Annotated in this window: 41 protein-coding genes; 13 read left to right on the top strand and 28 right to left on the bottom strand. The window is 44.1% G+C overall.

Annotated features, from left to right (window positions below; all coding sequences use genetic code 11):
- Positions 1-344 precede the first annotated feature (344 nt).
- On the top strand, positions 345-1,316 hold the full coding sequence (gene lepB / locus Q4B82_RS03365; RefSeq protein ID WP_303065023.1) for a signal peptidase I: 972 nt from the start codon (positions 345-347) through the stop codon (positions 1,314-1,316).
- A gap of 53 nt (positions 1,317-1,369) precedes the next feature.
- Here lepB and Q4B82_RS03360 read toward each other — a convergent pair whose 3' ends face one another.
- Genes Q4B82_RS03360 through pyrB form a run of 3 tightly spaced genes read right to left on the bottom strand, consistent with a single transcriptional unit; the run spans position 1,370 to position 3,399 of the window.
- Positions 1,370-1,933 (bottom strand): peptidylprolyl isomerase, encoded by a 564-nt coding sequence (locus Q4B82_RS03360; RefSeq protein ID WP_303065022.1) that lies wholly within the window; start codon positions 1,931-1,933, stop codon positions 1,370-1,372.
- A 50-nt stretch (positions 1,934-1,983) separates the two neighbouring features.
- On the bottom strand, positions 1,984-2,442 hold the full coding sequence (gene pyrI, locus Q4B82_RS03355) for an aspartate carbamoyltransferase regulatory subunit (protein WP_303065021.1): 459 nt from the start codon (positions 2,440-2,442) through the stop codon (positions 1,984-1,986).
- A 36-nt stretch (positions 2,443-2,478) separates the two neighbouring features.
- Positions 2,479-3,399 (bottom strand): aspartate carbamoyltransferase, encoded by a 921-nt coding sequence (gene pyrB, locus Q4B82_RS03350; RefSeq protein ID WP_303065020.1) that lies wholly within the window; start codon positions 3,397-3,399, stop codon positions 2,479-2,481.
- Between the two features lie 491 nt (positions 3,400-3,890).
- Between pyrB and pyk the strand changes: the two genes are divergently transcribed.
- The 5 genes from pyk (at position 3,891) to Q4B82_RS03325 (ending at position 11,002) form a co-directional block, all read left to right on the top strand.
- Positions 3,891-5,357: a pyruvate kinase gene (gene pyk / locus Q4B82_RS03345; protein ID WP_303065019.1), complete on the top strand. Its 1,467-nt coding sequence runs from the start codon at positions 3,891-3,893 to the stop codon at positions 5,355-5,357.
- 184 nt (positions 5,358-5,541) lie between these two features.
- Positions 5,542-7,440, top strand: coding sequence for an autotransporter assembly complex family protein (locus tag Q4B82_RS03340; protein ID WP_303065018.1), 1,899 nt, complete (start codon positions 5,542-5,544; stop codon positions 7,438-7,440).
- A gap of 210 nt (positions 7,441-7,650) precedes the next feature.
- Positions 7,651-10,239, top strand: a complete 2,589-nt coding sequence (acnB, locus tag Q4B82_RS03335) for a bifunctional aconitate hydratase 2/2-methylisocitrate dehydratase (protein ID WP_303065017.1) — start codon at positions 7,651-7,653, stop codon at positions 10,237-10,239.
- Between the two features lie 236 nt (positions 10,240-10,475).
- Entirely contained in the window at positions 10,476-10,709 is a 234-nt protein-coding gene (locus Q4B82_RS03330) for a hypothetical protein (RefSeq protein ID WP_303065016.1), read from the top strand.
- 107 nt (positions 10,710-10,816) lie between these two features.
- The gene (locus Q4B82_RS03325; protein ID WP_303065015.1) at positions 10,817-11,002 is read left to right on the top strand and encodes a hypothetical protein; all 186 of its coding nucleotides are present in this window, start codon (positions 10,817-10,819) and stop codon (positions 11,000-11,002) included.
- A 360-nt stretch (positions 11,003-11,362) separates the two neighbouring features.
- Here Q4B82_RS03325 and Q4B82_RS03320 read toward each other — a convergent pair whose 3' ends face one another.
- The 3 genes from Q4B82_RS03320 to Q4B82_RS03310 form a co-directional block, all read right to left on the bottom strand.
- Complete coding sequence (locus Q4B82_RS03320) at positions 11,363-12,058, bottom strand: TIGR02117 family protein (protein ID WP_303065014.1); 696 nt, start codon at positions 12,056-12,058, stop codon at positions 11,363-11,365.
- Between the two features lie 68 nt (positions 12,059-12,126).
- On the bottom strand, positions 12,127-13,314 hold the full coding sequence (gene odhB / locus Q4B82_RS03315) for a 2-oxoglutarate dehydrogenase complex dihydrolipoyllysine-residue succinyltransferase (RefSeq protein ID WP_303065013.1): 1,188 nt from the start codon (positions 13,312-13,314) through the stop codon (positions 12,127-12,129).
- A 61-nt stretch (positions 13,315-13,375) separates the two neighbouring features.
- Positions 13,376-16,216, bottom strand: a complete 2,841-nt coding sequence (locus Q4B82_RS03310; protein WP_303065012.1) for a 2-oxoglutarate dehydrogenase E1 component — start codon at positions 16,214-16,216, stop codon at positions 13,376-13,378.
- 308 nt (positions 16,217-16,524) lie between these two features.
- Between Q4B82_RS03310 and dksA the strand changes: the two genes are divergently transcribed.
- From dksA to aroA, 6 genes are all read left to right on the top strand, one after another.
- Positions 16,525-16,941, top strand: coding sequence for an RNA polymerase-binding protein DksA (gene dksA, locus Q4B82_RS03305; RefSeq protein ID WP_303065011.1), 417 nt, complete (start codon positions 16,525-16,527; stop codon positions 16,939-16,941).
- A 103-nt stretch (positions 16,942-17,044) separates the two neighbouring features.
- On the top strand, positions 17,045-17,860 hold the full coding sequence (gene hpnC, locus Q4B82_RS03300) for a squalene synthase HpnC (protein WP_303065010.1): 816 nt from the start codon (positions 17,045-17,047) through the stop codon (positions 17,858-17,860).
- Positions 17,861-18,089: 229 nt separating this feature from the next.
- Positions 18,090-18,953 carry an energy transducer TonB gene (locus Q4B82_RS03295; protein ID WP_303065009.1) on the top strand — a complete coding sequence of 288 codons (864 nt, stop codon included), beginning with the start codon at positions 18,090-18,092 and terminating at the stop codon, positions 18,951-18,953.
- Between the two features lie 67 nt (positions 18,954-19,020).
- Positions 19,021-19,686 (top strand): MotA/TolQ/ExbB proton channel family protein, encoded by a 666-nt coding sequence (locus Q4B82_RS03290; RefSeq protein ID WP_303065008.1) that lies wholly within the window; start codon positions 19,021-19,023, stop codon positions 19,684-19,686.
- Positions 19,687-19,689: 3 nt separating this feature from the next.
- Complete coding sequence (locus Q4B82_RS03285; RefSeq protein ID WP_303065007.1) at positions 19,690-20,139, top strand: biopolymer transporter ExbD; 450 nt, start codon at positions 19,690-19,692, stop codon at positions 20,137-20,139.
- Between the two features lie 381 nt (positions 20,140-20,520).
- Positions 20,521-21,816 carry a 3-phosphoshikimate 1-carboxyvinyltransferase gene (aroA, locus tag Q4B82_RS03280; protein WP_303065006.1) on the top strand — a complete coding sequence of 432 codons (1,296 nt, stop codon included), beginning with the start codon at positions 20,521-20,523 and terminating at the stop codon, positions 21,814-21,816.
- 170 nt (positions 21,817-21,986) lie between these two features.
- Here the strand turns inward: aroA and Q4B82_RS03275 are convergent, their stop codons facing one another.
- The 4 genes from Q4B82_RS03275 to gloA all read right to left on the bottom strand — a co-directional run bounded on the left by Q4B82_RS03275 (position 21,987) and on the right by gloA (position 26,013).
- Positions 21,987-23,525 carry an iron ABC transporter permease gene (locus tag Q4B82_RS03275; protein ID WP_303065005.1) on the bottom strand — a complete coding sequence of 513 codons (1,539 nt, stop codon included), beginning with the start codon at positions 23,523-23,525 and terminating at the stop codon, positions 21,987-21,989.
- 373 nt (positions 23,526-23,898) lie between these two features.
- The gene (gene hprK, locus Q4B82_RS03270) at positions 23,899-24,864 is read right to left on the bottom strand and encodes an HPr(Ser) kinase/phosphatase (protein ID WP_303065004.1); all 966 of its coding nucleotides are present in this window, start codon (positions 24,862-24,864) and stop codon (positions 23,899-23,901) included.
- 14 nt (positions 24,865-24,878) lie between these two features.
- Positions 24,879-25,325, bottom strand: coding sequence for a PTS IIA-like nitrogen regulatory protein PtsN (gene ptsN / locus Q4B82_RS03265; protein ID WP_303065003.1), 447 nt, complete (start codon positions 25,323-25,325; stop codon positions 24,879-24,881).
- Between the two features lie 283 nt (positions 25,326-25,608).
- Positions 25,609-26,013, bottom strand: coding sequence for a lactoylglutathione lyase (gene gloA / locus Q4B82_RS03260; RefSeq protein ID WP_303065002.1), 405 nt, complete (start codon positions 26,011-26,013; stop codon positions 25,609-25,611).
- Positions 26,014-26,126: 113 nt separating this feature from the next.
- Here gloA and Q4B82_RS03255 point away from each other — a divergent pair, with 113 nt between their 5' ends.
- Positions 26,127-27,086 (top strand): beta-ketoacyl-ACP synthase III, encoded by a 960-nt coding sequence (locus Q4B82_RS03255; protein WP_303065001.1) that lies wholly within the window; start codon positions 26,127-26,129, stop codon positions 27,084-27,086.
- Between the two features lie 352 nt (positions 27,087-27,438).
- Here the strand turns inward: Q4B82_RS03255 and tldD are convergent, their stop codons facing one another.
- From tldD to glyS, 18 genes are all read right to left on the bottom strand, one after another.
- Positions 27,439-28,881 (bottom strand): metalloprotease TldD, encoded by a 1,443-nt coding sequence (gene tldD / locus Q4B82_RS03250; RefSeq protein WP_303065000.1) that lies wholly within the window; start codon positions 28,879-28,881, stop codon positions 27,439-27,441.
- Positions 28,882-29,030: 149 nt separating this feature from the next.
- A complete protein-coding gene (locus Q4B82_RS03245; RefSeq protein WP_303064999.1) occupies positions 29,031-30,128 on the bottom strand; it encodes a conjugal transfer protein in 1,098 nt (365 codons plus the stop codon).
- A 31-nt stretch (positions 30,129-30,159) separates the two neighbouring features.
- Positions 30,160-30,816 (bottom strand): tol-pal system YbgF family protein, encoded by a 657-nt coding sequence (locus Q4B82_RS03240; protein WP_303064998.1) that lies wholly within the window; start codon positions 30,814-30,816, stop codon positions 30,160-30,162.
- 88 nt (positions 30,817-30,904) lie between these two features.
- A complete protein-coding gene (locus tag Q4B82_RS03235; protein WP_303064997.1) occupies positions 30,905-31,573 on the bottom strand; it encodes a class I SAM-dependent methyltransferase in 669 nt (222 codons plus the stop codon).
- Positions 31,574-31,830: 257 nt separating this feature from the next.
- On the bottom strand, positions 31,831-32,016 hold the full coding sequence (locus tag Q4B82_RS03230; RefSeq protein WP_303064996.1) for a DUF3460 family protein: 186 nt from the start codon (positions 32,014-32,016) through the stop codon (positions 31,831-31,833).
- Between the two features lie 15 nt (positions 32,017-32,031).
- Positions 32,032-32,805, bottom strand: a complete 774-nt coding sequence (tatC, locus tag Q4B82_RS03225) for a twin-arginine translocase subunit TatC (RefSeq protein WP_303064995.1) — start codon at positions 32,803-32,805, stop codon at positions 32,032-32,034.
- Positions 32,802-33,257, bottom strand: a complete 456-nt coding sequence (tatB, locus tag Q4B82_RS03220) for a Sec-independent protein translocase protein TatB (protein WP_303064994.1) — start codon at positions 33,255-33,257, stop codon at positions 32,802-32,804. Before tatB ends, tatC begins: the two co-directional genes overlap by 4 nt.
- 37 nt (positions 33,258-33,294) lie before the next feature.
- Positions 33,295-33,510, bottom strand: a complete 216-nt coding sequence (gene tatA / locus Q4B82_RS03215; RefSeq protein ID WP_303064993.1) for a Sec-independent protein translocase subunit TatA — start codon at positions 33,508-33,510, stop codon at positions 33,295-33,297.
- 46 nt (positions 33,511-33,556) lie between these two features.
- Positions 33,557-33,880 carry a histidine triad nucleotide-binding protein gene (locus Q4B82_RS03210; protein ID WP_303064992.1) on the bottom strand — a complete coding sequence of 108 codons (324 nt, stop codon included), beginning with the start codon at positions 33,878-33,880 and terminating at the stop codon, positions 33,557-33,559.
- A 72-nt stretch (positions 33,881-33,952) separates the two neighbouring features.
- Positions 33,953-34,270, bottom strand: coding sequence for a phosphoribosyl-ATP diphosphatase (locus tag Q4B82_RS03205; protein WP_303064991.1), 318 nt, complete (start codon positions 34,268-34,270; stop codon positions 33,953-33,955).
- A gap of 11 nt (positions 34,271-34,281) precedes the next feature.
- Complete coding sequence (gene purB / locus Q4B82_RS03200; RefSeq protein WP_303064990.1) at positions 34,282-35,652, bottom strand: adenylosuccinate lyase; 1,371 nt, start codon at positions 35,650-35,652, stop codon at positions 34,282-34,284.
- Between the two features lie 531 nt (positions 35,653-36,183).
- Positions 36,184-37,062 (bottom strand): basic amino acid ABC transporter substrate-binding protein, encoded by an 879-nt coding sequence (locus Q4B82_RS03195; RefSeq protein WP_303064989.1) that lies wholly within the window; start codon positions 37,060-37,062, stop codon positions 36,184-36,186.
- 84 nt (positions 37,063-37,146) lie between these two features.
- Positions 37,147-37,857 (bottom strand): OmpA family protein, encoded by a 711-nt coding sequence (locus Q4B82_RS03190; RefSeq protein ID WP_303064988.1) that lies wholly within the window; start codon positions 37,855-37,857, stop codon positions 37,147-37,149.
- Positions 37,858-37,947: 90 nt separating this feature from the next.
- On the bottom strand, positions 37,948-39,036 hold the full coding sequence (gene rfbB, locus Q4B82_RS03185; RefSeq protein WP_303064987.1) for a dTDP-glucose 4,6-dehydratase: 1,089 nt from the start codon (positions 39,034-39,036) through the stop codon (positions 37,948-37,950).
- On the bottom strand, positions 39,033-39,806 hold the full coding sequence (locus Q4B82_RS03180; RefSeq protein ID WP_303064986.1) for a glycosyltransferase family 25 protein: 774 nt from the start codon (positions 39,804-39,806) through the stop codon (positions 39,033-39,035). Before Q4B82_RS03180 ends, rfbB begins: the two co-directional genes overlap by 4 nt.
- A gap of 14 nt (positions 39,807-39,820) precedes the next feature.
- A complete protein-coding gene (locus Q4B82_RS03175; protein WP_303064985.1) occupies positions 39,821-40,807 on the bottom strand; it encodes a glycosyltransferase in 987 nt (328 codons plus the stop codon).
- Between the two features lie 173 nt (positions 40,808-40,980).
- Positions 40,981-41,892, bottom strand: coding sequence for a hypothetical protein (locus Q4B82_RS03170; RefSeq protein WP_303064984.1), 912 nt, complete (start codon positions 41,890-41,892; stop codon positions 40,981-40,983).
- Positions 41,893-42,016: 124 nt separating this feature from the next.
- The coding region (glyS, locus tag Q4B82_RS03165) for a glycine--tRNA ligase subunit beta (RefSeq protein ID WP_303064983.1) at positions 42,017-43,092 on the bottom strand (1,076 nt) is incomplete at its 5' end.

The raw sequence follows: 43,092 nt of genomic DNA, 5'->3' as shown, positions 1-43,092 counted from the left end.
ACCAAGCCATAGGGCCTCGTTGGTCGGAAGTTACACTGCCGTGATGAACTGGGCAGCCTGCAATGGATTTGTGTTCTGACATGATTGATTCCTTAATTTGTTGGTTGAAAGAAAATGAAAATAAGCTATCAATTTATTTTTTTAAATTGATGTTTGCTATGAGATTGAACTGTACATGAAAAGTTTTATGATGTAAATGACCATTTGGGGTGGATTGATTATGTAAATTGCTTTATTTGCCTTACTGCTATATTCTTATTGATTTGGTGTTTCAGGTAATCTGAAACGAAATTGAGTAACCAGATAGAAAGACGAAATACGTGGAATTGACAACAATCACTTATATGGCGTTGGCAGCATTGTGTGTAGGTGCAATCATGCTTTTTTCAGGCAGCAAGCAACGAAATGAGGCTGGTGAATGGGGTAGTGGTGTGCAATGGGGCTACCTTTTGATAATGGTGGGGATTTTTGGGGTATTGTCTGGCGGTTTGAAATGGAGTTTTACGGCAATTTTGTTGTTGTTTACTGCAATAACAGGTTTATTATGGTTATGGAAAAAGTGTTTGCACAAAAATGAGCAATTGGATAATAATCATTTTCGCGATTATATGGCGGGATTTTTTCCCATTATTGCAGTGATTTTTGTGTTGCGTACTTTTGTGGCAGAGCCGTTTCAAATTCCTTCCAGTTCCATGCGTCCTGGTTTGGTTAAGGGCGATTTTATCTTGGTCAATAAATTTGCCTATGGTATTCGTGTGCCTGTATTGAATTCGGTTGCCATACCAACGGGGAAAATTGAGCGCGGTGATGTGGTGGTATTCAATTATCCTTTGCGACCTGAATTGAATTACATTAAGCGTATCGTGGGTGTTTCAGGTGATGTGATTGAATATAAGGATAAAATTCTAATGGTAAATGGTGAAGTACAAACTGAAACACCAGTGGGTAGTTACACTTATCCAGATGACAACAATCCGCAACAAGAATGGGTAGCAGAACGTTTTCAGGCAGCATTAAATGGCAAGCAATTTGATGTGTTGAAAAAAGTGGACAGACCCTCTTTTGAGCCACGTTTTATCAATGAGTATTCGTACTACAACAATGGTTTAAAAGAACATTGTACCTATTTTGATGAAGGCAGTGCGTTTAAGTGCACCGTACCTGAGGGCAAATATTTTGCCATGGGCGACAACAGAGATAGCAGCGCAGACAGTCGTTATTGGGGTTTTGTTGATGACAGGTTGATTGTGGGTAAAGCGTTTTTTGTTTGGTTAAATTTAAACGAGTTGGGACGCATCGGCACAAATATTCAGTAAAAATTTAATCCATTAAAAAATGGCTGCCTGAAATTGTTTCAGGCAGCCTAATCTTATTTCATCACTTTAACACTTTTGATTTCAATTGTTTTCATAGGGACATTTTGATGTGTGAAACCATTGATGGTGCGGACTTTGGCGATGCGATTGACAACGTCCATGCCTTTGCTCACGCGACCAAAAACGGTGTAACCATAATTTTCTTGAGTGCGTGCTGTAAAATCCAAGTTGGGATTATCGGCAACATTAATGAAAAATTGTGCTGTGGCAGAATGTGGGTCGGCGGTGCGTGCCATAGCAATTGTGCCAATTGTGTTTTTCAAACCATTATCGGCTTCGTTTTTAATCGGTTTGCTTGTGGTTTTTTGTACCATGTCTGCGGTAAAGCCACCGCCTTGTATCATGAAACCGTCTATCACGCGATGAAAAATCGTACCATTGTAGAAACCTTGTCGTGCATATTGCACAAAATTGGCAACGGTTTGTGGGGCTTGGTGTTCGTTTAGCAGCAATTCAATATTGCCCATATTGGTTTCCATTAAAACACGCGTATCGGCTTGGGCGGAGTATGCTAATGTACTTAATAAAACGGCAGTTAATTTTGCGGATAATTTCATTATGGTCTTTCCTGATGGGATTGAGGTGGTTTTCAGGCAGCCTGAAAACATCACAATTCGGTTACGGCGTTTCTACCAAAGGTTTTTTCACAAAAATGGCATTTTAATTTGGTTTCGCCATTTTTTTGTTTCACATAAAAACGGCTGTTTACAGGTTCGCTGTGGCTGGCACAATTGCTGTTGGGACAGCGAAACACTTCGGTAATGGTTTCAGGCAGCCTTAATGCCATTTTTTCCACTACTTTGAAATCCACAATGCGATTGACCACCGCCTCGGGTGCAAACAAAGCCAAGCGATTGGCATCGCGTTCTGTAAATGCCACATTTTTGATTTTGATGATGTCTTTGCTGCCTTGGCTGCGACTTGGCAAATTAAAGCCAACTGTTACCGCATGACCGTAGTGCAATAGTTTGAATTGACGCAAAATGGTTAAACCCAAACCTGCGGGAATGTGGTCAATGACTGTGCCATTTTCAATCGCTTCAACGCTTAATTTTGTGTTTTCCATGATTTTTCCTGTTGTGTTTTTAAGGCAGCCTGAAATTTAAACCGTTTCGTTTAAGACCAAAGACAACATCGCCATGCGGGCATAAACGCCGTTGGCAGCCTGTTGGAAGTAATAAGCATGGGGTGTATTGTCCACATCAGGGTGGATTTCGTCCACGCGTGGTAAGGGGTGTAACACGCGCAAATTGTTTTTTGCGTTGTGTAACATGGTGGCATTCAAATTGAATTTGCCTTGAATTTTGGCAAATTCCTGTTCATCAAAACGTTCACGTTGGACACGTGTCATATACAAAATGTCCGCCCAAGCCACCGCGCTTTCTAGGTCGGACAATACTTGCCATTTAATACCCATTTCGTCCAGTTCTTCGGTAATGTATTCGGGCATAGCCAAACTCGGTGGCGACACAAAAGCAAATTCACAATCAAACAATTTCAATGCTTGTGCCAAAGAATGCACGGTGCGACCGTATTTCAAATCGCCGCACATGGCAATTTTCAAGTTATGCAACGTACCTTGTGTTTCATAAATTGTTACCAAATCCAGCAGCGTTTGGCTGGGGTGTTGATTGGTACCATCACCTGCATTAATCACGGGAACACTGGAAAACTCTGCCACCACACGTGCCGCACCGTCTTTGGGGTGGCGTTGTACAATCGCATCGGCATAGCTGGACAACATACGCGCTGTATCTGCCAAAGTTTCGCCCTTTTTCGCGCTGGTATGTCCGCCATCGGCAAAACCAATCACTTTACCTCCCAAACGCTGTACTGCGGTTTCAAATGACAAACGCGTACGCGTAGAAGGTTCAAAAAAACACGAAGCAATCAATTTGCCTGCCAATAAATCGTGGCGTGGTTCATGTTTCAATTTCAGTGCGGTATCCAACAGTAAACGCAATTCATCAGGTAATAAATCAGCTACCGAAATCAGATGGCGGCGATAAAGCGGATTGGGCATGGATTTTCCTTTTGAATGATGTGAAAAACAGCGGGGTGTTATGGTCGCGGAATTGAAAAAGTACTGTGGTTTTGTTCATACACTTATTACTATTCGTATACACAGCGGGTATGGTCACCTTAAATATGTTTTTTTTCATTTCTGCGACTATATTAGGCTGCCTGAAACTCATTCAAACATCACTTTACAGGCAGGCTTGAACAGAAAGACACAAAAAAACCCGTTTTACAATTAAACGGGCGATTGATGAAGAAGCCATTTGAGCCGCAAATTTGCGGCAATCAGCAAAGAAAAAACAGTAAGACAACATGATTTTTCCTGAAAAATGGCTTAAAACGGCGTGGATTATAAAACCTTTTGAGCTGCCTGAAAAGCCAATTTACTTTGTAATTTAATTCCAAATTAAAGCCAAGAACACCGTGTATTTCACGTTTTTTAACATTTAAAACCGTTATAATCCTACAATCTTTTTTGATTTCAGAAAGTGTATCATGCCCCAACGAAATTTAAGCCGCATTCGTCATAATACCAAAATCGTTGCTACATTAGGACCTGCCAGCAACAATGTTGAATTGTTGCGCGACATGATTCAAATTGGTGCGCTCAATGTGGTGCGTTTCAATTTCAGTCATGGTACGGCAGAATTTCACGAAGAAAATGCCCACATTGTGCGTGAAGCTGCCAAGCAAGCGGGGCGTGAGATTGCGATTGTGGCGGATTTGCAAGGACCGAAAATCCGTGTTGGCAAAATTGTGGGTGGTAGCATTTGTGTGGAAGAGGGTGAAGAGTTGTTGTTTGACGCGGCTTTGCAAGGCGAAGGCACGCGTGAATGCGTGGGCTTGGATTACCGCGATTTGCCCAATGATGTACAAGTTGGCGATGTGTTGCTTTTGGACGATGGCTTGCTTACCGTTACTGTGAAAAGTGTTTTAGGCAGCCAAATTTTAACGGTGGCTCATAATAGCCATACACTCAAAAGCAATAAAGGTATCAATAAACAAGGCGGTGGTTTGAGTGCGGGTGCATTTACCGAAAAAGATTTCCGCGATTTAAAAACCGCTGTGAAAATCGGTTGCGATTATTTGGCAGTCAGCTTTGTGAAAAGTGCCCAAGACATGAAAATGGCGCGCGAAGCAGTTGCTCAAGCGTGCAGCGAAAATGGTTGTACCGCTTTGCCACCAGGTTTGGTTGCCAAAATTGAGCGCGTGGAAGCGATTGAAAATTTAGATGAAATCATTTTGGCATCTGACGGCATTATGGTGGCGCGTGGCGATTTGGCGGTGGAAGTGGGCAATGCTGCAGTGCCTGCTTTGCAAAAACGCATGATTAAACGCGCCCGTGAATTGCGTCGTTTCAGCATTACTGCCACGCAAATGATGGAGTCCATGATTGAAAACCCTGTTCCAACACGTGCAGAAGTAAGCGATGTTGCCAATGCGGTGTTGGACGGTACCGATGCCGTCATGTGCTCGGCAGAAACGGCGGTGGGCAAATACCCCTTTGAAACGGTGCGCCAAATGGCTTTGATTTGTAAGGCAGCCGAACGTGAACAGGATTCTTTGGTGGGTGTGTCTGATAATATGGAAATCACGCATCGTACTGACCACGCCATTGCCAGTGGTGCGGTACACATTGCCCGTCAAGTGAATGCCAAAGCGATTATTGCGCTCACAGAAAGTGGTACAACAGCGTTTCAAGTGAGTCGTTATGGTATCCAAATCCCGATTTTTGCCTTAACGCCCAATATTGCAGCACAACGCAGAATGTCGGTTTATCGTGGTGTGCGTCCGATTCAACTGGCAACGAGTATGAACCATGATACGGCATTGCATGAAGTGGAAGCGTTTTTGGTACAACGCGGTATTTTGGCTAGTGGCGACAAATACATCATTACCAGTGGTTCCAAAATGCGTGAACGCGGTAGTACCAATACCTTACAAATCATGTGTGTGGCATGATGTTTGAATTTTCAGGCAGCCTAATAGAGGCTGCCTGAATGTTTTAATGATTAAGATAATAAGGCTACCTGAAAAACAAAAGCAGTTTGTTGTAATCGTGTTAGAATTTGTCTCTTTCAGGCAGCCTTGTATATTCGCGCCCCAAGTTAGGGGTAAATTGTAACAGTATCTAATTTTATTTGTGATGATGAATCGTTTGCGTCCATGTTATTTGTTGATGATTTTGTCTTTTATTTCTTTATCCACGCATGCTGAAACCGAAACAGCCAGTGCTGTGCCCGCACTGGAGAACAAGGCAGAACAAGAAGCCACGCAATCCATAAAAAAGCGTGGTTTTTGGGATAAGTGGTTTGGTAAAAAAGGCGAAGAACAAGAACAAATTCGTGAATTAACACCTAAATATCCGATTGAAATTCAAACTGATAATGAAGAAGTTCGTGCTATGTTGTCCGAACATTTGCCCTTAATCAAAGAGCAACGTCATGAAGAATTGGACAAAGAACAGATTGAATTTTTACTTGAAGATGCACCCAAAAATGCTTTGGCAATGTTGAAAACTGAAGGTTATTTCAATGCCAAAGTACAAATTGTGCCAAAAGAAAAAGGTTATGTATTGCGCGTGGATTTGGGCGAGCGTACGCGGATTGATAACGTATCTTTGATGCTGTTGGGTGAGATGCTGCGTGATGAAAATTTAAGCAGTTATTACAAAAATTCTTTTGCAAATTGGACCTTGCCCGTTGGTGCACCCTTTCGTCAAGCCGATTGGAGCAGTACAAAGGCTTCGGTTTTAACTGCCGTTACCCGTAAAAAATACCCATTGGCGCGTTTTACGGCAACGCGGGCAACCGTTAATCCAGAAACCAAAACAGCAGAATTACTGGTCAATGTGGACAGCAATCGCCCGATTTATTTTGGTGATTTACACATTACAGGCACAGAACGTTACCCTGTTGCGGTGGTGCAGGGATTGGCGCAGTTTAAAGCGGGTGATGTGTATGATTTGGATAAAATTTTGGATTATCAACAGGCTTTGGAAAACGACAATCACTATTCAGGTGCATCGGTTCAAGCCGATTTTGACCACATTCAGGGCGACCGTGTGCCAATCAAAGTGGCGGTCTCCGAAGTCAAGCGACAAAAAATTGAAGTAGGTCTGCGTTTTGATTCTGAATATGGTTTAGGTGGTCATTTGGGCTATGACCACCACAATTTGTTTAATCGTGGTTATATGGGGTCGGTACATTTGGACCAAGACAAATACCAAAGCACTTTGGCTTTGGGTATCAGTCAGCCCCGTAATGGTTTAGGTTATTATCATACTGCCAACGCAGCATATTCACGCAACACCACGCAACGCTTGGAAAAGCGTACTTTATCCACAGGTTTATGGCGTGTGCGTGATAAAGATGGTAGGGAAACCCGTTTGGGTATTGAATTTGTGGGTGAAGAGGCCACCATTCCCAATCACGGCATCAATTTGGGACGCAGTTATGCCACCATGCTGACTGCATCTTGGAAGCGACAAAATATTGAAACCACATTGCGTCCTGCCAATGGTTATTATTTGGACGGTAAAATAGGGGTAACTTTGGGTAAAGTGCTTTCATCAGCAGCCATAATGCGCGTGAAAACAGGTGCAGGCTATTACTTCACGCCTGAAGAAAAAAAATGGGGTACATTCATTGCACGTGGTGAATTGGGCTACGTTCATGCCAACAAAAATGATGCAATTGGTGATGTACCGTCCAGCTTGATGTTTCGTACAGGTGGTGCATCTTCCATACGCGGTTATGAATTAGACAGTATTGGGCAGGTTTTATCTGACGGTACAGTTTTGCCAGACAGAGCAATGGTCGTGTTCAGTACCGAATACCAAATTCCCGTGAAAAAAGATTTTGCCCTTGCACTATTTCATGACATGGGTGGCACAGCACGCACATTTCAAAAAATGCATTGGCGACATGGTAGTGGTTTAGGTGTGCGCTGGTTCAGTCCCGTTGCGCCGTTCTCCTTTGACATTGCTTATGGGCATCATGACCGAAAAATCCGTTGGCACATCAGTTTGGGGACACGATTTTAAATTCATGCTGCCTGAAAAAAGCAGAATGTTTGTTTAACCCATAATCACATTCAATCATTTTCATACTGCTGTTTTATCAAGAAGAAATCTTGCTAACCAGCCTAAAAACAAGGTATGATTAACACGCTTTTCAGGCAGCCTATGTGTTGTTTACAGGCAGCCTGAAACACCCACAAGAAAAATACACCCCCAAACATAAGGAACAAAGAAATGTTAGAAGCCTACCGCAAAGCCGCAGCCGAACGCGCTGCACAAGGCATTCCCGCCCTGCCTTTGACCGCCCAACAAATGGCTGATTTGGCTGAATTGTTGAAAAACCCACCTGCTGGCGAAGGCGAATTTTTGTTGGACTTGCTCGCCAACCGCGTGCCTGCTGGTGTGGACGATGCCGCCAAAGTCAAAGCCTCATTCTTGGCAGCCATTGCCGAAGGCAGCGTATCCAGCCCACTGGTGTCGCCCGAATACGCCACCAAATTGCTCGGCACCATGCTGGGCGGTTACAACATTCACCCCCTGATTGAATTGTTGGACAACGACAAACTCGCCCCCATCGCCGCCGAAGGTTTGAAACACACCTTATTGATGTTTGATTCTTTCCACGATGTGAAAGAAAAAGCCGACAAAGGCAATGTGAACGCACAAGCCGTGTTGCAATCTTGGGCAGACGCGGAATGGTTCACATCACGCCCTGCCGTGCCTGAAAAAATCACCGTTACCGTGTTCAAAGTAGATGGCGAAACCAATACCGATGACTTGTCGCCCGCACCTGACGCATGGTCGCGCCCCGACATTCCTTTGCACGCATTGGCAATGTTGAAAAACCCACGCGATGGCATTACCCCCGATAAAGCAGGCGAAATCGGCCCCATTAAAACTTTGGAAGAATTGAAAGCCAAAGGCAATTTGGTTGCCTATGTGGGCGATGTGGTCGGCACAGGTTCATCACGCAAATCCGCAACCAATTCCGTGATTTGGCACACTGGCGAAGACATTCCTTTTGTTCCCAACAAACGCTTTGGTGGCGTGTGCTTGGGTGGCAAAATCGCCCCCATCTTCTTCAATACCCAAGAAGACTCTGGCGCATTGCCGATTGAAGTTGATGTTTCTCAACTGAAAATGGGCGATGTGGTGGACATTTTCCCTTATGACGGCAAAATCGTGAAAAATGGCGAAACCGTTGCCCAATTTGAATTGAAATCGCAAGTTTTGTTGGACGAAGTTCAGGCTGGCGGTCGCATTAACTTGATTATCGGTCGCGGCTTAACCGCCAAAGCGCGTGAGGCTTTGGGTTTGCCAGCGTCTGACAAATTCCGCTTGCCACAAGCCCCTGCCGAAAGCAAAGCAGGTTTCACTTTGGCGCAAAAAATGGTCGGTCGCGCTTGCGGTTTGCCCGAAGGTCAAGGCGTTCGCCCTGGCACTTATTGCGAACCACGCATGACCACAGTCGGCTCGCAAGACACCACCGGCCCGATGACCCGCGATGAATTGAAAGACTTGGCGTGCTTGGGTTTCTCGGCTGATTTGGTGATGCAATCATTCTGCCACACGGCTGCTTACCCCAAACCTGTGGACGTTCGCACCCACAAAGAGCTGCCTGAATTCATTTCTACGCGCGGTGGTGTGTCTTTGCGCCCTGGTGATGGCGTGATTCACTCTTGGTTGAACCGCTTGCTCTTGCCCGATACTGTGGGTACAGGTGGCGACTCGCACACCCGTTTCCCCATTGGCATTTCATTCCCAGCAGGTTCAGGTTTGGTGGCGTTTGCGGCGGCAACTGGCGTGATGCCTTTGGATATGCCTGAATCGGTGTTGGTGCGTTTTTCAGGCAGCCTGCAACCTGGTGTAACCTTGCGCGATTTGGTCAATGCCATTCCCTTGTATGCGATTAAACAAGGCTTGCTGACCGTTGCCAAAGCAGGCAAGAAAAACATTTTCTCGGGTCGCATTTTGGAAATTGAAGGCTTGCCCGATTTGAAAGTGGAACAAGCCTTTGAAATCACAGACGCTTCTGCGGAACGTTCGGCGGCTGGCTGTACCGTTCATTTGAACAAAGAACCGATTATTGAGTACATGACTTCCAATATCGTGTTGATGAAAAACATGATTGCCGATGGCTATGCCGATGCGCGTACTTTGGAACGTCGCATTAAAGCGATGGAAGCATGGTTGGCGAACCCACAATTGTTGGAAGCCGACAAAGACGCGGAATATGCTGCCGTGATTGAAATCAATATGGACGAAATCAAAGAGCCAATTATCGCTTGCCCGAACGACCCCGATGATGTGTGCTTCATGTCGGAAAAATCAGGCACGGTGATTGATGAAGTGTTCATTGGTTCGTGCATGACCAACATCGGACACTTCCGCGCTGCGTCCAAATTGCTGGAAGGCAAGAGCGACATTCCTGTGCGCCTGTGGGTGGCACCGCCTACCAAAATGGACGCGCAAGAATTGTCCAATGAAGGACACTATGGCGTATTGGGTCGTGCAGGCGCGCGCATGGAAATGCCCGGTTGCTCGCTGTGTATGGGTAACCAAGCGCAAGTTCGCGAAGGCTCAACCGTGATGTCCACTTCAACGCGCAACTTCCCCAACCGTTTGGGCAAAAACACCAATGTGTTCTTGGGTTCGGCTGAATTGGCGGCAATTTGCTCCAAATTGGGCAAAATCCCAACTGTGGAAGAATACCAAGCCAACATCGGCATCATCAACGAAAACGGCGACAAAATCTACCGCTACATGAATTTCAATGAAATTCCTGAATACAATGATGTGGCGGCAAAAGTGAATGTGGCTTAATCGTTTGATGACATAAATCTAGGCTGCCTGAAAATATTTTCAGGCAGCCTTTTGTGTGTCTAAGTTAAAATACAGAAAATACAGAAGTTGTTATACAGTCGTTTTAAATTAACACAAACAAGGTGACAACACTTTTATGTACCTACACCCATGAAATAGACAATTACGGCATTAAACACGTTTTAAAACAACATGGTAATGCAAAAGCAGAAGAAAGTCGCGGTTAAGTTGCGGTTGTGCCTGATGACTTTATTTTGATTGCGGACATCATTCAAAATTATGACAAAGTAGAATATGCAGGCAAAATCAAAATCGGCAGAGATGCCATCAAATACATGAAACAATGTGATGATATTGTGTTTTACATTGAAGAAGTACACAGTGGTAAAAAAGGTAAGAAATTGGTCATGCAAACCATGTATAAGAGAAAGGGCAGCGTCTCGCACACGTCCGAAACGTTTTCTGAATAAAATCAGAATGCCAAGTGCTATGCACTGTTCCTTTATTCTACATTGCTTCAAATTTAAAAGCAATCAAATCATTTGGTTTTCAGGCAGCCTACACAGGAGTTCCCATTATGCCCATAGACCCCATGCAAGCCGCACGGCTGCACCGCGATTTACGCATCCAATCGCAGCGCAAACAGGCGCACCACGCGCAAATCGCCCACAACATTATGCCGCAGACCAATTTGACCCGAGCTGCTTATCCAACTGTTTTGCGTATGGTAATCGCGCCGATTGGTATGCGGTGGCGGCAATGAATGGCTTTTGTGATATTGTACACGGTGTGTGTTGTTGCTTTGTCCTGATTTAAATTTAATCCACCATAATTTTCAGGCAGCCTAAAACTTTTACCAAACGGTGGCAATGTTCAATACCGTCATTCCTGAATAGGCGCACTGCTGTCCAAAATCAATTTCAGCATCGCAACATTTTGATATTCAGTAACGTATCTTCTCCCTTGTCTGGCGGGAAGGGATTAGTGAGGGTGGTTCTTTGGATTTCCTCAACCCTCTCCAGAGTAAGTTACTGAAAATTTTTAAATTTGATTTTGGACGGTAGTACGCCTACGAGAAATGACAATAATGGCGGTTTTGAAAAATTTTCAGTTGGTTTTCGTTTCACATTTGATTTTTTTTATGAAATTCAATTAAAGGTTTGGCAAAGGGAGTCCATTTTACTGCGGGTAAGCCACTCATTTTTAATCTGGAGTTTGTCCAAGTATTGCAAGTTTGTGCCAAATGATAATGTCCATTGGCTTCATAAAATGCATCATGATTGGCGTAATGTGCGTTGGGAATGGCTTGAACTGTACCTTTTTCAGACAACTTGAAACTGGGTAAAATGGCATGAACCAATTTTTGATATTCGTCTGGGCTTACCATAATTTTGGCAATATTTTCATTGGTTCCAATTTCTTGAAAATAATAGCTAATGTGTAATGCTGTTTGGTTTAAGCCTGTAATTGCATAAAATGCGGTACTGAATTTTAAATCTGCCCAAGTTGGGGTATCCAAATAGAAACCACGATCTCCCCAACCAATGGCGACATATTTAGGTGTTTGTTCTTGCCCCATTTGGGTATCTTTGGGATTGATGATGTGATGCCAATTAAATACTTGGTTGCTCATGGGCATGGCAATGTCGGTGTGTACGCCATTGCTGATGATGAAAATAGGTATGTTTCGGACGGCGTTTGGGTCTCGTGCTGTATTGTGTGGCATTTTGCCTAAATAATAGGCGGATAATAAATAAACCACAATTGAGCTTAATAATCCGACTAATAGACCTAAAAAAGACAAAATGATTTTTTTCATTGCTTATTCAATCCACAAAAAGGTTGCCTGAAAGCTTTGTTGCTTTCAGGCAACCTGATTGGCTTACATTACAAATCCAACAACAAACGAGCTGGGTCTTCCAACAATTCTTTGATTGTTACCAAAGTCAGCACCGCTTCACGACCGTCAATAATGCGGTGGTCGTAAGACAATGCCAAGTACATCATCGGACGAATCACGATTTCGCCATTTTCCACAACGGCACGTTCTTTGGTTGCGTGCATGCCCAAAATCGCAGATTGTGGTGGGTTGATGATGGGCGTAGACATCATAGAACCGAACGTGCCGCCATTAGTAATGGAGAATGTACCGCCAGTCAAATCTTCAATGGCGATTTTGCCGTCTTTGGCTTTAACCGCATAATCCACAATGGCTTTTTCAATGTCGGCAATGCTCATTTGGTCGGCATCGCGCAAGATTGGCACAACCAAACCGCGTGGGCTGCCCACCGCAATACCGATGTCAAAGTAGCCATGGTAAACAATGTCGTTGCCGTCCACAGACGCATTCACAACAGGGAATTTTTTCAATGCGGCTACCGCAGCCTTAACAAAGAAAGACATAAAGCCCAATTTCACGCCATGTTCTTTTTCAAACTTGTCTTTGTATTTGGCGCGTAAATCCATCACGGGTTTCATGTTCACTTCGTTGAACGTGGTCAAAATCGCGTTTTCTGCTTGCGATTGTAACAAACGTTCTGCCACGCGTGCGCGTAAACGGCTCATGGGTACGCGTTGCTCGGGGCGTGCACCTTGTGGTATAGCGACAGCAGATGCAGTTGCTTTTGGGTTTGCTTGGGATTTTTGTACATCTTCTTTTAGCACGCGACCATCACGACCAGAACCTTGAATGCTGTTCACATCAACGCCTTTTTCAGCAGCCAATTTTGCCGCAGCAGGCATGGCAACACCTGCTTGGGCATTGGAAACAGGCGCAGCTTCAGTAGTCGTGGCTGCCTGAACGGCAGGCTCAACAGCAGTTGTTGCACCAGTTTGTGCTTCGGTGTCAATTTTTGCCAACAATTGTTGCGTGGTAACGGTTTCGCCGTCTTGTACGATAATTTCCACCAATACGCCAGCCTGTGGTGCGGGTACATCCAGTACCACTTTGTCGGTTTCAATGTCTACCAAGATTTCATCACGGGCTACACTTTCGCCTACTTTCTTTTTCCAAGAAAGCAGGGTGCCTTCGGTAATGCTTTCGGCGAATACGGGTACGTTTACTTCTACAATCATTTTTATCTCCAAATGGGTACAGATAAAGGCTGCCTGAAACTTTCAGGCAGCCTGAAAGTGATTAATTGAAATTCAATGTGTCTTCCACCAACTGTTTCAGTTGGGCATTGTGTTTGCTGGCATAACCCACCGCAGGCGATGCACTGGCAGGACGACCTGCGTACAACACTTGCTGGTTGCCTGTTGCCAAGCGTTCCAAACGATGACGGGTTTGATACCACGCGCCTTGATTTTTGGGTTCTTCTTGAGCCCACACGATTTCTTGTGCATTGGGGTATTTGGCTAATTCGGCTTCAACTTCGGCGTAAGGGAATGGGTACAACTGTTCTACGCGCACGATTGCTACATCGTTTTCCAGACCGCGTTCTTCACGACCTTTGGCGATGTCGTAATACACTTGACCTGCACACAATACTACGCGTTTTACGCTACTGTTGTTGGCGCGGTTGGCGGTGTCGCCAATTACAGGGCGGAATGTTGTGCCTTCCAAGAAATCGCTCAATGGGCTGGTTGCGTCTTTGAAACGCAACAGGCGTTTGGACATGAAAATGACCAATGGGCGGCGCATAGAACGTAGTGTTTGGCGGCGCAAAATGTGGAATATTTGCGATGCTTCCGATGGCATGATGATTTGCATATTGTGTTCGGAACACAGTTGCAGCCAGCGTTCTAAACGAGCAGATGAATGCTCGGGACCTTGACCATCATAGCCGTGTGGCAAAATCGTGGTTAAGCCGCACAAACGACCCCACTTGGTTTCGCCAGATGATAAGAATTGGTCAATCACCACTTGTGCGCCATTGGCAAAGTCGCCAAATTGGGCTTCCCAAATGGTCAGTTGTTCGGGAGCAGAACAGGCATAGCCATATTCATAAGCCATAACCGCTTCTTCATTCAAAATAGAATCAATCACGGTAAACGGTGCTTGGTTCTCTGCCATGTGTTGCAATGGTATGTAGATGCCTGTTTCATGGGTTTGACGGTTGGTATCGTGCAACACAGCGTGGCGGTGTGAGAATGTGCCACGCCCTGAGTCCTCACCTGAAATGCGAACACCTGTGCCGTTGGTTACCATGCTGGCGTAAGCCAAAGTTTCCGCCATGCCCCAGTCCATGTTTTGCTCGCCCGCTGCCATTTCTTTGCGCTGTTGAATCACGCGCTTGGCGGTGTTGTGTAAACCAAAACCTTCGGGTGATTGCGTGAATTTTTCAGCCAGCCGTGCAATGTCTGCTGCTGGCAAACCGCTTTCCACGTTTTCGCGCCAATCTTGACCTTGATATTTAGACCAATCTACACGATGTTTGCTTTCATAGTCGGTTAAGCGTGTTTGTTCAACGTGTTCACCTTTGTCTAAAGCATCGCGATAGGCCTGTACCAAGCCATCGGCTTCGCTTGTGCTGATTGTGCCTTCTTTAACTAATTTTTCAGCATACAAGGCACGTGTGCCAGGATGTTGGGCAACGGCACGGTACATCAATGGTTGGGTTAAAGTAGGGTCGTCCCCTTCGTTGTGTCCCAATTTGCGGAAGCACACCAAATCAATTACCACATCTTTTTGGAATTGTTTGCGGTAGTCCAAAGCTGCCTGAACCACATAGCACACGGCTTCGGGGTCATCGCCGTTCACATGGAAAATGGGGGCATCTACCATTTTGGCGATGTCGGTACAATACACGGTAGAGCGTGTGTCGCGGGTATCGGATGTGGTGAAGCCAATTTGGTTGTTGATGACCATGTGGATTGTGCCGCCAGTCGTGTAACCGCGCGTGCGAGACATATTGAAAGTTGCTTGGTTCACGCCCAAGCCGATGAATGCGCTGTCGCCGTGAATCAATACAGGTAAAACCTGTTTGACACCATCGGTTCCACGGCGACCTTGTTTGGCACGCGCAGAACCTTCTACTACGGGATTCACAATTTCCAAATGCGATGGGTTAAACGCTAATGTAACGTGCATGGCACCGTAAGGTGTGGCAATGTCAGATGAAAAACCATTGTGGTATTTCACATCGCCGCTTGGGAATTTTACTTCGGCACGACCTTCAAATTCGGCAAACAAATCGCCAGGTTTTTTGCCCAAAGTATTGACCAAAACATTTAGGCGACCACGGTGCGCCATGCCGATGATGATTTCTTCTACACCATCTTTACCTGCGTTTTGTACCAAATAATTCAAGCCTGCAATCGCGCTCTCACCGCCTTCTACTGAGAAGCGTTTTTGTCCCACATATTTGGTATGCAAATAGCGTTCCAGTGTTTCGGCTGCGGTAACTTGTTTTAAAATATCACGTTTTTGTTCTTTATTGAATTTGGGCGTGGACAAATCACGTTCAAAATGATTGCGAATCCACAAACGTTCTTCGCGGTTATTGATGTGCATGTATTCCACACCAATGTGTCCACAATAAGTTTGTTTCAATTTGGCGATGATTTCAGAAAGCGGTAATTTGTTGCTGTCGTCAATCGCGAAATCGCCTGCACCCAAACCGAATTTCACAGCCATATCGGCATCGGTTAAACCATGTTCTGTGGGGGAAAGCCCTTCAATATGTTGCGGCTGTTTTAAACCTAAAGGATCTAATTTTGCTGCATGTGCGCCTTGAATGCGGTAGGCGGTAATCAGATGCAAAACCGCAATTTGTTTTTGCAATAATGCCTCATCAAGGTTGCCTGAAACAGCTTGGCTGCGATGTTGTTTGGCTAAATTAGCAAACGATTCTTGAATGGGACCGTGTGCTACATCTTTTTCAACTGCACCAGGTTGCGCTGCCAAATCTTGAAAATAAGTTTGCCAAACTGGCTCTACTGAATCGGGGCTATGTAGAAATTGTTCATATAATTCCTCGATATAAGGAGCGTTTGAACCGAACAAATAAGAGAAATTCAGTTTTTCATCCATCATGGCTGTGCCTTTTGTGTTGGAATACATTGTGGAAAAACCGCAACGGCTGTTTTAGTGCAGGCTGCGGCGCAATCAGTATTTATTTTACTCCCTATCTTGCCACTTGATAAGTGGTAAAACGGCGTTTTTTGTGATACTTATTTGCCAAGCTTATCTCTGTGTGGTTTTCTTGAGGTGCAAAAGCAACACACAATATTCAGGCAGCCTATCTAACAAAAACACCATTTTTAACAAAACGTGTTATGATGCTGTGCTTTTGGTGCGATATATGTCCTAAAAAATAAGAAATCAAGATAAGGAAAAAGTTTATGGCAAAACTCAATGAACAAGATATTTTGAATTGGAATGGCTCGGAAGACGATTATATGAATGCGGATCATTTGGCATTTTTCCGTGAAGTTTTGGTAAAAATGCAAGATGAATTGATTGCGAATGCGTTTAACACCACTGAACAAATGCAAGAACACGAAGCAGCACCAGACCCAGCTGACCGTGCCTCACAAGAAGAAGAGTATGCATTGGAATTGCGTACGCGCGACCGTGAACGCAAGTTGTTGGCAAAAATTCAGGCTTCCATTCGTGATATTGATGAGGGCGACTATGGTTTTTGCCGTGATACGGGCGAACCGATTGGTTTGAAACGTTTACTGGTACGTCCAACTGCTACCTTATCGGTTGAGGCGCAAGAACGCCGTGAACGCATGAAAAAGCAGTTTGCGGATTAGAAAGTACAAAATGTATTTGTTATGGATATAGGCTGCCTGAAAAATCGTTAAAACGGTTTCAAGCAGCCTATATGTCTTTTATCCACTCAATATTTTATGGATTATGTCTGTTAATCATTACGAAAATTTTCCCGTAGGTTCTGTTTTACTGCCACGTCGTTTGCGTAAACCCATACATGCGGTTTATGCTTTTGCACGTACTGCAGATGACATTGCGGATGAGGGACAGGACGATAGTGAAAGCCGTTTGACAAAATTAGGCTGCCTGAAAGCAGAATTGGATTTGCTTGCAGCAGGGGCAATGCCACAAACACCCTTGATACAACGTTTGCAGCATGAAGCAATTGTTCCATTTGGTCTGCCATTGCAGCCATTTTACGATTTATTGGACGCATTTTCACAAGATGTGGTTAAAACACGTTACCAAAATTTTGGCGAATTGGTAGATTATGCACGGCGTTCTGCCAATCCCATTGGGCGCATTTTACTGCATTTGTATGGTGAAACCGATGAGCGCAGTTTGGCGCAAAGTGATGGCATTTGTACTGCATTGCAACTGATTAATTTTTGGCAAGATGTGGCGATTGATTGGCAGAAAAATCGTGTGTATTTACCGCAAGACGACATGGCAAAATTTGGTGTGAATGAAGCGCAAATCGCAGCAGGGCAAGCCGATTCGGCATTCCAAAAATTATTGGCTTATGAATGCGATAAAGCACATAAAATGCTCAAAGCAGGCTCGCCATTGGCAAAAACGTTAAAAGGGCGGATTGGATTTGAATTGCGCTTGATTGTATTAGGTGGGCAACGAATTTTGCAAAAAATCGCGGAAAACCAATATGATGTGTTTCAGAAACGCCCTGTTTTAACTTGGCAAGATTGGTTATTGATGATAAAGCGAGCGTGGCAAAAGCAATAGTAGTTTTAATGATACACTTTGTAAGTTAATGAACAACAGGCTGCCTGAAAATGTGAGCACATTTTCAGGCAGCTTACTTACAATATCACATAGAACTTTAACTTTAATTTGGATTATTTGGCGTGTATTGGGGTTAAAATGGCAGATTATGTAATAATTCACAATTAAAATTGTAAATATTTGTTAATTTAATACAAACAGGAATAGTTTGCATTTATCATTATGTCCTATGAAAAATAACCGCATTCTCACGCCTGCTACGATTGCTGTGGTAACACTTATCCACATCGGTTTGATTGCCGCTGCTTGGAAAAGTACTACCGAGCCCGAGCCAGCGACCATTGATAACTTAACCTTTGTGGATTTGGGGTCTATCATGGGCGATGACCAGCCTATGGCAGATGGTGCGCCTGCGCCTATGGAAACTGCGCCACCACCACCTACGCCTGAACCGCCTAAACCTAAAGAAAAAGAACCTGAACCGAAAAAGCCTGATCCTGTGAAACCCAAAGTTCATGTTGTGGAACGCGATGATCGCCCTGCGGATATTGTGAAACCCAAAGAATCTGAGCCAAAACCTGACCTCATTAAACCAAAAGAACCTGAACCCATTAAGCCAGCTGAAACACCTTTAAAACCCACTAATACGCCAACGGTTTCTTCACAAACCAATCCGCAAAATCGTTCACCTAATGGTGTGGCAGGTGGAGGCGGTGGCACAGACCCAAACAGTTTGCGTCCAGGCAATCCCGCAAGTGACAATAAAGGTGGTACAGGCATGGGACCCAAAGGCGATAATGACCGTCCTGTTGATGCCAATGCCATTCACGAAGCAGGGACAATGACCATTCCCATTCCCCCTTATCCGACCAGTGCGCGTGAAAACGATGAACAGGGTTTGGTGCGTGTGGAAGTGATTGTGGAACCTGATGGTAGTATTTCATCAGCCAAAGTAGTGAAAAGCAGTGGTTCACGCGCATTGGACAATGCAGCTTTAAGGGCAGTTCGTGCCACGCGTGGTACACCCAAGAAAATCAATGGTGTATCGGTTCGGTCGCGTTTTATTGCACCGTTTAACTTTAAACTGGATTGAGCAGAGGCCAATAGCACATTTTCAGGCAGTCTGAAACCATTTTTAATATCAAACTTACGGAAAAATCATGAATTTAGGATTAGTATTTCAACACGGCGATGCCGTACTTATTGGTGTATTTTTGATTTTGATTTTGATGAGTATTGCTACATGGGTCATCATCGTTTTACGTTTTGTACAATACTGTTCAGCACGTAAAGCCAATCGCATCGCCAGCGAAGCCATTTGGGCGGCTAAATCTATCGCAGCTGCTGAACAAGCTGCCAAGCAAAACCCTTCGCCTATCAGCGAATTGGCATTAGACGGTATGGCAGCACGTCATCGTTTTATCCATGCCAAAGAAAACATGCTTTCAGCCAACTTACCCAAAAATGCTTATATTGAACGTGAAATGCGCCACAGCATGGGTAAAATCCAAAGCCGTTTTGAAGGTGGTATGGTGGTTTTGGCGACCATTGGCTCAACCGCACCATTTATCGGCTTGTTGGGTACGGTTTGGGGAATTTATCGTGCGTTGGCAAACATCAGCACCTCGGGTCAGATGAGTATTGCCGCCGTAGCAGGTCCAATCGGTGAAGCATTGGTGGCAACCGCGATTGGTTTATTTGCAGCGATTCCTGCGGTTTTGGCGTACAACTGTTTTATGCGTGGCAACAAAACCATTGCACGCGAATTGCACAATTTTGGACATGATTTACACGTTCAACTGATTAACACCCAAGAGAAGGAATAAATCATGGCTTTTAATTCCATGAACGATGGCGATGATGCGCCTATGAGCGACATCAATGTAACGCCTTTGGTGGACGTGATGCTGGTGTTATTGATTGTATTCATGATTACCATGCCTGTTTTAACCCACTCAATTCAAATTAATTTACCTGTGGCAAGTGAAAATACCAAGCCAGAACAAATTAATAAGGATTTGAAACCTTTAGAAATTGCTGTGGACACCGATGGTAAATACACCATTGGTGCAGATTCAGCCAATAAAGTGGATTTGCTGGCGGTAAAAACTGAATTGGCACGCATTGCAGCAGAAAATCCCGATACCATTATCGCCATTGATGCAGATGAAAAAACAGCTTACGATAATGTATTGAAATTACTGGAAGCGGCAAAAGAAGCCAAATTAACCAAAGTAGGTTTCCGTATGGAAGTTAAAAATGCCCCATTGGCACAATAACTTGAATTTATTCAATTTAAATCAGGATAAGGTAACGGCAACCGCCGTGCACAATCCAGTACATAAGGTATTTGGCAACGCTGTATTGGTTTAAATGGAATTCACCATATCTTCAACTTAAAGGCTGCCTGAAATATTTCAGGCAGCCTTTAACTCTTTGTAAAAACTAAAAAAATCCGCTCAATTATATACGCAGAATTGAAATGTACTACTGTACACGACAGACGTTGTCGTCTTAATACTGCTTTTTCACTTCTACGATTACAGCAGATTGACCATATAATCCAAGATGCCGTAACCTCAAAGCCATTGTTACAAAGGTTTCAGCCTATAAGCTAAATTCATTTATAATCACACATTTTCTGTTTTCAGGCTGTCATCATGACCGAATTCATCACACTCGCACCACGCCAATTAAAAGCGCACAACACCGTTGCCCTGTTGGGGTCAAAAAGCATCAGCAACCGCACTTTGCTGCTTGCCGCTTTGTCGGACAACGAATGCGAAATCCGCTCGCTGCTCAAATCGGACGACACCGACCGAATGCTGGAAGCCCTTGAAAAATTGGGCGTTCCCATGCAAACCACCGATTCAGGCAGCCTGAAATTGGTCGGGCAGTCGGGCAAATTTCCGAATAAGCAAGCCGATTTGTTTTTGGGCAACGCTGGCACGGCATTCCGCCCTTTAACGGGCGCGTTGGCGATTTTAGGCGGCGATTACCATTTGCACGGCGTGCCGCGCATGCACGAGCGTCCGATTGGCGATTTGGTGGACGCACTTCGTATTGCAGGGGCGAATGTGGCTTATTTGGGCAATGAGGGCTATCCACCTTTGCAAATTCATGATTTTGTTGATAAAAAAGTACACCAAATCCCCATTAAGGGCAATGTGTCCAGCCAATTTCTCACTGCGCTGTTGATGGCGCTGCCGCTCACGGGCAAGGCGTGGGAAATTGTGGTGCAGGGTGAACTCATCTCCAAACCTTATATTGATATTACCTTGAATTTAATGAAACAATTTGGTGTGAATGTGGAAAATCAAGATTATCACATTTTCAGGCTGCCTGAAAACGCGAAATACCACGCGCCCCAAATCGTGAATGTGGAAGGCGATGCGTCCAGCGCGAGCTATTTTTTGGCGGCAGGTTTGCTTTCAGGCAGCCCCGTTCGCGTTACAGGTTTGGGCAAAAACGCGATTCAGGGCGATGTGGCGTTTGCACACGAATTGGAAAAAATCGGTGCAACCGTGTTGTGGGGCGATGATTTTATTGAAGTTTCACGCGCGCCAGAGCAAAAAATCCAGCCCTTTGATTTGGACGCGAACCACATTCCAGACGCGGCAATGACGTTGGCGGTGGTGGCATTGGCAACGGGAGGCAAGTGCAGCATTCGCAATATTGAATCGTGGCGCGTGAAAGAAACCGACCGCATCGCGGCAATGGCAACCGAATTGCGAAAAGTGGGTGCAGAAGTGATTGAAGAACAAGACGCAATCCACATCACACCGCCCACACAACTCATTGATAATGCAGAAATTGATACTTATGACGACCACCGCATGGCGATGTGTTTTTCGCTGGTGTCGCTGCTGGGCGTGGGCGTGCAAATCAACGACCCCAAATGCACACACAAAACCTTTCCCACTTATTTTGAAGTGTTCAACGGTTTGAGTGCGTGAAAACGGTTTCAGGTAGCGTTTGAAACCACTGGATTTGTCGGATATCGGTATACGACCTACGCGGTGTTCAATTGGGGAACTTGATAGGTCTGCACCCTAACTTTCTCCGCCAGCATAAAGAGAACAGGTTTCAGGCTGCCTGAAAAAAGTGAGCAAAAATGGAACACAAATCATTGGAAAAGTGAATTGCCAGTTGATTTGTGTTCTTGTGTTTTGGGTGGTGTGAGAACCCAAAAGACCAAGCAAGCCAGAACCATTAACAGTAAGGTTAAAATCAGGGCTTTGTGGTAATTGAGTGTACCAACTCGTCCCAAGTAGCGGTAAATTAAGGTGCTTAATGTTGTCCATTCTGGGCGAGAGAGAAAGAGTGAAGCAGCAAATTCGCCGATGCAGGCAGCAGCAGTAAATGCCAAGCCACGCCGTAAAGCAGGCAGAAGCAAGGGGAAATAAACCAAGTAGGCTGCCTGAAAGGGGCTGGCACCCATAAGGCGTGTGGCGTACATGATGTTTTCAGGCAGGCTATCCCATTTGGCTAAAACATATTGGGTAACAAAGGGATAGGCAAGTAGGGCATAAATGGCAATCAGCATGGGTAGGGTGGCTGCCCATTGGGGATAGAGCAGCAAAATGCCGAAAGCCAAACAAACGGGGGAAACCATAAAAGGCAGAAAAGTGAGCGCGCGTATCATGGCGGAATATCGGGCAGCGGTGGCGTGTGCCATGCCTAAAATGGCAGATAAGAATATGGCAGAAGCGGAAAATTGTAGGGTGTTCCATAGGGCGGATAGGGTGTCTTTGTCCCATAACACCGACCAAGCTGCGTGGTCTGAACGCAGGACTTGTGTGAAAATTGCCAATAAGGGCAAGCCGCAACAAAACAGTAATAGGGATAGTGTTAAAACTGGTAAGGCATATAGGCTGCCTGAAACTTTTTGGGGTGGTATGGATTGAATTGGGGCGGTTAGCGTGCGTTTGCCAATCAGGGCGTACAGTATGCCTGCAATGGCGGTTGCGCTTAAAATCAAACATACCAAAACGGCAGCGCGTGCCATGTCTAATTCGTGGGCAATAAGTTGATAGACTTCCACTTCTGCGGTGGCGTAATTGCGTCCGCCTAGTAGTAAAGCCAAGCCAAAACCTGAAAAACAGTAGAGAAAAACCAAACATGCGCTGCCTGAAAGCCATGTACGCACAATGGGTAATTCAATGTGCCAGAAATTTTGCCATGCGTTTGCGCCCAGCGTACGTGCGGCGTACAGGCGGCTGGCTGGAACTTGGCAAAAACCTTGATAGGCTGCCAATACCGCCACAGGCAAATTGAAAAACACATTGCCATACAGTAATAAATAGGGCGTGTCTTGCCAACCCTGCCACAGTACGCCACGATGTCCAAATAATGCCAATACCCCCATGCCTGCAACCAAAGTAGGCATAATGAAAGGCAGCATCAGCAGGCGTAAGATGAGTTGTCGTCCGTGAAAATCCAAGCGTGCCAATGTCCATGCGGGCAACAAGGCCAAAAGGGTGGTCAATATGGCGGTTAAGGCTGCCTGAAATACTGTCCACACAAGGCGTTTGCGGTAGTAAGGTTCTTGCCATACTTCTTGCCATAGGGGGGCTGCATCATCGTAAAACAGCATGGCACACAATGGTGCCACAACCATCATGCCAAGAAAAAGGGCGGTTACAAGCAGGGATAAACGCGACATAGAGGTGGGAGTTTTTGTGTAATGGGGTTTTAGGCGGCTTTGAAATATGGTTGTTTGAAATTAACACAGATAAGGCGACAGCGACCGCCGTGTACACCTAGTATATTAAAGGAGTTGGCAATGCTGTATTATTTTAATTTCAAACAACTATAATGTGAACTGGGGATAAGAAAATTGAAAACACAATGAAAATAAATAATTTGTGTAAGGGGTTGTGTGCATCTGCCATTTTTTAGGCAGTCTGAAATCAATAATTACTAATCGCTGTGGTGGGTTCAAGCACACATTATGCGACAAATTTTTTAAAAAATAGTTAAATTTTTATCCCGAACTGGTATTAAATAAATAGGCTGCCTGAAAAATGGTGCGCGAATCAATTTGTGCCATCGTGTTCATCGTGGGTGGCGATTTCTTTCATCATGCTTTGATGACGTTCCAAAAATTCGCGTGTGCTGTCTTTGCCACGCAGTTGCAAAATGTAATTGCGCACGGCGGTTTCTACTAAAACCGCTAAATTGCGTCCTGCTGCAACGGGCAAGGTTACGGAGCGGATATTGACATTCAAAATACTGGCGGTTTCGGTACGTATGCTTAAACGGTCTAAACGTTTCATGTAGTCATCATCGGCTGCCACTAAGTGAATAATCAGTTTTAACTGTTTTTTGGGGCGAACGGCGGTTTCACCAAAAATATGGCGAATATTGAGTATGCCTAAACCTCGTACTTCTAAAAAATCACGCAATACAGGTGGACAACGTCCTTCCAATACTTCTGGTGCAGTACGAAACAGTTCAACCGCATCATCGGCAACCAAGCTGTGTCCACGCGAAACCAATTCCAAAGCCAATTCGCTTTTGCCCAAACCTGATGCACCTGTGAGCAATACGCCAATTTCAAATACATCGAGAAACACGCCGTGTTCTATAGTGGATACCGCCAAAATCCTTTGTAGGTAAATCCGTAATACGTCCATTAAATAGGGGCTTTCCAATTTGGACGTTAAAAGTGGTACATTGCGTGTATGGCAATAATCGCGCAATAAGTGAGGGACAGGTAAGTTGTTGGCAACAATCATCAAAGTAATCGGAAAATCAAAAAGCCCGTTCAAGCCAATGGGGACATCGGTTTGTTCGAGCTTTTTGATGTATGCCACTTCTGCTTCACCCAGCACTTGTACTTGATTGTGGTGAATGAAGTTCAAATGCCCCACCAAAGCAGGCATACGACGGTCGACCTCAATGCTGATTCGGTTATCGCCAGCAGCGGTGCCAGCTGCCCAAGACAGCTGCAATTTTTGTTGGTTGTCTTGATACAGGCGACGTACACTTACGCTGGGCATATTGTTCCTTTAAATTAAACCAATAATTGACACACTTCATGAGCATGTTGGCATTCGGATAAAGCGGTTCGCACAGTTTTGTCGGTAAAACGTTCAGCCAAATGGGCGAGTATTTCCAAATGTTCACCTGTTGAGGCTTCGGGAACAAGCAAAATGAAAACCAAGGAAACGGGCTTGCCGTCAGGTGCATCGAAATCCACCGCTTCTTTTAGGCGGATAAATGCCGAGATAGGGGCAACAACATCGGCATGACGACCATGTGGCATAGCGACACCATGACCCAAACCTGTTGTTCCTAAACGTTCACGAGCAAACAGGCAATCAAAAATTTCGTTTGCATTTAAACCATGTGTTTCATCGGCAAGCAAATGACCGATTTCTTCAAATAGTCGCTTTTTGCTGCTGATTTCCATATCCAAAACAATGTGTGAAAGAGGCAGAATTTCGCCAATGGATTTCATATTGGTGGGTCTTGTATCAAAAATGAAACGCGGATTTTAACGTTTACCGTGATTTCGCTCAATCGGAAAAATGGATTTTACATTTGCCTAAGGGGGCAGACAGCCAGAAACTTTTGGGGTCTGGATTTCATGTACATATTGATTTTATAATTAATTGATAAAAATAAAAATCTCTGCAAGCAAAAATGGGACAGATATGCAATCTGTCCCTGTGAAATGAGTTTGGGTAAGGTTCTGGTCTATTTAACATTAAACAGGCAGCCTGAAACAGTTTTGTAAGGCATTATTGATAAGTATCATCGCCAGTTTTACGCTCAATAAACTCAATTTTGTAGCCATCAGGGTCTTCCACAAAAGCGATGACGGTGCTACCGTGTTTCATCGGACCTGCTTCACGGGTAACTTTACCACCTTTGGTACGCACGGCATCACAGGCAGCTGCTGCGTTGTCCACCTCAATCGCAATGTGTCCATAAGCATTGCCTAAATCGTAAGTGTTGGTGTCCCAGTTGTGGGTCAATTCAATGACTGCGGTTTCACTTTCTTCGCCATAGCCCACAAAAGCTAAAGTAAAACGCCCATCGGGATAGTCTTTACGGCGCAAGAGTTTCATGCCCAAAACTTCGGTATAAAACGCCAGCGATTGTTCTAAATTGCCAACGCGCAACATGGTGTGCAATAAACGCATGGAGATGTTCCTTATTTAACGATATTTTTAGTGAAAAATTGATTGTATCACAGTTGAGTAATGCATTCAGTTTGCATACAATAAGCGGTTTACAAACCACAGGAATCCGCACCATGTCTCAATCCCAAATTCTCGGCACAGGCAGCTATTTGCCCGCTAACCGCGTTAGCAATGACGACTTGGCACAGCGCATTGATACTTCTGACGAATGGATTACTTCGCGTACAGGCATTAAAGCGCGTCATTTGGCTGCGGAACACGAAAAAACCAGCGATTTGGCTGTTGAAGCTGCACGCCGTGCTTTAAATGATGCAGGTGTAGATGCTCATGATATTGATTTGATTGTGGTTGCCACCACCACGCCTGATATGCAGTTTCCATCTGCCGCTACCATTGTGCAGCATAAATTGGGTATTGCAGGTTGTCCTGCTTTTGATGTGCAAGCTGTATGTGCGGGCTTTATGTATGCGCTGACAACTGCCAATGCCTATATTAAAAGCGGTATGGCAAACAAAGCTCTGGTGATTGGTGCGGATATTTTCAGTCGAATTTTGGATTGGGAAGACCGTGCTACTTGTGTGTTGTTTGGTGATGGTGCGGGTGCAGTAGTATTGGGTAAAGCCGAGCAAGGGGGCATCATACACAGCCGTTTACACGCTGATGGCGCACATTTGGATTTGCTTCAAGTACCAGCACAAATGAGTGAAGGAAAAATCTGCGGTTCACCTTTTGTGAAAATGGACGGTCAAGGGGTTTTTAAATTTGCCGTTAAACAGCTGGCTGCTGTTGCTGATGCGGTTTTGAAGGAATCAGGTACATCAGCCGACAACATTGATTGGTTGATTCCACATCAAGCCAATCGTCGCATTATTGAAGCCACTGCCAAACATTTGGGTTTGAGCATGGATAAAGTGATTTTAACGGTTGCGGAACATGCCAATACTTCTGCTGCTTCCATTCCATTGGCATTGGACACGGGCATTAAAGACGGTCGCATCAAACGCGGTCAGAAATTGTTGTTGGAAGGCATAGGCGGCGGTTTCGCTTGGGGTGCGGTTTTGGTTGAATATTGATGATTATTCTATTGTATGAGAAAGCTGCCTGAAATCTTTTCAGGCAGCTTTATTTCATGAGTGTGGTCACAGAATTGAAAAATTATAGTCGTTTCAAATACAAAGCGTACCACATTACCAACTACCTTATGTGTTAAATATACACGAACTGCTCTCGTTGCCGCTTTGTTTGTTTTATAGTAAATTAAAATAAGAAATCTACTTCGTTGCCTGCGCCCTTATGTACTATTTGTACACGGCGGGCGTGGTCGCCTTGCATCTTTCTTATTTTAATTCACTATAGTTGGAAACGACCATGACCATGCTACTGTTTGCAGCGACCACATTTGTTGGTTACTGGCTGCCTGAAAGCCTATGTTTCGCTGCCACCTACTGTTAAACCTGCATCAATGCGTAAGGTTGGTTGTCCTACGCCAACTGGCACGCTTTGTCCTTCTTTACCGCATACGCCGACTCCTGTGTCTAATGCTGTGTCGTTACCAATCATGGAAATGTGTTGCATCACTTCTGAACCGCTGCCAATAAGGGTTGCTCCTTTTACAGGATATTGTAGTTTGCCGTTTTCCACCCACCATGCTTCGCTGGCGGAAAACACGAATTTGCCGCTGGTAATGTCCACTTGCCCGCCACCAAAATTTATGGCGTAAATGCCTTTTTCTATGCTTTCAATGATTTCTTGTGCTTCGTGTGTGCCGTTTTCCATAAAGGTATTGGTCATGCGTGGCATCACTGCTGAGGCATAACTCTCACGCCGTCCATTGCCTGTAACGGGTACACCCATTAAACGGGCATTGGTTTCGTCTTGCATATAGCCAACCAATATACCATCTTCAATTAACACATTGCGTTGGGTTGGATTGCCTTCATCGTCAATGTTTAAAGAACCTCGTTTGTCGGCAATGTCGCCTTGGTCAATCACGGTAACGCCTTTGGCGGCAACGCGTTTGCCTATTTGACCGCTGAAAACGCTGGTTTGTTTGCGGTTGAAATCACCTTCTAAACCGTGTCCAACTGCTTCGTGCAATAAAACACCTGGCCAACCGTTACCCAAAACCACTGTCATTTCGCCTGCGGGTGCAGGGCGTGCTTCCAGATTGATGAGGGCTTGTTGCACCGCGTGTTGCACATATGCTTGGATTTGGGCATCGGTAAAGCAGCTTAAATCAAAACGTCCGCCACCGCCTGCGCTGCCTTGTTCACGGCGTTCGCCTTGTTGGGCAATCACAGTAACATTCAGACGCACCAATGGGCGAATGTCGGCAGCGTGGCGACCGTCTAAACGTGCAATATAAACCAAGTCGTGTTCACAGGTTAAGCCTGCCATCACTTGTACGATGCGTCGGTCAGCAGCGCGTGCCAAGGCTTCTACTTTGTGCAATAGGGCAATTTTTTCGCTGGAATTTAAAGTGTCTATGGGATTGAACGTGCCGTGTACGTTTTTGCCGTAAAAGGGTGTGGGTACACGAATAGGGTGCGAATTGCCTGCCGTACCAATGGCTTTAACGGTTTGAGCGGCGCGTTTGATGGCATCGGCACTTAAACTGTCGGCATAGGCAAAAGCGGTTTTGTCGCCTGATACGGCGCGTACACCTACGCCTTGGTCAATTTGGAAGCTGCCTGATTTAACCATGCCTTCGTCCAAATGCCAGCTTTCAAAAGCGGTGCGTTGACAATAAATATCTGCATAATCAATATGATGATTACCAATAATGGCAAGTGATTGTGCCAATTCATGTGCAGATAAATGGTTGGCATGTAACAGGTCTTGGGAAACAGTTTGGAAAATATGGGACATGGTAGTTGTGAAAAATGGGGGGCTGCCTGAAACCTGATGCGAGATGAATTGGGGGTTTTCAGGCAGCCTTGAAATAAAAAAAATCAATGATGTTGGATTATAACGGAAAAAGTGGGGTTCGCCTGTTTGGTAGGTTTAGGCTATGGCATTTATTGTACACTGTTGTGCAGCAGTGGATTGTGTCCAGAGTGGTTTTGTGCTTCGGCATAAGTGGGCAATTCGGTATGTTCAGGCAGCATTTCATGTAGCAGGCGAATGTGTTCTACTTGGCAATCGCTCATCAAATCCAGAAAGTTTTGCACAATCATGGCAATGTTGTCGCGTGGCGAAAGTGTCCAAGTGAAAACTTGGTTCTGTAAGCCATAGGCGTTTTCGGTGGCATTGAAGCCAAATAGCAATTTGCTGCTTTCTTGCGCTGCGATGACTACGCCAACACGTGGGCTTTGTAAGCGTACTGCGCGTATGGCATTGGTGGCAAACACGTCCAAAGCCATACGCAAACGCATTTGACCCGCATCGGCTAATGCGTGAATGGGGTTATTGGGATTGAGTGGGTTGGTAAACAGGGTTAGCCCTTTTTGTGCCAGATGCTGTTGCCAAATTTGCATGAGTGGCAGGGCAGCTTCGCGCAAGTTTACGCCTAATGCTGCCTGAATGTTGTGTTTACCGTAACCCAGTGCATAAGCAGCGTGTACTGATTGGTCTTGGGGAATGTGAAGTGGTCGTGTGGGCAATTTGGCTGCAAATGCTTCGGCAGCTTCAAAGGATTGTTTGGCGGCGAACCAGTTTTCGGCTTTGATTTGGGCGAAATCATCGGCACGCAAGAGTTGAGGCAGCCATTGGGCGTGTGTTAATGGGCGTTGAGCAGGATAATTGGCAAGACAGGCAGCCAGTTCTGCACAGGGGCTGAAGGTGTTCAGTTCAGCTGCTTGCTTACTGCCTGCAACAATGATAACAGGTAAGGCAAACCATTGAACTTCATCATCATTTTTTGCGTTTAATACATCAGCTACGCTGTCCATTAATACCGCATAAATGTCTGCTGATGCTGCCATGCTCATGGCAACCGATAAGCTTAAAACGTGTTTTTGTGCCAACATTTCTGTAATGCGTGCGTGTAAATTTTCACGCGCCAATTTGCTTTGTGCGCCTGATGTGGCTTGGGCGATTTGGCTGGCATACAGCAGCAGTTCGTTTTTAATGGGGTCAGTGGGATAGGGGCGTGGGTCGGGTAGGGGGGTAAACATGGTGTTCCTTCAATTTAGATTGGGTAAAAGCTTATTTTTGATTTAAACGGCTTGTCGCACGCTGTGCTGCTTGGCTATTGGGATAAAGGCGCAAAAGCATACGCCAAGTATTACGTGCGATGTCTTGTTGTTGAATGCGCCATTGACAATTGCCGACATGGTACAGTGCATCGGCGGCTTGTGTGTGTGGGGCGTATCTTTGGGCGTAGCGTTGCCCAATTTGAATTACGGATTGGCAGTTGTTCAGCTGTACATGACTTTGCAACAATAAATACATACTTTGGCGGTCGGTTTCTGTGCCTGAACCGCCGTCATCTGTGCTGCGAAGTAAGGCTAGGATTTCATGGTAGCGTTGTTGGCGATACAGGCGTTGTGCTTGTTGTAAGCGTTGTTGTTCAGTAGGTGTGGATTGGATATGATTTTGAATTTTATGATTTTTATATGGTTTTGATTGTGTGTTGTTGTGTTTGTGTTCTAATTGTTGAATGCGTGTTTGTAATTTGTGTATCTGTTCTTCTAATTGATGAACGTGTGAAGACAGTTGTTCAAATTGATTGGGTAAGTCGGTTTCGGGATAGGGCAGAGAGGTGGTTTGTGGCTTATGGGGTGTTTCAGGCAGCCTGATGTGTGGTGCAGCACAAGCGGTGAGCAGTAAAATGGGTAAAACAATGAAGTGATTGAAATTCATGGCAAAGTATTCACGTTTTAGGCTGCCTGAAAAGACGGGCAATTATGGGTTGTTGGCGTGTCTAAAAGTAAGGGTTATGAAATGGGCATTATTTTTTGAGTAATAAAGTTAAACCATCGCCCAAAGGCAAAGTCAGCGGTACAATGCGTGGGTCATGCGGTAAACTGGCATTGAATTTTTGCAATATGGCATGTGAGAGTGGTGTGTTTTCCAGTTGGGTTTCTGTGATGCGACCGCCCAATAATATGTTGTCTATGGCAATGATGCCACCATGACGCACCAGTTTCAGGCAGCGTTCGTAATAATGCGGTGTGGGAGGTTTATCGGCATCAATGAATGCCATATCAAAAGTATTACTTTGACCGTTTGCCAACATTTCGTCTAGCGTAATTAGGGCAGGTTGCAAATGTAAAGTGATTTTGTGTGCCACATTGGCTTGTTGCCAGTTTTGTTGTGCGATGTTGGTAAAACTGATATTGATGTCGCAACAATGTAAGCGCGCGTTTTCAGGCAGCGCAAGTGCTATTGCGGTACTGCTGTAACCTGTGAATACGCCGATTTCTAAGTAGTTTTGCACATTGATGAGCCGTGCCAACCAAGTGAGTAAGGCAGCTTGTTCAGGGGCAATCGCCATTTTGCCTAAACGGTGTGCTGCGGTTTGCGTGCGAATTTGCGTTAAAACAGGGTGTTCAGCTTCGCTGATTTGACGCAAATAATGGCTTAATTCAGGTGTAAAAACGGTGGGGCGTGTAGACATAGGTAAAACCTGTATCCATTGTTTGAATAGGTATTTTTTATTTATTAATCATGCACTTACTGTTTTTTATTTACATGATTTTGTGATGGAAAATCCATTGTTATAGTGGATTCAATTTAAATCAGGACAAGGAGGGCGATAGCGACCGTCGTGTGTACCTAGTACATCAGGGGTTGGCAACGCTGTACTGGTTTAAATTGAATTTACTATCAGTTGATGAACACAGATTTTTCAGGCTGCCTGAAAGGCAAATGGGTTCAATCAGTTTGGTAAGTATAGGGTTTTTTGGGCAATTTGGCTGCTTCAAAGTTGGCTTGTTCTTCGGGGTTGAGGGTTACGTCCCACAATAAACCGCGATTTTTTAAACGTTGTTCGGCTTCTTCTGGGTGTTGTGCCAAATAGTCGTTTAAAAATTGGGTGGTGTCGGATTGGTAGTTGTACATATTGTTTCCTTTTTATCAATGATTGGTTTTGTGTTGCGCATCATTAGATTCTCTGTGAGAACCGATGATGCGACAGACCCAAATTCCTGTTTCATAAAGTAAAATCATGGGTATGGCAAGCATTACTTGCGATAAAACGTCAGGTGGTGTTACCACAGCGGCAATCACAAACGCTGCCACAATCACATAAGGGCGAGCTGCCACCAGTTGTGTACTGGAAATGACACCCATACGGTGCAATAAAACCACCGCTACGGGAATTTCAAAAGTCATTCCAAAGGCGATGAACATACCCAAGATAAATGACAGGTATTTATCTATATCGGTGGCCATTGCTACGCCTTCTGGCGTCATGCCTGCAAAAAATTGGAAGACCAATGGGAAAACCAAAAAATAGCAAAATGCCATACCTGTGGCAAACAGCAGGAGACTGGACGCAATTAAAGGCAAAATCAGCCTTTTTTCATTTTGGTAGAGTGCAGGCGCAACAAATGCCCAAATTTGGTATAAGGTATTGGGCAAAGAAACCAAAAAAGCAAGCATCAAAGCCACTTTAATGGGCACAAAGAAAGGCGCAACCACATCTGTGGCAATCATGGTGCTGTTTTCAGGCAGCACAGCCATTAAGGGTTGGGCAATAAAGGCATACAGCTCTTGTGCGAAAGGTACGGTAAACAATAAACACAGTACCATGCCAAATAGCGACCAGACCAGTCGGCGACGCAATTCCAGCAAATGTTCCATTAAGGGTTGTGCTTCTTGGGCGATGGTTTTATTTACCCTATTCATCGGCGATTCCTTAATTTTGGCTTGGGGCGATGACGTGGGCGCATATCGCGTTTGCGTGATAAGGCTTGCTGACGCAATGATTTTCTGGGCAGACCATTGATTTGAGCAAAATGATGTGGGCTGCCTGAAAAATCATGTGTTGTATTGTTTGTGTCTATACCAAAATCAGCTGGGGTTCTTTGTTCAGGTAGCCTGTCCCAAGCAGGGCGAGCTAAATTGTGTAAACCATTGTGTACTTCCCAAGTGGCATCTTGTATTTCGTTTTGGATTTGGCGCAATTCATTTAACTCAGTTTGTGTGCTGAATTCTGCTTTAATATTGGCTGCCAAAGTTTGCATTTTGCCAAGCCATAAACCAATCGTTCTGGCTGCTTTGGGCAGACGTTCGGGACCCAATACAATCAATGCCACTGTGCTTGCCAACAGCATTTCGGTAAAACTGAAATCAAACATATTCAATCATCACAAATCAAATTTAGGTTGTGCTGTTTCAGGCAGCTTTATCGTGGTCATTGCGATGTTCAATGATGTTGTTATCTTTGTTTTGTGTATGGGTTTCTTCTGGTGTGCCGTTATTTAAACCCTCTTTAAAATCATGAACCGCACTGCCTAAATCCTTGCCAATATTGCGTAATTTCTTGGTACCAAATACCAATACCACAATCAATAATACGACCAACCAATGCCAAATTGAAGTTAAACCCATGATGCTTCCTTGTCTGATAATTGTATTTGTTTATGCTGCCTGAAAATCAAGCAGGTCTGCCCATAATGTGAATGTGTAAATGGAATACTTCTTGTCCACCGCCTTTACCTGTGTTGATTTGGGTTTTGAAGCCATTGTTTAAACCATTGGCTTGGGCAATTTGTGGAACTTTAAACATCATGCGACCCAATAGTGCTTCATGCTTCGCCTGTGCGTGTGCCAATGAATCAAAATGCACTTTGGGAATCAGTAACAGATGAACAGGTGCTGCGGGGTTGATGTCTTTAAAACACAACATTTCATCATCTTCATAAACCACGCTGGCTGGAATGTGTTTCTCAATAATTTGACAAAAAATGCAATCGCTCATATTTCTACCTATTATTCAAAAATGCTTTCAGGCAGCATGGAAAACCAAAATAGGCTGCCTGAAAGTGATATTTTATGCGGAACGCGCTGCTTTTTCCAGCAAACCTGATAGACCTTGTCGGCGTGCCAATTCATTTAACACGTCTTCCACACGTAAGCCGTGATGTGTCAATAAAATCATGCTGTGAAACCACAGATCGGCAGTTTCATATACGACATGTGTCGCATCATTGTCTTTGGAAGCCATTAATACTTCTCCTGATTCTTCAATGACTTTTTTTAAGATTTTATCTTGTCCTTGATGAAGCAATTGGGCGGTATAAGATTGACTTGGGTCTGCATAACGGCGAGTTTCTAGGGTATTTTGAATGACAATCAGGATTTCAGACATTGAATTTTACCTCAAATGCGTTTTGCCAATTCAACCGCCTTGCCGATGTACAAAGCTGGGGTCAAAGCCAATAATTGTGTTTTGGCTTCGTCTGGAATCGCCAAGCCATTGATAAATTGACGCAAACTTTCAGGCGTGATGCCATCTTTGCCGCGCGTCAAATCTTTCAACTGCTCGTAAGCATTCGGCACAGCATAACGGCGCATAACCGTTTGAATCGGCTCGGCTAACAATTCCCAAGTCGCGTCCAAATCCGCCAACAAAGCCGCAGGATTGGCTTCCAACTTGTCCAAACCACGCAAATGCGCCACCCAACCCAAAACCGCATAGCCCACACCCACGCCCATGTTGCGCAAAACTGTGCTGTCGGTCAAATCGCGTTGCCAGCGTGAAATCGGCAATTTTTCCGCCAAAAAGCCCAACACCGCGTTTGCCATGCCCAAATTGCCTTCGGAATTTTCAAAATCAATCGGATTGACCTTGTGCGGCATGGTGGAACTGCCCACTTCGCCAGCCTTAACCTTTTGTTTGAAATAGCCCAATGAAATATAGCCCCACACATCGCGGTTGAAATCAATCAAAATCGTGTTGATGCGGCTGATGGTTTGGAAAAATTCCGCCATATAATCATGCGGTTCAATCTGAATCGTGTAGGGATTAAACGTCAAGCCCAAACTTTGTTCCACAAACAAACGGCAATGGGTTTCCCAATCCACATTGGGATAAGCCACCATGTGCGCGTTGTAATTGCCCACCGCGCCATTGATTTTTCCCAAAAATTCTTGTTGATTCAATGCCTTGATTTGGCGATTCAAGCGATACAACACATTGGCAATTTCCTTGCCCAAAGTGGTGGGCGTGGCTGGCTGACCGTGCGTGCGCGACATCATGGGTACATCTGCCAAATCGTTTGCCATTTTTTGCAATTTTTGCTGAATTTCGGCTAATTTCGGCAAAATCACTTCATCTTTTGCTTGTTTTAACATCAGCGCGTGCGACAAATTGTTGATGTCTTCCGAAGTGCAAGCAAAATGAATAAATTCATTGACTTTTTGAATTTCGGCATTGTTTTCAAAGCGTTTTTTTAACCAATATTCAATGGCTTTCACATCGTGATTGGTGGTGGTTTCAATCACTTTCACTTCGGCGGCGTGTTCCAAATTGAAATTTGCCATCACATTTTGGATTTCAGCCAGCGTTTCATTTGAAAATTCAGGCACTTCGGCAATGTTTGGCTCGCGCGACAAAGCCACCAGCCACGCCAGTTCCACACGCACACGCGCTTTCATCAAACCGTATTCGGAAAAAATGGGACGCAAATTTTCTACCGATTTGGCGTAGCGTCCGTCTAATGGGGAAAGGGCTGAAATGGGGTTAATCATTTGTTTTTCCTTATTAAAAAATATTTTTAGGCTGCCTGAAAATGTGTATTCACAGCTAAAATCACAATCTATTGATGTAATTATTCAATTTTTTATCAAAAGAAACAATCTCTTCGTCATAAATCATGTGTTTGGCAATCAACAAACAATCAATAAAATCCAAAGATGTTTCTTGAAAAATCGCCAGTGTTTTTAAAATCACACATTTGTTTTACACTGCAAAAATGCCCGTCATTATAGTCAAATTGGTATTTGGTAAGGGTAATACCAAATTGTGTTTTGCTGGTTGGTGGCTTGTACGGCAGAGTGATATAGCCGTAGAATTGAAAAGAAGGTGCTACGATGTTAGCTTACCTTGTCATACTGTTTGTATTGTTTGTATCTTGCCACTTTGTATGACATTTTTACTTCTGTAACTATAATGTACCCAATAATAGTATTATACTGATTTTATTAAATTTTGTTCTTAAAAGGTAAATAGGCTGCCTGAAAAAACGTGTTAAGCGTTTTCAGGCAGCCTTAAATTGGGCATTATTGTGCGGCAGACGTGGGATTCGATGTGTTGGTTTGACTGGGCGCACCAAACCATTGGGTGTAGATTTTTTCGTAAGTACCGTCAGATTGGATTTGTGCCAAGCCTTTGTTGATGGCTTCACGCAAACCGTCATTGCGTCCTTTTTTAAAAGCAAAACCGTAATTTTCTTTAACAAAAGAAGGGTCTACAATGGTATTGAGTTTGGTCTCTGGGTGTTGTTTGACATAATAAGACACTACGCTGCTGTCGCCCACAACGGCATCTACGCCACCGCTTTCCAATTCTTTAAATGCCAAAGGCATGGTTTCAAAGCGTTTGATTTTTGGGCTATCTTTGCCTTGTAAGTCTTGTAAAATCAAGTCGCCTGATGTGGCTGCCTGAACCGATGCGGTACGTTCTTTCATGTCGGTAAATGATTTGATACTGCCGCTGTTATTTTCGGTTGTAACAATCATTTGGGTAGCATGGAAATAAGGTTCAGAAAAATCAAGCTGTTTCAAGCGGTCTTCGTTGATGGTAATGCTGGCTAAACCGATGTCGCTGTCACCTTTGTCAACATTGGCAAATAAACCTTCAAATGGGGTATTTACAAATTCCAGCTTGATGTTTTGGGTTTTGGCAGCAGCATCAAGAATGTCGTGTGAAAAACCAACGACTTGATTGTTTTCCATATATTCCATTGGTGCATAAGAGGCATCTGTGGCAACAATGTAGCTTCGGTTGGTATCTAAATTATTGTGGTTTGCGGGTGCGGAAGCTGCTGTATGATTTGCAGGAGAGGAAGCGGGCTTTTGTTCGGTGTTGTTGGCTTGTGAACAAGCTGCTAGCAGCAATACAGAGGCTAGGGTTAATGGAAATGAAGCAGATTTAAACATAAGGGTTTGTCCTGTTTGAATGGTGTATGTATTTTAGGGAAACAACAGGCTGCCTGAAACATTTTTCAGCAGCCTAAATAGCACTTATTGTAATACAACTTCTACGCGCCGTGCTTCGCTTTGGCTGCCTGAACCTGTGGTTATTTGTGGTTTTTGCATCTCAATTTGGTCAGCAGGTATGCCTGCTGCAATCAACGCATCGCGTACTTTAAATGCACGTTCTTTAGATAAAAGTTCATTGGTTTGTGTATCACCTGTGTTGTCGGTATAACCTGAAACCACAACTTTTCGACCTGCTTTAACACCTGTATTGATGTCGTTAAGTGCTGCCAAAATATCACCACCTAATTCAGATTTGCCTAATGCAAAATAGAATTTGACCACGCCATTTTCCACGATAACATCTGCTTGGTTATCGGCGATAGGTGTGGTTTCTATGGGTGTGATGATGGTTTGAGCTGGGAGTATGTTTTGAATGGCTTCATCGGCAGGAGCGGTCATGCCATTGGATTGTGTTTCTGAAATCACCAAAGCCATGCTGGCTGCTTCTTGTTCATTGGCAGGCAGAATGTGGCTTGTTTGAATGTGTAGGGTTGTTTCACTAACACCAACGCTGGGACTTTCTTTTGCTTTTTTATTGGCTTGGTAATCGGTATAAAAAGCCAACGCCAGAACACCTACTGTGGCAATTGCAGCTGCACTTAAACCTACCCATAAACCCACACGTGTGCCGTTATCGCTTGTTTCGCTGCTTACCGTGTTTGTGGCAAGGTGTATTTTTTCATTGTTGTTCATCTGTGTTTTCCCATTAAAAATAATGAAATCAGTCAAAATCGGCAGCATTATATACGATAAACAGGCTGCCTGAAACACGCATTAACAAAATTAAATTGATTTATGCGAAGGGCTTATTGTATCTTGGTTGGCAAGTGAAACACATGATTGACGCTTTTGAACTCTAACACACCAATCGCGGTTGTTCAAATACCATTGCACGGTTTTGCGTAAACCTGTTTCAAAGGTTTCTTGCGGTGTCCAGCCCAATTCGCGTTGGATTTTTCGCGCGTCAATCGCGTAACGCACATCGTGTCCTGCGCGGTCGGTAACGTGGGTAATCAAGTCGGCATAATGCACCACGCCTTGCGGTTTTTCAGGAGCAAGTTCTTCTAATAATTCACAAATTTTTTTGACAACTGAAATATTGGTTTGTTCGTTGAAACCGCCAATATTGTAGGTTTCGCCAATTTTGCCGCGCGTGATGACTTGATACAAGGCGCGGGCGTGGTCTTCCACAAACAGCCAATCGCGGATTTGCAAGCCATCACCATAAACGGGCAAGGGCTTGCCGTTCAGCGCATTTAAAATCATGAGCGGAATCAGTTTTTCGGGAAAATGATAATAGCCATAATTATTGGAACAATTGGTGATGATGGTCGGCAAACCGTAGGTTCGGTGCCATGCGCGTACCAAATGGTCGCTGGACGCTTTGCTGGCGGAGTAGGGACTGGACGGTGCATAAGGTGTTGTTTCGGTAAATAAATCGTCTGTACCGTGCAAATCGCCAAACACTTCATCGGTGGAAATGTGGTGGAAACGGAATGTGGCTTTTTCATTTTCAGGCAGCCTGAAAAAATATTCCCGAGCGGTTTCCAACAGTGTAAAAGTGCCAACAATATTGGTATGGATAAATTCTGCTGCGTTGCCTATGCTTCTGTCTACATGGCTTTCGGCGGCAAGGTGCATCACGGCATCTGGTGGATATTGCTGGAAAATGCGGTCTAATTCGGCACGATCACAGATGTCTACTTGTTCAAATTCGTAACGTGGGTTATCGGCTACACTAGTCAAATTGTCTAAATTGCCAGCATAGGTTAATTTGTCCACATTGATAACAGAATCATTTGTGTTTTCAATAATATGGCGGATTAAGGCAGAACCAATAAAGCCTGCACCGCCTGTTACCAAAATTTTCATTTAAATCTCAAATAATTCATTGCAATGTTTTTCAGGCAGCCTTTTATACTGCGTATAATTTGGCTACTGAATTTGGGGTAGTAACTGGAATGGGTATCTTGGCGTATGGTACTGTCTAACTGTAAATTTTCTAAAACAAAAGCAGGGCGGCTGTGTAAAATTTTTAAGTCCAGTTTTTGTTCAAAATACAGCCAATCATCGGCGGTGGCACAAGGCTGGGTCGTGGCAGAAAGCAACTTTTTTGCTCCCTGTTGTGTGATAATATAAGCTACTGTACCACAAGCGTATTGTGCCCAAGGTGTACCAAAACGAAAACCATGTAATTGAGCGTGTGTTTTGATGGGAATACAGCGGTAAAAATAGGGCAAATATTGCGGCAAAATTTTCACATAACCAATCAGTAACACATCAAATGGATATTGCTGATAAATGTCTTTCAGGCTGCCTGAATTTAGTAAAACATGAGGGTTGGCAATAAATTCGGCATCGTCTTCCAAAATCAGCGCGAAGTCATCTTGATTATCCACAATTTTTTGATAAACCTGATGATGGCTTAATGCACAGCCCAATTCGCCTTTGCTTAACCAACGTTGTTTTTTCGGTTTCCAATGCGTGATTTTGCGAGACAAACGTTCAATATCGGCTGCTGTGGCTTGGCGCATATCTACCGCGTCCACGATTTCGGGTTCAATATGGAAACGGGCGCATTCTTGTATTATATGTTCACGGCGTTGGGTTTCGCCTGCTAGGGAGATGATGTAGGTTTTCATATTGAATTATCTTTTCAGGCTGCCTGCAATAAGTTTTCCAATTGTTGTCCAATATTTTCCATAGAGAAATCATGGATTCGCAACAAAGATTGCGCTTGATAATGTTGGTACAAAACATCATCATACAACAAATCCAACACAGCCTGAACAAAATCATCTTGCTGATTCATGGCAATCAATTTGCCATATTCACTGTTTGCACCCAAAATGTCTTTTGGTCCGGTAGGACAATCCATTGCCACCACAGGCACGCCCAATGCCATGCTTTCTAATATTACGGTGGGTAAACCCTCGTGTTCTGAAGTATGTAAAAATAAACTGGCTTGTTTGAAATACGGATAGGGATTGCTAATTTCGCCCAAAAAATAGCATTCTTCCTGTAAATTCAATTGTTTTAATTTAGCTTCCAATGAAACACGATTGTTGCCATCGCCAATAAATACCAATTTGTGCGGAATGCCATGCTGTTTCAGTTTGGCGAAAATATCCAGCATGGTTTCATGCCCCTTGCCTTGAACCAAACGGGAAACTTGCAATAAATAGGGTACATCAAAAGGCAGCTTAACGGGTTCCGATGCTTTTTTTCTAATCAGCATCAGGTCAATTGGGTTGTGCATGACCTTAAAGTGTGATTCAGGCAGGCTTAAATTTTGCATGATGATTTGTTTCATCTGCTCGCAAATGGTAATGACGCATTGGTGTTTAATAAAAATACTGCGGTATTTTTTGATTTGTTTGGCGGTAATTGGCGAGCCGCCATTGAGTTGCCCGTGTACCCAACGGATTGTAGGCTGGCTGAAAGTATGTATTCGAATAAATGAGTCCAAAATATCACTAAAATCAATAATTAAATCATATTTTTGTATTTTCTGTTGATGGAAAAAATACATCGTCCGCAACATCAAAGCACATTTGAACAGCTCATAGCGTATTTTTTGCAACAAACTATTTTTTCTAACTTTAATCAAATGGTTTTGTTTCTCCCAAATATCAGGTGGCATGATAAATTGAAGATTGATTTGATTTGTTAATTGATTTAAATAAGAATTTTTTTCTTTCAAATCATAAGTAATGAACAAATCAACATCATGTTTTTTATACAACAATAGCAAATAGTTCATTAATACGGTCTCTGTACCACCTGTAAGTAACCATTTGTGCAAAAATAATATTTTCATGATTGATCATTGGGTAAAATACGTCTTGCCTCATGATTGAAACGTTCAAAACCAGCTAAAATTTTTTCAGGATCTATCATGTCTTGGGGAATTCTACCTTGCATTTTTTGTTTTTGAAAATAGGGATTAGATTGGTAATCTAAACTTTTCAATTCAACCCAATCATCGGAATTAAATTGATTTCTTTGGTTCTTGACAATCGGAAAATGCCAATTACATAAAACGCCATAAATTTTTTTGCGTTCTTTCTTGGGTAATTCTAAAACTTCATAAGCGGTAAAACGGTTATTTATCCAACCACGAAAAAAATCAAAATGAATATTTTGATTATAAATAATCCAACTGTCTCCGTCTTCGGCAAAAGGAAGCTGTTTGTGAACAAATACTTTTCCATCCACACAATGCAAATTGATGCGGTTTAAAATCACACAATCTTTTTTACGCAATGGTAATCTGCATAAATCTTGTAAGTATTGCTTATGAAAAATGTGGTCAGCATCTATCTTAATAATCCATTCATTTTTTGGTAGTTTTTCCCAAACAAAGTTGTAATAACTATCCAAACACAACTTGGCATCAAGCTGTTCTTCTTTATATCTAAAATCACCACTAGGTATCACATCATAAGGATATTCTACTGGCGTAAATTGCGGATATTTTTGACAAAATGCCAAAATGTATTCTTTGGTTCCATCAGTGCAGGAATTGAAGCCAATCACGCCACCTGCAACACAGTCTATGATGCTTTCAAAACAAGTATCTATTGTTTTGATTTCATTGTATACCCGAATAAAGGCATAAGGTTTAATAGGTTTACGCCATGAATACAGTTTTTGCAGAAATGGGGTAACGTGTAAGCGATGTTTGGTGTGGGTGTAAAAACAGAACCAGTGAATTAATGATTTCATAATTAAATAATATTAATAAAGTTTTTTAAAATTATATAAAAAGCAGCCTGAAAATTTATGTTCAATATGGCTTATTAAACAAAATCATTATTTTCAGGCTGCCTGAATATTTTTTATGTGATTTTTACTCGCTCAATGCCGAAATATCCGCCACCGCATTCATCAAATTCGCCAACAAATTCAACAAATTCAAGCGATTTTGTTTCACAGCCGCATCATCTGCCATCACCATCACGCCATCAAAAAACGCATCAACTTGTGGTTTGATTGCCGCCAACGCTTTTAAGGCTGCCTGAAAATCACGCGCGGCAATCGCGGTTTGCACACGCGGCTGCAAATCTTGCACGGCGGTAAACAAGGCTTGCTCTTCGTCTTGCGCCAACAAATCGGCACGCACTTCGCCCAAATCGCCATCGGCTTTTTTCAACAGATTTTGTACGCGCTTGTTTGCTGCCGCCAAAGCAGCCGCTTCGGGTAATTGTTTAAATGATTGAACGGCTTGCAATTTCGCCAACAAATCATCTAAACGGTCGGGGCGTTGTGCCAACACAGCCGCCACCACGTCTTGCGCGAAATCGTTTTGCAACAACACCGCCAAACGCGCTTGCATGAAATCCGCCACTTCCGCCACCGTGTTTTCAGCCAGCAAATTGGCAGGAAATTGTGCCGCCACAAAATCCAATAAATCTTTGATAGACAAAGGATAATTCATCAGCATGCGCAACACGCCCAAAGCGGAACGGCGCAGCGCGTAGGGGTCTTTGTCGCCCGTTGGAATCAAGCCAATGCCCCAAATGCCGACCAGCGTTTCCAGCTTGTCCGCCAGCGCAACGGCTGTGGCGATGGGGCTTTCAGGCAGCGTGTCGCCCGCAAAACGCGGATAATAATGCTGCTCAATGGCTTGCGCGATTTCGGGCGTTTCGCCATCAAGTTGCGCGTAATATTTGCCCATAACCCCTTGTAATTCAGGGAATTCGCCCACCATTTCCGTCAGCAAATCGGCTTTTGCCAGCATTGCGGCACGTTCCGCCACCGCTTTGTCGGCATTCAGGCAGCCTGCAATGTAAACCGCAATTTTTTGCAATCTTTCAACACGTTGTGCTTGCGAACCGATTTTGTTGTGGTAAACCACATTCGCCAATTTGGGCAAACGGCTTGCCAAATCCGCTTTTTGGTCTTGCTTGTAGAAAAATTCCGCGT

The sequence above is a fragment of the Alysiella sp. genome, assembly GCF_030525755.1.
In the GTDB taxonomy this organism is placed as follows: domain Bacteria; phylum Pseudomonadota; class Gammaproteobacteria; order Burkholderiales; family Neisseriaceae; genus Simonsiella.
The sequence above is the reverse complement of the archived record's forward strand: the minus strand, read 5'-3'. Positions and strand labels throughout refer to the sequence as shown.

Excerpts from the sequence above, each read along its gene's own strand:
- lepB (WP_303065023.1), top strand. The coding sequence starts at position 345 with ATGGCGTTGGCAGCATTGTGTGTAGGTGCAATCATGCTTTTTTCAGGC.
- Q4B82_RS03360 (WP_303065022.1), bottom strand. The coding sequence starts at position 1,933 with ATGAAATTATCCGCAAAATTAACTGCCGTTTTATTAAGTACATTAGCA.
- pyrI (WP_303065021.1), bottom strand. The coding sequence starts at position 2,442 with ATGGAAAACACAAAATTAAGCGTTGAAGCGATTGAAAATGGCACAGTC.
- pyrB (WP_303065020.1), bottom strand. The coding sequence starts at position 3,399 with ATGCCCAATCCGCTTTATCGCCGCCATCTGATTTCGGTAGCTGATTTA.
- pyk (WP_303065019.1), top strand. The coding sequence starts at position 3,891 with ATGCCCCAACGAAATTTAAGCCGCATTCGTCATAATACCAAAATCGTT.
- Q4B82_RS03340 (WP_303065018.1), top strand. The coding sequence starts at position 5,542 with ATGATGAATCGTTTGCGTCCATGTTATTTGTTGATGATTTTGTCTTTT.
- acnB (WP_303065017.1), top strand. The coding sequence starts at position 7,651 with ATGTTAGAAGCCTACCGCAAAGCCGCAGCCGAACGCGCTGCACAAGGC.
- Q4B82_RS03325 (WP_303065015.1), top strand. The coding sequence starts at position 10,817 with ATGCCCATAGACCCCATGCAAGCCGCACGGCTGCACCGCGATTTACGC.
- Q4B82_RS03320 (WP_303065014.1), bottom strand. The coding sequence starts at position 12,058 with ATGAAAAAAATCATTTTGTCTTTTTTAGGTCTATTAGTCGGATTATTA.
- odhB (WP_303065013.1), bottom strand. The coding sequence starts at position 13,314 with ATGATTGTAGAAGTAAACGTACCCGTATTCGCCGAAAGCATTACCGAA.
- Q4B82_RS03310 (WP_303065012.1), bottom strand. The coding sequence starts at position 16,216 with ATGATGGATGAAAAACTGAATTTCTCTTATTTGTTCGGTTCAAACGCT.
- dksA (WP_303065011.1), top strand. The coding sequence starts at position 16,525 with ATGGCAAAACTCAATGAACAAGATATTTTGAATTGGAATGGCTCGGAA.
- hpnC (WP_303065010.1), top strand. The coding sequence starts at position 17,045 with ATGTCTGTTAATCATTACGAAAATTTTCCCGTAGGTTCTGTTTTACTG.
- Q4B82_RS03295 (WP_303065009.1), top strand. The coding sequence starts at position 18,090 with ATGAAAAATAACCGCATTCTCACGCCTGCTACGATTGCTGTGGTAACA.
- Q4B82_RS03290 (WP_303065008.1), top strand. The coding sequence starts at position 19,021 with ATGAATTTAGGATTAGTATTTCAACACGGCGATGCCGTACTTATTGGT.
- Q4B82_RS03285 (WP_303065007.1), top strand. The coding sequence starts at position 19,690 with ATGGCTTTTAATTCCATGAACGATGGCGATGATGCGCCTATGAGCGAC.
- aroA (WP_303065006.1), top strand. The coding sequence starts at position 20,521 with ATGACCGAATTCATCACACTCGCACCACGCCAATTAAAAGCGCACAAC.
- Q4B82_RS03275 (WP_303065005.1), bottom strand. The coding sequence starts at position 23,525 with ATGTCGCGTTTATCCCTGCTTGTAACCGCCCTTTTTCTTGGCATGATG.
- hprK (WP_303065004.1), bottom strand. The coding sequence starts at position 24,864 with ATGCCCAGCGTAAGTGTACGTCGCCTGTATCAAGACAACCAACAAAAA.
- ptsN (WP_303065003.1), bottom strand. The coding sequence starts at position 25,325 with ATGAAATCCATTGGCGAAATTCTGCCTCTTTCACACATTGTTTTGGAT.
- gloA (WP_303065002.1), bottom strand. The coding sequence starts at position 26,013 with ATGCGTTTATTGCACACCATGTTGCGCGTTGGCAATTTAGAACAATCG.
- Q4B82_RS03255 (WP_303065001.1), top strand. The coding sequence starts at position 26,127 with ATGTCTCAATCCCAAATTCTCGGCACAGGCAGCTATTTGCCCGCTAAC.
- tldD (WP_303065000.1), bottom strand. The coding sequence starts at position 28,881 with ATGTCCCATATTTTCCAAACTGTTTCCCAAGACCTGTTACATGCCAAC.
- Q4B82_RS03245 (WP_303064999.1), bottom strand. The coding sequence starts at position 30,128 with ATGTTTACCCCCCTACCCGACCCACGCCCCTATCCCACTGACCCCATT.
- Q4B82_RS03240 (WP_303064998.1), bottom strand. The coding sequence starts at position 30,816 with ATGAATTTCAATCACTTCATTGTTTTACCCATTTTACTGCTCACCGCT.
- Q4B82_RS03235 (WP_303064997.1), bottom strand. The coding sequence starts at position 31,573 with ATGTCTACACGCCCCACCGTTTTTACACCTGAATTAAGCCATTATTTG.
- Q4B82_RS03230 (WP_303064996.1), bottom strand. The coding sequence starts at position 32,016 with ATGTACAACTACCAATCCGACACCACCCAATTTTTAAACGACTATTTG.
- tatC (WP_303064995.1), bottom strand. The coding sequence starts at position 32,805 with ATGAATAGGGTAAATAAAACCATCGCCCAAGAAGCACAACCCTTAATG.
- tatB (WP_303064994.1), bottom strand. The coding sequence starts at position 33,257 with ATGTTTGATTTCAGTTTTACCGAAATGCTGTTGGCAAGCACAGTGGCA.
- tatA (WP_303064993.1), bottom strand. The coding sequence starts at position 33,510 with ATGGGTTTAACTTCAATTTGGCATTGGTTGGTCGTATTATTGATTGTG.
- Q4B82_RS03210 (WP_303064992.1), bottom strand. The coding sequence starts at position 33,880 with ATGAGCGATTGCATTTTTTGTCAAATTATTGAGAAACACATTCCAGCC.
- Q4B82_RS03205 (WP_303064991.1), bottom strand. The coding sequence starts at position 34,270 with ATGTCTGAAATCCTGATTGTCATTCAAAATACCCTAGAAACTCGCCGT.
- purB (WP_303064990.1), bottom strand. The coding sequence starts at position 35,652 with ATGATTAACCCCATTTCAGCCCTTTCCCCATTAGACGGACGCTACGCC.
- Q4B82_RS03195 (WP_303064989.1), bottom strand. The coding sequence starts at position 37,062 with ATGTTTAAATCTGCTTCATTTCCATTAACCCTAGCCTCTGTATTGCTG.
- Q4B82_RS03190 (WP_303064988.1), bottom strand. The coding sequence starts at position 37,857 with ATGAACAACAATGAAAAAATACACCTTGCCACAAACACGGTAAGCAGC.
- rfbB (WP_303064987.1), bottom strand. The coding sequence starts at position 39,036 with ATGAAAATTTTGGTAACAGGCGGTGCAGGCTTTATTGGTTCTGCCTTA.
- Q4B82_RS03180 (WP_303064986.1), bottom strand. The coding sequence starts at position 39,806 with ATGAAAACCTACATCATCTCCCTAGCAGGCGAAACCCAACGCCGTGAA.
- Q4B82_RS03175 (WP_303064985.1), bottom strand. The coding sequence starts at position 40,807 with ATGCCACCTGATATTTGGGAGAAACAAAACCATTTGATTAAAGTTAGA.
- Q4B82_RS03170 (WP_303064984.1), bottom strand. The coding sequence starts at position 41,892 with ATGAAATCATTAATTCACTGGTTCTGTTTTTACACCCACACCAAACAT.